Source organism: Niallia oryzisoli (assembly GCF_036670025.1).
GTDB lineage: Bacteria > Bacillota > Bacilli > Bacillales > Cytobacillaceae > Bacillus_BD > Bacillus_BD oryzisoli.
In genome coordinates, this window is record NZ_CP137640.1 from 992501 (window position 1) to 1050171 (window position 57671).

General features: G+C 38.8%; 51 protein-coding genes, 15 tRNA genes and 2 rRNA genes (2 of these 68 running past the window's edge). 47 read left to right on the forward strand and 21 right to left on the reverse strand.

The annotated features are described in order from the left end of the window. The 17 genes from R4Z09_RS04965 to R4Z09_RS05045 form a co-directional block, all read left to right on the forward strand. A 23S ribosomal RNA gene (locus R4Z09_RS04965) occupies window positions 1–1517 on the forward strand (it extends 1415 nt beyond the left edge of the window). A 234-nt stretch (window positions 1518–1751) separates the two neighbouring features. Next, window positions 1752–1868, forward strand: a 5S ribosomal RNA gene (rrf, locus tag R4Z09_RS04970). A gap of 129 nt (window positions 1869–1997) precedes the next feature. Then, a tRNA-Asn gene (locus R4Z09_RS04975) sits at window positions 1998–2072 on the forward strand. Window positions 2073–2075: 3 nt separating this feature from the next. Continuing rightward, window positions 2076–2168, forward strand: a tRNA-Ser gene (locus tag R4Z09_RS04980). Window positions 2169–2178: 10 nt separating this feature from the next. Next, window positions 2179–2250: transfer RNA gene (locus tag R4Z09_RS04985), tRNA-Glu, on the forward strand. Between the two features lie 41 nt (window positions 2251–2291). Then, a tRNA-Val gene (locus tag R4Z09_RS04990) sits at window positions 2292–2367 on the forward strand. A gap of 156 nt (window positions 2368–2523) precedes the next feature. Then, a tRNA-Met gene (locus R4Z09_RS04995) sits at window positions 2524–2597 on the forward strand. A 2-nt stretch (window positions 2598–2599) separates the two neighbouring features. After that, window positions 2600–2676 (forward strand) — tRNA-Asp (locus R4Z09_RS05000). A 25-nt stretch (window positions 2677–2701) separates the two neighbouring features. After that, a tRNA-Phe gene (locus tag R4Z09_RS05005) sits at window positions 2702–2777 on the forward strand. Between the two features lie 7 nt (window positions 2778–2784). Continuing rightward, window positions 2785–2868: transfer RNA gene (locus R4Z09_RS05010), tRNA-Tyr, on the forward strand. Window positions 2869–2904: 36 nt separating this feature from the next. Continuing rightward, window positions 2905–2975 (forward strand) — tRNA-Trp (locus tag R4Z09_RS05015). 12 nt (window positions 2976–2987) lie between these two features. Then, window positions 2988–3063, forward strand: a tRNA-His gene (locus R4Z09_RS05020). 14 nt (window positions 3064–3077) lie between these two features. Then, window positions 3078–3152, forward strand: a tRNA-Gln gene (locus R4Z09_RS05025). Window positions 3153–3155: 3 nt separating this feature from the next. Next, window positions 3156–3230 (forward strand) — tRNA-Gly (locus tag R4Z09_RS05030). Window positions 3231–3239: 9 nt separating this feature from the next. Beyond that, window positions 3240–3313: transfer RNA gene (locus tag R4Z09_RS05035), tRNA-Cys, on the forward strand. 20 nt (window positions 3314–3333) lie between these two features. Beyond that, window positions 3334–3415 (forward strand) — tRNA-Leu (locus tag R4Z09_RS05040). A 277-nt stretch (window positions 3416–3692) separates the two neighbouring features. After that, the gene (locus R4Z09_RS05045; protein WP_338451254.1) at window positions 3693–4256 is read left to right on the forward strand and encodes a tyrosine-type recombinase/integrase; all 564 of its coding nucleotides are present in this window, start codon (window positions 3693–3695) and stop codon (window positions 4254–4256) included. A gap of 50 nt (window positions 4257–4306) precedes the next feature. Here R4Z09_RS05045 and R4Z09_RS05050 read toward each other — a convergent pair whose 3' ends face one another. Beyond that, window positions 4307–4999 (reverse strand): universal stress protein, encoded by a 693-nt coding sequence (locus tag R4Z09_RS05050; protein WP_338451255.1) that lies wholly within the window; start codon window positions 4997–4999, stop codon window positions 4307–4309. A gap of 149 nt (window positions 5000–5148) precedes the next feature. Here R4Z09_RS05050 and R4Z09_RS05055 point away from each other — a divergent pair, with 149 nt between their 5' ends. Genes R4Z09_RS05055 through mnhG form a run of 7 tightly spaced genes read left to right on the forward strand, consistent with a single transcriptional unit; the run spans window position 5149 to window position 10999 of the window. Then, window positions 5149–7569 (forward strand): Na+/H+ antiporter subunit A, encoded by a 2421-nt coding sequence (locus R4Z09_RS05055; RefSeq protein WP_338451256.1) that lies wholly within the window; start codon window positions 5149–5151, stop codon window positions 7567–7569. Next, window positions 7553–7978 carry a Na(+)/H(+) antiporter subunit B gene (locus R4Z09_RS05060; RefSeq protein ID WP_338451257.1) on the forward strand — a complete coding sequence of 142 codons (426 nt, stop codon included), beginning with the start codon at window positions 7553–7555 and terminating at the stop codon, window positions 7976–7978. Before R4Z09_RS05055 ends, R4Z09_RS05060 begins: the two co-directional genes overlap by 17 nt. Further along, window positions 7978–8316 carry a Na(+)/H(+) antiporter subunit C gene (locus R4Z09_RS05065; RefSeq protein WP_338451258.1) on the forward strand — a complete coding sequence of 113 codons (339 nt, stop codon included), beginning with the start codon at window positions 7978–7980 and terminating at the stop codon, window positions 8314–8316. Before R4Z09_RS05060 ends, R4Z09_RS05065 begins: the two co-directional genes overlap by 1 nt. Further along, complete coding sequence (locus tag R4Z09_RS05070; protein ID WP_338451259.1) at window positions 8309–9799, forward strand: Na+/H+ antiporter subunit D; 1491 nt, start codon at window positions 8309–8311, stop codon at window positions 9797–9799. Before R4Z09_RS05065 ends, R4Z09_RS05070 begins: the two co-directional genes overlap by 8 nt. 45 nt (window positions 9800–9844) lie before the next feature. After that, complete coding sequence (locus R4Z09_RS05075; RefSeq protein ID WP_338451260.1) at window positions 9845–10321, forward strand: Na+/H+ antiporter subunit E; 477 nt, start codon at window positions 9845–9847, stop codon at window positions 10319–10321. Beyond that, on the forward strand, window positions 10321–10605 hold the full coding sequence (locus R4Z09_RS05080) for a Na(+)/H(+) antiporter subunit F1 (RefSeq protein ID WP_338451261.1): 285 nt from the start codon (window positions 10321–10323) through the stop codon (window positions 10603–10605). Before R4Z09_RS05075 ends, R4Z09_RS05080 begins: the two co-directional genes overlap by 1 nt. Next, the gene (gene mnhG / locus R4Z09_RS05085; protein ID WP_338451262.1) at window positions 10583–10999 is read left to right on the forward strand and encodes a monovalent cation/H(+) antiporter subunit G; all 417 of its coding nucleotides are present in this window, start codon (window positions 10583–10585) and stop codon (window positions 10997–10999) included. Before R4Z09_RS05080 ends, mnhG begins: the two co-directional genes overlap by 23 nt. A gap of 154 nt (window positions 11000–11153) precedes the next feature. Here the strand turns inward: mnhG and R4Z09_RS05090 are convergent, their stop codons facing one another. Together R4Z09_RS05090 and R4Z09_RS05095 are read right to left on the reverse strand one after the other, a co-directional pair. Further along, the gene (locus tag R4Z09_RS05090; protein ID WP_338451263.1) at window positions 11154–12545 is read right to left on the reverse strand and encodes an FMN-binding glutamate synthase family protein; all 1392 of its coding nucleotides are present in this window, start codon (window positions 12543–12545) and stop codon (window positions 11154–11156) included. 75 nt (window positions 12546–12620) lie between these two features. Next, entirely contained in the window at window positions 12621–14033 is a 1413-nt protein-coding gene (locus tag R4Z09_RS05095; protein ID WP_338451264.1) for an FMN-binding glutamate synthase family protein, read from the reverse strand. Between the two features lie 154 nt (window positions 14034–14187). On the opposite strand from R4Z09_RS05095, the gene R4Z09_RS05100 reads away from it, so the two are divergent. The 5 genes from R4Z09_RS05100 to R4Z09_RS05120 all read left to right on the forward strand — a co-directional run bounded on the left by R4Z09_RS05100 (window position 14188) and on the right by R4Z09_RS05120 (window position 19244). Then, on the forward strand, window positions 14188–14961 hold the full coding sequence (locus R4Z09_RS05100) for a DUF2071 domain-containing protein (protein WP_338451265.1): 774 nt from the start codon (window positions 14188–14190) through the stop codon (window positions 14959–14961). A gap of 166 nt (window positions 14962–15127) precedes the next feature. After that, a complete protein-coding gene (locus R4Z09_RS05105) occupies window positions 15128–16648 on the forward strand; it encodes a spore germination protein (RefSeq protein WP_338453203.1) in 1521 nt (506 codons plus the stop codon). Between the two features lie 59 nt (window positions 16649–16707). Next, entirely contained in the window at window positions 16708–17889 is a 1182-nt protein-coding gene (locus R4Z09_RS05110) for a Ger(x)C family spore germination protein (RefSeq protein ID WP_338451266.1), read from the forward strand. Further along, window positions 17886–18107, forward strand: coding sequence for a hypothetical protein (locus R4Z09_RS05115; protein ID WP_338451267.1), 222 nt, complete (start codon window positions 17886–17888; stop codon window positions 18105–18107). The genes R4Z09_RS05110 and R4Z09_RS05115 overlap by 4 nt, the downstream gene beginning before the upstream one ends. 48 nt (window positions 18108–18155) lie before the next feature. After that, complete coding sequence (locus R4Z09_RS05120) at window positions 18156–19244, forward strand: endospore germination permease (protein WP_338451268.1); 1089 nt, start codon at window positions 18156–18158, stop codon at window positions 19242–19244. A gap of 82 nt (window positions 19245–19326) precedes the next feature. On the opposite strand, the gene ahpF is transcribed toward R4Z09_RS05120, so the two are convergent. After that, the gene (gene ahpF, locus R4Z09_RS05125; RefSeq protein ID WP_338451269.1) at window positions 19327–20853 is read right to left on the reverse strand and encodes an alkyl hydroperoxide reductase subunit F; all 1527 of its coding nucleotides are present in this window, start codon (window positions 20851–20853) and stop codon (window positions 19327–19329) included. A gap of 314 nt (window positions 20854–21167) precedes the next feature. Here ahpF and R4Z09_RS05130 point away from each other — a divergent pair, with 314 nt between their 5' ends. Beyond that, window positions 21168–22004: a class II fructose-bisphosphate aldolase gene (locus R4Z09_RS05130; RefSeq protein ID WP_338451270.1), complete on the forward strand. Its 837-nt coding sequence runs from the start codon at window positions 21168–21170 to the stop codon at window positions 22002–22004. A 47-nt stretch (window positions 22005–22051) separates the two neighbouring features. Here R4Z09_RS05130 and R4Z09_RS05135 read toward each other — a convergent pair whose 3' ends face one another. Continuing rightward, on the reverse strand, window positions 22052–22675 hold the full coding sequence (locus R4Z09_RS05135; RefSeq protein WP_338453204.1) for a GntR family transcriptional regulator: 624 nt from the start codon (window positions 22673–22675) through the stop codon (window positions 22052–22054). A gap of 259 nt (window positions 22676–22934) precedes the next feature. Here R4Z09_RS05135 and garR point away from each other — a divergent pair, with 259 nt between their 5' ends. The 3 genes from garR (at window position 22935) to R4Z09_RS05150 (ending at window position 26763) form a co-directional block, all read left to right on the forward strand. Continuing rightward, on the forward strand, window positions 22935–23828 hold the full coding sequence (gene garR / locus R4Z09_RS05140) for a 2-hydroxy-3-oxopropionate reductase (protein WP_338451271.1): 894 nt from the start codon (window positions 22935–22937) through the stop codon (window positions 23826–23828). Window positions 23829–23831: 3 nt separating this feature from the next. Next, window positions 23832–25268 (forward strand): four-carbon acid sugar kinase family protein, encoded by a 1437-nt coding sequence (locus R4Z09_RS05145; RefSeq protein ID WP_338451272.1) that lies wholly within the window; start codon window positions 23832–23834, stop codon window positions 25266–25268. 175 nt (window positions 25269–25443) lie between these two features. Then, window positions 25444–26763 carry a gluconate:H+ symporter gene (locus tag R4Z09_RS05150; protein ID WP_338451273.1) on the forward strand — a complete coding sequence of 440 codons (1320 nt, stop codon included), beginning with the start codon at window positions 25444–25446 and terminating at the stop codon, window positions 26761–26763. Between the two features lie 52 nt (window positions 26764–26815). Here R4Z09_RS05150 and R4Z09_RS05155 read toward each other — a convergent pair whose 3' ends face one another. From R4Z09_RS05155 to R4Z09_RS05180, 6 genes are all read right to left on the reverse strand, one after another. After that, window positions 26816–28132 carry a UDP-glucose/GDP-mannose dehydrogenase family protein gene (locus tag R4Z09_RS05155; RefSeq protein WP_338451274.1) on the reverse strand — a complete coding sequence of 439 codons (1317 nt, stop codon included), beginning with the start codon at window positions 28130–28132 and terminating at the stop codon, window positions 26816–26818. A 1-nt stretch (window position 28133) separates the two neighbouring features. After that, the gene (gene galU, locus R4Z09_RS05160) at window positions 28134–29033 is read right to left on the reverse strand and encodes a UTP--glucose-1-phosphate uridylyltransferase GalU (protein ID WP_338451275.1); all 900 of its coding nucleotides are present in this window, start codon (window positions 29031–29033) and stop codon (window positions 28134–28136) included. Window positions 29034–29136: 103 nt separating this feature from the next. Beyond that, window positions 29137–30789 (reverse strand): Na/Pi cotransporter family protein, encoded by a 1653-nt coding sequence (locus tag R4Z09_RS05165; protein ID WP_422392286.1) that lies wholly within the window; start codon window positions 30787–30789, stop codon window positions 29137–29139. Window positions 30790–30885: 96 nt separating this feature from the next. Then, entirely contained in the window at window positions 30886–31668 is a 783-nt protein-coding gene (locus R4Z09_RS05170) for a HipA family kinase (protein ID WP_338451277.1), read from the reverse strand. Next, window positions 31661–32779, reverse strand: coding sequence for a glycosyltransferase family 4 protein (locus tag R4Z09_RS05175; protein ID WP_338451278.1), 1119 nt, complete (start codon window positions 32777–32779; stop codon window positions 31661–31663). The genes R4Z09_RS05170 and R4Z09_RS05175 overlap by 8 nt, the downstream gene beginning before the upstream one ends. A 78-nt stretch (window positions 32780–32857) precedes the next feature. Then, window positions 32858–33997 (reverse strand): hypothetical protein, encoded by a 1140-nt coding sequence (locus R4Z09_RS05180; protein ID WP_338451279.1) that lies wholly within the window; start codon window positions 33995–33997, stop codon window positions 32858–32860. A 248-nt stretch (window positions 33998–34245) separates the two neighbouring features. Between R4Z09_RS05180 and R4Z09_RS05185 the strand changes: the two genes are divergently transcribed. Then, window positions 34246–34316: transfer RNA gene (locus R4Z09_RS05185), tRNA-Gly, on the forward strand. A 112-nt stretch (window positions 34317–34428) separates the two neighbouring features. Here the strand turns inward: R4Z09_RS05185 and R4Z09_RS05190 are convergent. Further along, entirely contained in the window at window positions 34429–35094 is a 666-nt protein-coding gene (locus R4Z09_RS05190) for a B3/B4 domain-containing protein (RefSeq protein WP_338451280.1), read from the reverse strand. A gap of 111 nt (window positions 35095–35205) precedes the next feature. Between R4Z09_RS05190 and queG the strand changes: the two genes are divergently transcribed. The 6 genes from queG (at window position 35206) to yhbH (ending at window position 42621) form a co-directional block, all read left to right on the forward strand. Beyond that, entirely contained in the window at window positions 35206–36327 is a 1122-nt protein-coding gene (queG, locus tag R4Z09_RS05195) for a tRNA epoxyqueuosine(34) reductase QueG (protein WP_338451281.1), read from the forward strand. Between the two features lie 117 nt (window positions 36328–36444). Then, complete coding sequence (locus R4Z09_RS05200; RefSeq protein ID WP_338451282.1) at window positions 36445–37350, forward strand: amidase domain-containing protein; 906 nt, start codon at window positions 36445–36447, stop codon at window positions 37348–37350. A gap of 66 nt (window positions 37351–37416) precedes the next feature. Next, on the forward strand, window positions 37417–37890 hold the full coding sequence (gene trmL, locus R4Z09_RS05205; protein ID WP_338451283.1) for a tRNA (uridine(34)/cytosine(34)/5-carboxymethylaminomethyluridine(34)-2'-O)-methyltransferase TrmL: 474 nt from the start codon (window positions 37417–37419) through the stop codon (window positions 37888–37890). A gap of 126 nt (window positions 37891–38016) precedes the next feature. After that, window positions 38017–38766: an oxygen-insensitive NADPH nitroreductase gene (nfsA, locus tag R4Z09_RS05210; protein ID WP_338451284.1), complete on the forward strand. Its 750-nt coding sequence runs from the start codon at window positions 38017–38019 to the stop codon at window positions 38764–38766. Between the two features lie 551 nt (window positions 38767–39317). Further along, window positions 39318–41213: a PrkA family serine protein kinase gene (locus tag R4Z09_RS05215; RefSeq protein WP_338451285.1), complete on the forward strand. Its 1896-nt coding sequence runs from the start codon at window positions 39318–39320 to the stop codon at window positions 41211–41213. Between the two features lie 235 nt (window positions 41214–41448). Then, window positions 41449–42621, forward strand: coding sequence for a sporulation protein YhbH (gene yhbH / locus R4Z09_RS05220; protein ID WP_338451286.1), 1173 nt, complete (start codon window positions 41449–41451; stop codon window positions 42619–42621). Window positions 42622–42671: 50 nt separating this feature from the next. Here yhbH and R4Z09_RS05225 read toward each other — a convergent pair whose 3' ends face one another. Further along, a complete protein-coding gene (locus R4Z09_RS05225; protein WP_338451287.1) occupies window positions 42672–43709 on the reverse strand; it encodes a lactonase family protein in 1038 nt (345 codons plus the stop codon). 209 nt (window positions 43710–43918) lie between these two features. Here R4Z09_RS05225 and R4Z09_RS05230 point away from each other — a divergent pair, with 209 nt between their 5' ends. Then, complete coding sequence (locus tag R4Z09_RS05230; RefSeq protein WP_338451288.1) at window positions 43919–44521, forward strand: YczE/YyaS/YitT family protein; 603 nt, start codon at window positions 43919–43921, stop codon at window positions 44519–44521. Window positions 44522–44548: 27 nt separating this feature from the next. On the opposite strand, the gene R4Z09_RS05235 is transcribed toward R4Z09_RS05230, so the two are convergent. After that, window positions 44549–45190 carry a spore coat protein gene (locus R4Z09_RS05235; RefSeq protein WP_422392287.1) on the reverse strand — a complete coding sequence of 214 codons (642 nt, stop codon included), beginning with the start codon at window positions 45188–45190 and terminating at the stop codon, window positions 44549–44551. A 205-nt stretch (window positions 45191–45395) separates the two neighbouring features. Between R4Z09_RS05235 and R4Z09_RS05240 the strand changes: the two genes are divergently transcribed. Both R4Z09_RS05240 and R4Z09_RS05245 read left to right on the forward strand, forming a co-directional pair. Then, a complete protein-coding gene (locus tag R4Z09_RS05240) occupies window positions 45396–45929 on the forward strand; it encodes a helix-turn-helix domain-containing protein (RefSeq protein WP_338451290.1) in 534 nt (177 codons plus the stop codon). 12 nt (window positions 45930–45941) lie between these two features. After that, window positions 45942–46886, forward strand: a complete 945-nt coding sequence (locus R4Z09_RS05245) for an alpha/beta hydrolase family protein (RefSeq protein ID WP_338451291.1) — start codon at window positions 45942–45944, stop codon at window positions 46884–46886. 72 nt (window positions 46887–46958) lie between these two features. Here the strand turns inward: R4Z09_RS05245 and R4Z09_RS05250 are convergent, their stop codons facing one another. The 3 genes from R4Z09_RS05250 to R4Z09_RS05260 all read right to left on the reverse strand — a co-directional run bounded on the left by R4Z09_RS05250 (window position 46959) and on the right by R4Z09_RS05260 (window position 50094). Further along, a complete protein-coding gene (locus tag R4Z09_RS05250) occupies window positions 46959–48260 on the reverse strand; it encodes an NCS2 family permease (RefSeq protein WP_338451292.1) in 1302 nt (433 codons plus the stop codon). 203 nt (window positions 48261–48463) lie between these two features. Next, the gene (locus R4Z09_RS05255; protein WP_338451293.1) at window positions 48464–49462 is read right to left on the reverse strand and encodes an inorganic phosphate transporter; all 999 of its coding nucleotides are present in this window, start codon (window positions 49460–49462) and stop codon (window positions 48464–48466) included. A 14-nt stretch (window positions 49463–49476) separates the two neighbouring features. Beyond that, window positions 49477–50094 carry a DUF47 domain-containing protein gene (locus tag R4Z09_RS05260; protein ID WP_338451294.1) on the reverse strand — a complete coding sequence of 206 codons (618 nt, stop codon included), beginning with the start codon at window positions 50092–50094 and terminating at the stop codon, window positions 49477–49479. A gap of 249 nt (window positions 50095–50343) precedes the next feature. Here R4Z09_RS05260 and R4Z09_RS05265 point away from each other — a divergent pair, with 249 nt between their 5' ends. Next, complete coding sequence (locus R4Z09_RS05265; protein ID WP_338451295.1) at window positions 50344–51168, forward strand: aldo/keto reductase; 825 nt, start codon at window positions 50344–50346, stop codon at window positions 51166–51168. Between the two features lie 598 nt (window positions 51169–51766). Here R4Z09_RS05265 and R4Z09_RS05270 read toward each other — a convergent pair. Further along, on the reverse strand, window positions 51767–52687 hold the full coding sequence (locus R4Z09_RS05270; RefSeq protein WP_338451296.1) for an RluA family pseudouridine synthase: 921 nt from the start codon (window positions 52685–52687) through the stop codon (window positions 51767–51769). 128 nt (window positions 52688–52815) lie between these two features. Here R4Z09_RS05270 and R4Z09_RS05275 point away from each other — a divergent pair, with 128 nt between their 5' ends. Continuing rightward, a complete protein-coding gene (locus R4Z09_RS05275) occupies window positions 52816–53214 on the forward strand; it encodes a YhcU family protein (protein WP_338451297.1) in 399 nt (132 codons plus the stop codon). 33 nt (window positions 53215–53247) lie between these two features. Here the strand turns inward: R4Z09_RS05275 and R4Z09_RS05280 are convergent, their stop codons facing one another. Together R4Z09_RS05280 and R4Z09_RS05285 are read right to left on the reverse strand one after the other, a co-directional pair. Then, window positions 53248–53721 carry a thioredoxin family protein gene (locus tag R4Z09_RS05280; protein WP_338451298.1) on the reverse strand — a complete coding sequence of 158 codons (474 nt, stop codon included), beginning with the start codon at window positions 53719–53721 and terminating at the stop codon, window positions 53248–53250. Then, entirely contained in the window at window positions 53718–54158 is a 441-nt protein-coding gene (locus tag R4Z09_RS05285; protein WP_338451299.1) for a disulfide oxidoreductase, read from the reverse strand. The genes R4Z09_RS05280 and R4Z09_RS05285 overlap by 4 nt, the downstream gene beginning before the upstream one ends. 232 nt (window positions 54159–54390) lie before the next feature. On the opposite strand from R4Z09_RS05285, the gene R4Z09_RS05290 reads away from it, so the two are divergent. Continuing rightward, entirely contained in the window at window positions 54391–56133 is a 1743-nt protein-coding gene (locus R4Z09_RS05290; protein ID WP_338451300.1) for a phospho-sugar mutase, read from the forward strand. A 56-nt stretch (window positions 56134–56189) separates the two neighbouring features. On the opposite strand, the gene R4Z09_RS05295 is transcribed toward R4Z09_RS05290, so the two are convergent. After that, on the reverse strand, window positions 56190–56444 hold the full coding sequence (locus R4Z09_RS05295; protein WP_338451301.1) for a YhdB family protein: 255 nt from the start codon (window positions 56442–56444) through the stop codon (window positions 56190–56192). A gap of 187 nt (window positions 56445–56631) precedes the next feature. Between R4Z09_RS05295 and R4Z09_RS05300 the strand changes: the two genes are divergently transcribed. Next, window positions 56632–57671, forward strand: partial view of a SpoVR family protein gene (locus R4Z09_RS05300; RefSeq protein WP_338451302.1) — the 5' portion only. Its footprint extends 370 nt past the window's final position; only the first 1040 of its 1410 coding nucleotides appear in the window; its start codon is at window positions 56632–56634; the stop codon falls past the right edge of the window.

Sequence of the window (57671 nt, forward strand, 5' to 3'; positions counted from 1 at the left end):
TAGGCGATGGACAACAGGTTGATATTCCTGTACCACCAAAATCCGTTTGAACGATGGGGGGACGCAGGAGGATAGGGTAAGCGCGCTGCTGGATTAGCGCGTCCAAGCAGTTAGGCTGCCAGCGAGGAAAATCCCGTTGGCGTGAAGGCTGAGCTGTGATGGCGAGGGAAATATAGTACCGAAGTTCCTGATTCCACACTGCCAAGAAAAGCCTCTAGTGAGGATTAGGTGCCCGTACCGCAAACCGACACAGGTAGGCGAGGAGAGAATCCTAAGGTGAGCGAGAGAACTCTCGTTAAGGAACTCGGCAAAATGACCCCGTAACTTCGGGAGAAGGGGTGCTTTTTAGGGTGAATAGCCCTGAAAAGCCGCAGTGAATAGGCCCAGGCGACTGTTTAGCAAAAACACAGGTCTCTGCGAAGCCGCAAGGCGAAGTATAGGGGCTGACGCCTGCCCGGTGCTGGAAGGTTAAGAGGAGAGGTTAGCGCAAGCGAAGCTTTGAATTGAAGCCCCAGTAAACGGCGGCCGTAACTATAACGGTCCTAAGGTAGCGAAATTCCTTGTCGGGTAAGTTCCGACCCGCACGAAAGGCGTAACGATCTGGGCACTGTCTCAACGAGAGACTCGGTGAAATTATAGTACCTGTGAAGATGCAGGTTACCCGCGACAGGACGGAAAGACCCCGTGGAGCTTTACTGTAGCCTGATATTGAATTTTGGTACAGCTTGTACAGGATAGGTAGGAGCCTGAGAAGCCGGAGCGCCAGCTTCGGTGGAGGCGTCGGTGGGATACTACCCTGGCTGTATTGACATTCTAACCCGCACCCCTGATCGGGGTGGGAGACAGTGTCAGGTGGGCAGTTTGACTGGGGCGGTCGCCTCCTAAAGAGTAACGGAGGCGCCCAAAGGTTCCCTCAGAATGGTTGGAAATCATTCGTAGAGTGTAAAGGCACAAGGGAGCTTGACTGCGAGACCTACAAGTCGAGCAGGGACGAAAGTCGGGCTTAGTGATCCGGTGGTTCCGCATGGAAGGGCCATCGCTCAACGGATAAAAGCTACCCCGGGGATAACAGGCTTATCTCCCCCAAGAGTCCACATCGACGGGGAGGTTTGGCACCTCGATGTCGGCTCATCGCATCCTGGGGCTGTAGTCGGTCCCAAGGGTTGGGCTGTTCGCCCATTAAAGCGGTACGCGAGCTGGGTTCAGAACGTCGTGAGACAGTTCGGTCCCTATCCGTCGTGGGCGTAGGAAATTTGAGAGGAGCTGTCCTTAGTACGAGAGGACCGGGATGGACGCACCGCTGGTGTACCAGTTGTTCTGCCAAGAGCATCGCTGGGTAGCTATGTGCGGAAGGGATAAGTGCTGAAAGCATCTAAGCATGAAGCCCCCTCGAGATGAGATTTCCCATAGCGTCAAGCTGGTAAGACCCCTGAAAGATGATCAGGTTGATAGGTTTGGGGTGGAAGCGTGGTGACACGTGGAGCTGACAAATACTAATCGGTCGAGGACTTAACCAATCGAAATGCGGAGGCGCCTTGCCCAGGAGCGACAAGCTTAAGACGGGGCGGCGAGAAGGTTGTTCTTTAACCTTCTTGACGGCACGGCTTAAGACTCGAGCTCCTAGGCGCCGAAGCTGGACAGAACATTGATACTCAGCCTTTTCTTCAGCATTATCTAGTTTTGAGGGAATAATTTTTATGAAATCCCTTGAAAATTTTTATAAAGACATTATAATAATATATGTCTTAGAGTTTGGTGGCAATCGCGAGAAGGTCACACCCGTTCCCATCCCGAACACGGAAGTTAAGCTTCTCAGCGCCGATGGTAGTTGGGGCAAGCGCCCCTGTGAGAGTAGGACGCCGCCAAGCGTAATGTTATTCCGCAGTAGCTCAGTGGTAGAGCGATCGCATGCCTCGAAGAGGCGCGATCTGCAATAAAAGCCAAAGGCTTTTAGCGCACAAGACCACTAGCAATAGTGAGGGAATAATACTTACTATTCCGCAGTAGCTCAGTGGTAGAGCTATCGGCTGTTAACCGATCGGTCGTAGGTTCGAATCCTACCTGCGGAGCCATAAGGAGAGCTGTCCGAGTGGCCGAAGGAGCACGATTGGAAATCGTGTAGGCGGGCAAAACCTGTCTCAAGGGTTCAAATCCCTTGCTCTCCGCCATTATTATGTTGGCCCCTTGGTCAAGCGGTTAAGACACCGCCCTTTCACGGCGGTAACACGGGTTCGAATCCCGTAGGGGTCACTAAAGTTTTTCACGACCGTGAAATAACTTTCCTTTTTTGTGGAGGATTAGCTCAGCTGGGAGAGCATCTGCCTTACAAGCAGAGGGTCGGCGGTTCGAGCCCGTCATCCTCCACCATATATTTTCTATTATCGCGGGGTGGAGCAACGAAGCGTTACTTCATCGAATAAACTGCGAGTTGTACCGATCGAGCTGCTGCTTGAATAAGCTTCCTGAGATCGGGACAGTCTTTGCTCACACTGAGCATGGCGAAAATTTTATACTTTCTATTATCGCGGGGTGGAGCAGTCCGGTAGCTCGTCGGGCTCATAACCCGAAGGTCGCAGGTTCAAATCCTGTCCCCGCAATTGGTCCGGTAGTTCAGCTGGTTAGAATGCCTGCCTGTCACGCAGGAGGTCGCGGGTTCGAGTCCCGTCCGGACCGCCATTTGTTTTTTAATATATTTTATAGTGGCTCAGTAGCTCAGTCGGTAGAGCAATGGACTGAAAATCCATGTGTCGGCGGTTCGATTCCGTCCTGAGCCACCATTCATATGGAGGGGTAGCGAAGTGGCTAAACGCGGCGGACTGTAAATCCGCTCCCTTGGGTTCGGCGGTTCGAATCCGTCCCCCTCCACCAAAGTTTTTTCACGTTAGTGAAAATAACTATCCATTTAGGGGTATAGTTTAAAGGTAGAACGAAGGTCTCCAAAACCTTTGGTGTGGGTTCGATTCCTACTACCCCTGTTAATCACAATGGCGGCTGTGGCGAAGTGGTTAACGCATCGGATTGTGGTTCCGACATTCGTGGGTTCGATTCCCATCAGCCGCCCCATTAGTTACTATTATTGGGCTATAGCCAAGCGGTAAGGCAACGGACTTTGACTCCGTCATTCGTTGGTTCGAATCCAGCTAGCCCAGCCATTCGCGGAAGTAGTTCAGTGGTAGAACACCACCTTGCCAAGGTGGGGGTCGCGGGTTCGAATCCCGTCTTCCGCTCCATATACTTTCGGCGGCATAGCCAAGTGGTAAGGCAGAGGTCTGCAAAACCTTTACCACCGGTTCGAATCCGGTTGCCGCCTCCATTTTTATTTATTAGTGTTAAGCCGGTGTGGCGGAATTGGCAGACGCGCACGACTCAAAATCGTGTTCCTTCTGGAGTGTCGGTTCGACCCCGACCACCGGTATCTTAATAATGAACGAGTTTATTCAAAAAACACTCATAGATGTTGATATATCAACATCTATGAGTGTTTTTTTGTTTTGTCGTAAAAACTAAAAAAAGTGGTATTTGAATTCATTTTATCACTTATACTATAGTCCCTTGTTCAAACAGCCCAAGAGATCCGTTCTTGCGTTTCTCAATATGAGAAGTTTTATCATTTGTAATGTTACTTAGTATTATGTTATTGTTAATTATGTAACCTATTAAATGTGAGACGTGTATATATAGGAGGTCATCCTATGGAGTATGTTGAGCCCATAAGAGACGTTGAAAGTATTAATGCAATAAAAGATATATTAAAAAAACATTCAAAAAGAGATTTATCGCTTTTTGTTCTTGGCATTAATACAGGAATAAGAATAAGTGATTTACTTTCCCTAAAGGTAGAGGATATATGGGATGAAAAGGGGATTAAGGAGTTTTTATATCTAAAGGAAATGAACAGCGACGAAACAAAAGCTTACTATTTAAATAAAAACGTTCAACATGCACTTGAAGATTACTTAAATAGTTATGATTTTCTTGAAAGTGATTATTTGTTTAAGTCAAAAAAAAATAATCTGCCGATTACACGTCAGCAAGCATACCGTATTATTAATAAGGCCGCAAAAGAGGTTGGAATTCCAGGTAAAATTGGTACGCATACACTTAGAAAAACATTTGGCTATCATGCTTATCGAAAAGGAATTGCCATTTCAATTATCATGGGGATTTATCATCATCATACACCTTCTGAAACATTACGATATATCGGAGTAGATAAAAACGAAAAGCTGCATATTAAGATAGATGTTAACTTATAAATGATTTAGGACGGACTACAAAAAGACCCCCACAATAGGTGGAGGCCGTCTTATAAGAAATCTTCATCAACATTAAAGTTTGTATCCATTTCAACATTAGTTAAGTCTTTTACAATGTTCTCATGTACCTGAACTTGTAATGTTTTTTTATCTGACATTAGCTTGAAAATGCCGTTATTAAAGTCAGTTCCGAATTCTTTAAAGAAAATTCCTTCATATTCTACATCCTTTGTATAATTAAAAATTAAGCGGTAATGCTCGTTCTCCTTAACAAGATAAGCACGTACACCTTTTTCATAATTTCTATCAGGGTTCTTTAAATAACGAGCAACGGAAATGATGTGAAGGTCAACAAATGGAATTTCACGTAGTAAAGAGTTAATAATAGATCCTTTTGCTATTTGTTCCCATCTACTTTGAGCAGTTTGGCCGAGAATGATTTGGGTAATATTTTTTTCCCGGGCAACCTCTGCTATCACTTTTGATATAGGCCTTTGTTCATTATCCTTAATAATAAATGCATCAGCACTATGTTGGGCGGCCAATTGTTTCCACCTTGCAATATAGTTTGATTTTTCAGCATCCAGCTCATCAAATGGTTTAGGGTCTACAGTGAGGATGTATAGAGGACAATTAAGCATATTGGCAATTTTACAGCCCCGTTGAATGAGACGTTCACCATTTGGACCATAATATACACAGACAAGGATACTTTCGTCCATGCGTTCTTTCTTTTTAATCATTTTTTTGTTCACCTCAGAATCGGATGACATTAACCCGATTTTATTCCTTTTGTATAAACTATGTATGACTATAACCCATGCCACAACTTCAGTCAATCATTTAAGTATTTCTATAAATTATCAATTAACAATCCACAGGGAGGGATATGATGTCATTTTGGTTACACGTCATGATTTTAATACCATTTTTATTTGCCATAGCCGTACCATTCATCTATAAGAGATTGTCACCGCGTATTCATACAGGATGGTTTGTCCTATTTATTCCGTTGGTGATATTTGTCTATTTATTATCATTTATTCCCAAAGTTTCAGAAGGAAATACTTTTACAGCAGCTGTTCCATGGATTCCGTCTGTCAATATTAACTTCACGACATATCTGGATGGGCTAAGCTTGATATTCGGGCTATTAATCTCGGGAATTGGTGCACTCGTTATTCTCTATTCCATTTACTATATGTCCAAGCATCGTGAGGCATTAAATAATTTCTACGTGTATTTATTGTTATTTATGGGAGCTATGCTAGGCCTGGTATTTTCCGATAACATTATTGTTTTATACGTTTTTTGGGAAACAACCAGTGTATCGTCTTTCTTATTAATTGCCTACTGGTATGAACGTGAAACATCACGTTATGGTGCACAAAAATCAATGCTAATTACGATTTTTGGAGGGCTGGCAATGCTGGCTGGTTTCATTATGCTTTCTAGCATTACGGATACGTATAGTATTAGAGAAATGATTAGCAAAGCAGCGGATATTCCTTCGCATTCGTTGTTTATACCAGCAATGATTTTAATCTTAATCGGGGCGTTTACAAAGTCAGCACAATTTCCATTTAGTATCTGGTTACCGGATGCCATGGAGGCACCTACACCGATAAGTGCTTATTTGCATTCAGCAACAATGGTTAAAGCAGGTATTTATTTAGTTGGCCGTCTGACTCCTATTTTCGGAGGGTCTCCAGAATGGTTCTGGCTTGTATCAGGTGTAGGAATCATCACTTTATTATATGGCTCGGTGAATGCCGTTCGGCAAACAGATCTAAAAGCATTATTGGCCTATTCAACCATTAGCCAATTAGGATTAATTATGAGTCTCTTAGGTTTAGGTTCTGCTTCTTTATATTTTGGGGATGGTAATGATTCCTCTGTATATGCTGTGGCCATATTCGCGGCTATTTTCCACTTAGTTAATCATTCTACATTTAAAGGCTCCCTATTTATGGTTGTTGGCATTATTGACCACGAGACAGGTACAAGGGATATTCGCAGGCTGGGCGGCTTAATGCATCTTATGCCCGTTTCCTTTACTCTAACCGTGATTGGAAGTTTTGCGATGGCGGGACTTCCACCATTTAATGGATTTTTAAGTAAGGAGATGTTTTTTACAGCTGTTCTACATGCATCAAATATGTCTGTGTTTAACGTGGATGTCATTGGTCTAGCTATCCCAATCATTGCATGGATTGCTAGTGTGTTTACTTTTGTTTACAGCATGATTCTTGTTTTTAAAACCTTTAGGGGGAAGAATAAGCTTGAGAAAATGGGAAGGGACGTACATGAAGCTCCAATTGGGATGTTAATTTCTCCACTTGTTCTTGGATCTCTTGTTATTATCTTTTTCTTTTTTCCGAATGTCCTTTCAGACTATTTATTAAAGCCCGCTTGGCATGCAGTGCTGCCGACAATCGCTGAAACAGGTGAATTGAATATAAAAATAAGTGCTTGGCATGGTTTCAATACTGAGCTGTTTATGACGTTGGGAGTCATCGGATTGGGTACATTGCTGTATATTTATTTGAAAAAATGGTATCCGATCTATCATATATTCCCTGACAGTATCTCGTTAAATAATATCTACAATCTCGGTTTAGAGAAAATGGAAAGTGTATCGAAGTATATAACCGTGAGATATATGACAGGTTTTATCCGCGACTATTTAGTATATATCTTTTTGTTTATCATCCTTGTTGTTGGGGGGGCCATGTGGTTGTTCAATGGTTACTCCTTTGATCCATCAAAGGATGCACCCGTTAATATTTTTGAAGCAATATTAATGACTTCGATGGTGATTACCGCTTTAGCCGTTCTGTTTTCAAAAAAGAGGCTGACTGCCATAGTTGCTGTTGGGGCCTTAGGCTTCCTCGTATCCTTTTTCTTTGTACTATTTAGAGCACCTGATTTGGCATTAACCCAATTAGTAGTTGAGACGGTGACAACAGTTTTATTTTTACTTTGCTTCTATCACTTGCCTGAGTTGAAAAAGGAGATCAGCCGAATACCGTTTAAAGCGGTTAATGCAGTCATCTCGATTGGAGTTGGTGTAATTGTAACAATCGTAGCATTATCTGCGAATGGAAATCGTTTATTTGAATCAATCTCTTGGTATTACGAGAATTCTTATGAATTGGCAGGAGCAAAAAATATTGTAAACTCAATTCTCGTTGATTTCCGCGGGTTTGATACGATGCTCGAGATTCTTGTATTAAGTATTGCTGGTATTGGGGTATATACATTAATCAAGCTTAGACCGCAAAGGAGGGATGAAAATGAAGAAGCCAAATGATGTAATCATACGAAGTGTAACAAAGGTTGCTGTCGTGATTATATTTACGTTTGCTATTAATCTTTTTGTCTCAGGACATCATTATCCCGGCGGTGGATTTATTGGCGGTTTAGCCTTTGCATCAGCTTTAATCCTTCTGTTTTTAACGTTTGATATTGAAACGGTTCGAAAAAATATCCCGGTCGATTTTAAAGTGGTGGCTGCTGTAGGTGTTTTGATTGCTGTTCTAACAGGAGTCGGTGCAATGCTATTTGATTTCCCGTTTTTATCACAGACATATGGGTATTTTAATCTTCCTGTCTTTGGAAAGACAGAACTTGCAACTGCGGTAATTTTTGATGTCGGGGTAGCGTTGGCGGTCATTGGCACCTCGGTCACGATAATTATGAGTATAGGTGATGATCGATAATGGAAACGTTAATGTCTGTCCTTGTTGGTATATTATTTACAATTGGAATTTATTTGATTTTGACGAAAACCCTGCTAAGAATCATTTTGGGAACATCGATCCTTGGTCATGGCGTCAATTTACTGATTATCACGATGGGGGGGTTAAAAAAGGGAGGTCCGCCTCTTCTTGGCATAAAGAATTTAACCTATGCTGATTCTTTGCCTCAAGCCCTTTTATTAACAGCCATCGTAATAAATTTTGCCACAACAGCTCTTTTTTTAGTGCTGAGTTATCGTGCTTATAAAGTATTGGGCACGGATGATACCGAGCAAATGAGGGGTGTTGAGAATGAATAATTTGGTTATTCTACCCATAATTATCCCGATTCTAACCGGTATGATTATGGTGATTTTTCGGAAAAGGATTAAATTACACAGATTTTTAAGTGTTTTTTCGATCATTGCTATCGGCCTTTCAGCGCTTTTATTAATGATTCAAATTGAAACATCAGGAATACAAACACTTCATTTAGGCGGCTGGGAAGCGCCCTTTGGGGTAAGTATGGTCGCTGATATGCTTTCGGCACTGCTAATCCTGACAACGAGTATTGTTTCACTCTGTTGTTTGTTGTATGCCTTTCACTCGATTGGAAGAGAGAGAGAATTGAACTACTTTTACCCGCTATTTTTGTTTCTCATTACAGGGGTTAATGGCTCGTTTATTACTGGTGATATTTTTAATTTATTTGTTTGCTTCGAAGTCATGTTGGTTTCATCTTATGTGTTGATTTCATTAGGAGGTACGGGAATTCAACTTAGGGAATCAATTAAATATATATTGATTAATATAATCTCTTCCTTTCTATTTCTTGTTGCTGTAGCATTCCTATATGCAATGACAGGTACCTTGAATTTTGCTCACCTCTCGATTCGTGTAGCTGAAGTGGGACAAGCAGGGCTTATGACCACAGTTGCTATTCTCTTTTTAATTGTTTTTAGTTTAAAAGCTAGCCTTTTTCTATTCTTTTGGCTGCCAGGTTCCTACAGTGCTCCTCCAACTGCGATTTCCGCAATTTTTGCAGCATTGTTAACAAAGGTAGGGATTTATGCGATTATTAGAGTTTTCACCCTTGTTTTTTATCATGAGCCGCAAGTGACGCACTTATTTATAGGGATTTTGGCTGCGATAACGATGATATTAGGAGCCATAGGAGCCGTTGCTTTTTGGGATATTAAACGAATTTTGACTTATAACGTAATTGTAGGTGTCGGATTTATTTTAGCTGGTGCTGCATCGTATACAACGGAAGGAATGACGGGATCCCTATACTATTTGATTCACGATATGATTGTAAAGGCGCTGATTTTCCTTTTAGGAGGAACAATTATCCACCTTACTGGAACAAGCAAGCTTAGAGAAATAAGCGGTCTTATCCAATTACATCCTGGATTGGGATGGATGTTTTTTATAGCGGCATTATCCCTTTCAGGCATTCCACCGTTAAGCGGTTTTCTAGGGAAAATTTTCATAACACAGGGGACTTTTGAGGCAGGCTACTTTTGGTTGGGCGGAATTGGACTGATAACGAGCCTTATGGTTCTGTATTCAATCATGAAAATCTTTATGAAAGGATTTTGGGGTAATACTGAATTAACTAAGGAAGATGAGAAAGGGACTACTAAGGGGTTAATGCTGCCACTGGGAGCCCTTACCATGTTAACGATTGCGCTCGGATTAGGTGCTGAAGGAATTCATGATTACGTTACTATTGCAGTAGAAGGCTTAATGGATCCAAGCTTCTATATTAAAGCAGTCATGGATAGTAACCAGGGGCAATAGATTAAATGGTTAATATTTATATATATATGGAAAGGGGTGATAGCAATGCCCATGCAGGTATTAGTAAATTTACTGATTGGTGTAATTTGGATGTTTCTTCAGGATGATTGGAGTGTCCTCACCTTCTTTAGTGGTTATTTATTTGGTTTATTGGTGCTTTTTATCTTACGTAAATATCTTCCCACTAAATTCTACTTGGTCACATTGCTTGCGATCGTACAACTTTTCCTCGTATTTATTTATGAGTTGTTTACATCAAGTATTTTAGTGATTCGACAGATACTTCGGCCGAGAATCAATGTTACTCCAGGGATATTTACTTTGGAAACTGAATTAGAAGGGGACCTGGAGGTTACATTACTTGCATTACTGCTGACCTTAACCCCTGGGTCTGTAGTGGTTGAAGTTTCCCAAGACAGCAATAGATATTATATCCATGCAATGGATATCCCAGAATCGAGTGATGCGGTTCTTGCATCTACAAAAAAGTTTGAAAAGGCTATAAAGAAGGTGACACGTTAATGATACAAGGGATATTAATTTGCTCACTTGGTTTTCTTAGTTTTGCTGTTATGGCTACTATTTATCGGTTAGTCAAGGGGCCTACTGCTCCTGATAGGATTCAGGCACTGGATGCTTTAGGGATTAATCTCATTTCCGGTGTGGCTATTTTTTCTGTTTTGTTAAGAAATACTGGATTTTTTGAAGTGATTTTATTAATTGGTATTCTATCCTTTATCGGAACGATTGCTTTTGCGAGATATCTTGAAAGGGGTGTGGTCATTGAGCGTAATCACTCAGAGTGAATATATCGCCGTTTTGTTTATATTGATTGGGACAATCTTTAGCTTTTTAAGCGCAGTTGGATTAATTCGTCTCCCGGATATTTATACCCGCTCACATGCACTTTCAAAAGGATCCACAATGGGCGTACTTTTTACACTTGTTGGAACCTTCCTTTTTTTCGTGCTAGAAGGATTTTTTAGTATTCGTTTATTTCTAGGTATTTTCTTTGTATTTCTCACTGCACCTGTGGCTGCACATGTTATTGTCCGGGCTGCCTACCGTTCCAATGTTCCTCTTGCTAAGGTAAGCGTAAAGGATGACCTGAAGGAAGTAATTGGTTCGGAGGGACAGGCCTCCCGTCCCGATAGTGGGGCATTGGGTGCCAGTCAACATCCAGGAATTGATAATTCATAATTGAAATACAAGGACCGTCTCAAAGATTCTTCCTTATTTGTTTTGAATTTGAATATTAAAAGTGCCAGGCACTAGCCAGAAATTCTGGAAGGTGCCAGGCACTTTTTTCTAATTCATTGATTAATAAAGGAAGCATGAGAACCTTATGCTTCCATCATGATTGAAATGTAAATGGAATACCTATCATTTTAGCGGTTGGCTCATCGTAGGATACTAAATCGTTTTTTGTTAACTCTTTTAAAGAGTGTTTTCCCATTGCCCTTAAGGACATTTTCATTTCTTCTATACTTGCCGTTAGAAACTTCTCTGCTGATTTTACTCCATCTTCAATTTTAAATTGATCTTTGAATTTCCCGTTATACCAAACCGCTTGTGTGGGAGGTTCAAATGGAAGAGCTTTCAAGGATTGAGTATGTGAGAGAGTGAATAACATGGCTGAGCCTACATACACTGCATCAGCTCCGAGTGCAAGCACTTTTAAGAAATGTCCGGGCACTAAAAGTCCGCCTGACACGATTAAACTAATTTTATCTTTCATATTTCTTTTAGTTAAATGATTAACAGCTCTAACTAACCCGTGTAATGTTGGGATTCCAAAGTCATCGCATAAAATTGGCGGGGCCTCTTTCATGGCTGCTTGTCCACCGTCAATAGCAATAAAGTCTACGCCCATTTCAATTAAATGGTCGATATCCTCTTCAATCTTTCCTCCCATTCCAATTTTTGCTCCAATGGGAACACCACCTGACATACTTCGGAGTTCCTCCACAAGGTCTTTCAGATCCTGTAATGTTTGATTCTCAAAAAAGAGTTCACCAATTACGGCCTTTTCATTTTCCTCAAGCCCCATCACTTCGCGGGCTCGCCCTGTTAAATCCTCGGGTAAAATCGTTTTGCCCATGCCAACTAGTGCACCTTGCCCTAGCTTGATTTCAATCATGTCGGCACGCTTAATGATATCCTCTTCCTTTGCCCATGATGTTTTGCCAAACTGTAAAATATATTTTCCTGCTGCGTCTAATTCCTCAGGCAAAACTCCGCCTTCTCCAGAATTAATGGCAGTGCCAGCATTTTTTGCAGCTGTTGTTAAAGCAAGCCTTGCTTGTTCACTAATTCCGATTCCGTAGCCCATCCCGCTGATGATCAAGGGAATATCAATTTTCATCGGTTTTTTAGCTTTTGGGCCAATTGTGACCATCATGTCTACTTCCTCTTCACCATTTACCGGAAAGGGTGAAACCTGTGTAGGAATAAAGGTAATCGGATCCAAATGCGGCCATTTTTTTGAAGAGCCAGTAAGCGGACGGTGAAGGACGGTGCCTAATTCAGCACGCAAGCTATTTTCAAGTACATTTTGAATTCCCATATGTCTAAGACCTGGCAGCAGCTCCATAATATTTTCTTGATAGCTGTCTGTTAAAATAATTTTTCCGGTTTTCTTTACTATTTGTTTGATCGTCCAACGCCAGCCTATAAGAAGGAATAATACAAAAACAAATAAAATGGTTATCATCGCAAATAGTATATAAGTTAATATATTCGGCATATTATCTTCTCCACCATTAGTAAATTTGATTCATCATCTCAATTTGCAAGGAAGTATTCATTAAACAGCTGCCATTCAGCATTCTTTTTCTGTGCTTTCCCAAGCTTCAAATGTAAAAGGTATTCCAATCATTTTAGCGGTCAATTCGTCGTATGATACTAAATCTTTTTTTGACAACTCTTTTAATGAACGTTTTCCCATTGCCCTTAAGGCCATTTTCATCTCTTCGGTACTTGATATTAAAAATTTCTCAGCTGATTTTACACCGTCTTCGATTTTAAATTGATCTTTGTATTTCCCTTGATTCCAAACCGCTTGCGTAGGCGGTTCAAAAGGAAGAGCGTTAAGGGATTGAGTATGTGCAACAGTAAATAAAATGGCGGAGCCTAAATATACGGCATCAGCTCCGAGTGCAAGTATTTTTAGAAAATGCCCAGGAACAAGAAGCCCGCCTGACACTATTAAACTAATTTGCCCCTTCATTTTCCTTTTTTCTAAATGATGAACAGCCCTAACAACTGCGTGCAATGTTGGTATCCCCATATCATCAGATAAAATGGGTGGTGCACCAAGCGTGCTTGCTTGACCGCCATCAATAGCGATATAATCAACGCCTAGTTCAATTAAATGGTCAAGATCTTCTTCAATTTTTCCACCCGTCCCCATTTTCACGCCAATAGGAACACCGCCTGTCAGCCTGCGAAGTTCCTCAACAAGTTCCTTCATATCTTGTAATGTTTGATTTTCAAAGAAATTATCAAAAATGACGGCCTCTTCGTTTTCCTGAAGTCCCATCACTTCACGAGCCCGCCCTGTTAAATTTTCGGGTGAGATTCTGCCACCCGTTCCGAATAATGCTCCTTGTCCAAACTTAATTTCAATCATGTCAGCACGCTTAATTTTTTCTTCTTCTTTTGACCATTCCGTTTTAGAAAACTGTAAAATATATTTTCCCGCAGCATCTAATTCTTCTTGCAATATCCCCCCTTCGCCTGAATTAATAGCAGTACCCGCTTTTTTTGCTGCTTCTGCCAAAGATAATCTCACTTCTTCACTAAGTGCAATCCCATAAGCCATCCCGCTGATCATAAGCGGAATTTTAATTTCCATTGGTTTTTTTGCTTTTGGCCCGATTGTGACCGTCACATCTACTTCTTCATCTCCATTAATTGGAAAAGGAGTTGTCTGAGCAGGGATAAATGTAATGGGGTCTAAATGAGGCCATTTTTTTGAAGAACCAAGCGGGCGGTGAAGAACGTCGCCCGTTTCAGCACGTAAACTATTTTCAAGCATATTTTGAATGCCCATATGCCGAAGTCCCGGCATTAACTCCATAATATTTTCTTGATAACTGTCCGTTAAAATAATTTTTCCCATTTGCTTCACCATTCGTTTGATTATCCAACGCCAACCTATAAGCAGGGATAAAAAAAGGATAAATAATATGGAAATTATTGTAAAAACTAGATAGTAAAATATGTTCGACATATCCTTCTCCACTATTATGATTAAATTATTATTTGGAATACTTATTATTTCCATATAGTAGTAAATTATGTTTGCAAGGTAAATTTATTGGGGAAGTCCTGAGGTCTGAATATATAGTTTATGACAGCTGTTTGTGAAAGAAAGGATACATGTGATGGAAATATTGAGAGATATCGAGCATCGACCTTGGCCGTTAGCTTCAAAGAATTGGATTATGCGTCAAAGCTGGAGAAATGTATTATTTGTCCATTATCCAGTTTCATCAGACCGCCTGCGACCTTATATACCTTCTTGTTTAGAAATTGACACCTATAATGGAACTGCTTGGCTGGGCGTGGTTGCATTCATGATGAAGGGAATTTATCCTCGTGGATGGTCATCTCTATCATTGACCCCGGCATTTTCAGAAATTAATGTGAGGACATATGTCCAATTTAATGGAAAACCGGGTGTTTTTTTTCTATCTCTTGATGTTAATGATTGGGCTTCCTATACGATAGCAAAGCGTTGGTATCGTTTGCCATATCAACGGGCAAACATTTCGTATCAACAAGAAGGAGAAACTTTTTATTTTGAAAGTGCTCGTAAAAGCACTGCGGCAAATTCGCCTATTTCCATTCAAATAAAATATACGCCGATATCGGAAGTATATGTTCCAAAGGAAGGAATGCTGGATCATTGGCTAACAGAGCGATATTGCCTTTTTAGCTCCAATAATAAGGGTAATATTTTTTGCGGAGAAATTCACCATCAACCATGGCCTATTCAAAATGTAAGAGCCGAGATAAATAGGAATACCCTTTATACACCTTTTAAGATAGATAACACGAATCTGCAGCCACTTTATCATTTCTCAAAAGGGGTTGATACACTTTTTTGGAACATTAAACGGGTCAGAGGGACAGGCACGTCGGCCCATTTATGTTAACTCTGGTACAAGGTGCCTATCCATTCCTATATTTGGGTTTATTGTATAAAATAAACCCAAATGAAGAATTCTAGAAAAAAGGAATGATCGAATTTGCAATAAGAGGGGGATCTGCTTGATTCGTAATATTGATAAATTGCTAAAGAAAAAGAAAGAAAAGAAGCCGATGTCATCAAACAGTCAAGAAAATTCGAAACCTAAGGAAGCTCTTTCTGGCAATTTAGATCAAGATATCGAAACCTTTCGTTCAATCTATCATAATTGTTCAGATGTTATATTTCGTTCGTTCTTTATTTTTGGACAACAGAAAGCGATGCTTATTTATATTGAGGGCCTTTCAGATGTTGAGGGAATTGAGAATTTTGTGCTTATTCCTTTCATGGAGGAATCCACTAATGAATTTGGTTCCTTAAATAAGTATCTCGAACATAAAATGCCTGTCTCGAAGGTAAACAAAGTAAATGCTGTGGCAGATTGTATTGATTCAATTTCAAATGGAAATCCCCTTCTTTTGTGTGAAGGGGATGTGAATGCTTATTCCTTAGGTTTGGCTAAACGGGAGCAGCGAGCGATGGAAGAACCCGTTGCAGAGGGGGGAATTAGAGGTTCACGAGAAGGTTTTACGGAATCGATTGCGATAGGAACTTCTCTGTTGCGGCGTATTATCAAAAGTCCGGCTCTTAAAATGCAATCTATGACAATTGGAAGTTACTCGAGAACAAACATTGTAATCGCCTATATTGAGGGTGTTGCTGATAAAACGTTAATCGAGGAGATCATGAATCGTCTGAAGCGAATAAAAATTGATGGAATATTAGAAAGTGGATATATTGAAGAAATGATTGAGGATAATCCATTTTCACCTTTCCCACAAATCATGACGACAGAACGGCCGGATATAGCCTGCTCAAATCTTTTAGAGGGGCGGGCAGTGATACTAGTAGAAGGAACCCCCTTTAGTTTAATTGCTCCAGCTACTTTTTTTTCTTTGCTTCAATCACATGAAGATTACTATCAACGATTCATGATGGGAACGATTATTCGTTGGTTGCGGTATTTATTTTTAGGAATCTCTCTATTATTGCCTTCCTTATACGTGGCTGTTCTGACGTTCCATCATGAGATGGTCCCCCCACAGCTGCTTTTAAGCATAGCTGCTTCTCGGGAAGCCGTTCCTTTTCCGGCCATTGTTGAAGCGCTGCTTATGGAAGTTGCGTTTGAAGCATTGCGGGAGGCAGGCGTTAGATTACCGAAACAGATTGGCTCAGCGGTCAGCATTGTTGGAGCACTTGTAATAGGTCAAGCTGCCGTTCAGGCAGGGTTGGTTTCAGCGCCCATGGTCATTATCGTAGCGATTACAGGAATCTCTTCCTTTATGATTCCTCGATATGTTGCTGGAATTGCAATTCGGATGCTGCGTTTTCCAATTATGCTGCTTGCATCCAGCTTAGGTTTACTTGGCATTATGTTGGGAGTGATTACTATAGCCATTCATTTATGCACCTTACGCTCCTTCGGTGTGCCGTATTTATCTCCGCTGGCACCACTAAAAAGCCGTGAGCTGAAAGACATTCTATGGAGATCTCCTTTGTGGATGATGGATACTCGTCCTCACTTTACCGGAGAATCTAATTTGTACCGTCAGGTCTCGGGGCAAGCACCGAGTCCTGAAAAGGGTGGTGATTAAGGGTAAAAGTAATGGAAGGGAAATAAAACTGGTTGGAGAAAGGGAATGGACAACACTTCATGAAAAGGATCCTTCTTTTGTTATTTACTTGTATGTCAATTCTTGTCTTAAGTGGATGCTGGGATCGAGTGGAAGTCAATGATTTGGCGATTGTCACAGGAGCTGCCATAGATAAAAAAGATGATAATCAAATCGAACTCTCTCTCCAAATATTTATACCGAAAACACTAGGCAGCGGGGGAGGGCAAGCTAGTGGAAGCGGGGGCGGGAAAATGACAGTAACAGCATCTCAAACAGGAAAAAATATTGCAGATGCTATTTCTAAGCTTCAAGGGAAACTTCCTCGTGAAATTTTTTGGGGACAATGCAAAGTGTTTATTTTTGAAGAGGCATTGGCAAAACAGGGAATTCAAGAGCATATAGATTATATGCTCCGTCATCCAGAGCCTAGGGAAAGAGCCTATATCTATATCAGTGAGGGGAAGGCAAAGAATCTTCTTGAACTAGTGCCTAATCTAGAAAGGTATTCTTCGGAAGTTTTACGTGAAGTAACAAACTTTCGTGTCGGGTTGCAAATCACCCTCCAAGATGTTGATGAAATGATCGTAGGCATAGCTCAAGGCGCTGCCATTCCATTCGTTAAAATTGCAGAGCAGCCAAGTGAAGGAAAAGCAGTTAAGTATGCTCATATTGATGGAACGGCCGTTTTTAAAAAGGATCAAATGATTGGAACGATTACGGAAGCTGAAACAAGAGGTGTTTTATGGCTAAGGGATGAAATTAAGGGATATACAGTAAGTGTCGAGATTGAAGATGAGGAAGGGCTTGTGTCTTTGAATCCGGTATCAGCACGTGTTCATTTGATCCCTCGAATCCATGATGGAAAATGGGAAATGATTGTGGATGTAAATACAGAAGGGGCTATAATACAAAATGAAACAAATTTTAATTTTGAAGATCCAAAGTTGTTGGAAAAGGTAGAACTTGCCTATCAAAAAAGTATTGAAAATCGTATCAAAGAGGCCCTTAAGAAAATACAGCATGGGCTGCGTGCGGATATTGTTGGTTTTTCTGAGGAATTCTATCGGGAATATCCAAAAGAATGGAAAATAGTTGAAAACCGCTGGGATGAGCTGTTTCCGGAAGTGGACGTAACCATTAACGTTATGACTCATATTCGCAGGGAAGGTTTTACAAATAAGCCAGGAGCAATACCAGATGAAGAGGTGAAGCATAAATGAGATGGGGAGCATTTTTCGGAACAACGCTTATTATTTCAATAATGATGATCATTCAATGGCCGAGAATAAAAAAGTACTCTAAAAAGGAAAAATTGGTCTTTTTCATTTTGCTGTTTATCGGTTGGGGACTTTCCATGTTCGATCTCCCACATATTTCAGGACCAGTGACATGGTTAAAAGAACTTTTTAAACCATTTGCACCCCTCTTAGAATCTTAGTAATAATGATTTTGATTCTTTTACTTTGCACAAGGAAAGGAAAAAATAATGAAGAAAGGAAAAATTTCATCCTTACAGATGGCAATGTTATTATATCCTGCCATTATAGCTACGAGTATTATCTCAGTACCAAGTATTGTGGCGAAATATGCAAAGAATGATTTGTGGATATCTCCCATTCTCGCGTCTGTTATCGGATTTGTAACGGTCTATATTGCCTATGAATTACATAAACTTTATCCAAAGAAAACCGTGATTCAATTCAGTGAACAAATTGTAGGTCGGTTTGCAGGAAAAATAATCAGTTTCTTTATCCTTAGCTTTTACCTTCTGTCTACTGGGCATATCATTAGAGGGTACAGTGAATTTATTGTTAGTTCTTTTTTGATTAATACTCCGATTAGTGTCATTATGTCAACGATGGTGCTGCTTTGTGCAATTGCTGTGCAAGGAGGACTTGAAGTATTAGGGAGACTTGCTCAGTTATTTATACCTTTGTTTGTCGTGCCAATCTTTATTCTTGTCATTTTATTAAGCCCTGACTATGATATGAAAAATATATTTCCCATATTAAGTGAAGGAATTATGCCTCCAATCCAGGGATCAATTATACCAGGAGGATGGTATTCGGAATTTTTTCTGATTATTTTTCTTCTGCCATTCTTAACAGATGTAAACAAAGCTAGAAAATATGGGGTGCTAACTGTTTTAGCTGTAATGGTGACGTTAGTTGTGGTTAATTTGACTGTTCTTTTTGTATTAGGTTCAACGACTTCTTCTAGGAATTTTCCTTTATTGAATGTATCGCGATACATCAGTCTTGCTGATTTTTTTGAAAACCTGGAATCGGCTGCCATGGCCGTTTGGATTGTAGGAGCTTTTATCAAAATCTCTGTTTTTTATTATGCGGCTGCTTTAGGAACTGCACAGTTGCTAAACCTTTCAGACTACCGGGTTGTTATATGGCCATTTACGATTATCTTTATAGAAATTGCTTTTTGGTCAATACCAAGTACGGCAATATATACCTCTTATCTTATTTTTGTGCTTCCCTTTTATGGACCCATTGTCCAAACGATTATTCCATTATTTTTATTATTGATTGCACTTGTTCGACAGAAATTAATAGCAAAATAGTGGACTTTATGTTCAATTTCTTTTTTGTTTGGGAAAATATGGCGGAAAAGAGAAGGGGCTGTGAGACAGCCCCTAGTTAACATTAATTTCTAATCAGATATTCAAAGGCACCTAAAGCTGCTGTTGCGCCCGATCCCATTGAAATAATGATTTGTTTGAACTTGCTGTCTGTACAATCTCCAGCTGCATATATACCCGGAATATTCGTTGATCCGGATTTATCAACAATGACTTCACCATTACGACTAAGCTCTACGGAGCCGCGAAGCCATTCTGTATTTGGAATGGTACCGATTTGAACAAATACTCCTTGTAGTTCAATATGATGTTCTTCGTTAGTCCTGCGATCGATGTAGGTAACACCGTTTACTTTGTCTGTACCGGTGATTTCTTTAATCTGCGCTTGTTCAATAATCGTTACGTTAGGAAGACTGCGCACGCGATCCTGCAGTACAGGGTCTGCTTTTACCTCTGATCTGGCAAGAAGAGTAACATGTTTAACTATACCTGCTAAATCAATTGCTGCTTCTACCCCTGAATTTCCTCCGCCAATGACGGCAACGTGTTTTCCTGCAAATAATGGGCCATCGCAGTGGGCACAGTAGGCAATCCCTTTATTTTTAAACTCTGCTTCACCAGGTACATCGGCATTACGCCAACGGGCACCTGTTGAAAGGATAACAGTTTTACTTTTTAGGACAGCACCGTTTTCTAGTTCAACTTCAATGAAATCTTTCTTTTCTAATCTTTTGGCACGCTGTAAATTCATAATGTCCACGTTATATTGTTTGACATGTTCTTCTAGCGTCGCTGCGAGCTTAGGGCCTTCTGTATAGTTCACAGTAATCAAGTTTTCAATTCCTACTGTATCTAATACCTGACCGCCAAAACGATCAGCGACAATACCAGTACGTATTCCTTTACGTGCCGAATAAATTGCTGCGCTCGCACCTGCAGGACCGCCTCCAACAATAAGAACATCATAAGGTTCTTTATTTGCAAACTCGGAAGCATCCGGTCCACTGCCAAGTTTTACAAGAATTTCTTCAAGTGACATCCGGCCGCTGTTAAAGAATTCTCCATTTAAATAAACAGTAGGAACTGCCATGATATCTTTTGCTTCCACTTCCTCACGATACACAGCACCATCAATCATTGTATGGGTAATGCCAGGATTCAGAAGACTCATCACGTTAAGGGCTTGAACGACATCAGGACAGTTATGGCAGCTTAAGCTGGCATATGTTTCAAAATGATAGTCACCTTTAATAGCTTTAATCTGATCGATGACTTTTTGGTCCACTTTTGGAGCTCTGCCACTCACTTGCAAGAGGGCTAAAACCAATGAAGTAAATTCGTGACCAAGCGGGATACCGGCAAATGTGATTCCAGTGTCTTCACCAGGACGATTTATGCTAAAACTAGGAGTTCTTTCTAATGTTGTGTTCTCTACCTTTATGTTGGACGACATTGTCGCTAATTCATCTGCTAAAGCGGTCATATCTCGTGAAACGTCATCATTCCCCGCGCTTACTTTAATTTGTACTTTACCTTCCATAAGCTGTAGGTATTGAGATAATTGTGTTTTAATTTCTGCATCTAATATCATGAATCGTGTCCTCCTTTATTTGGCGATAACATTATTATACATTTTTGTTGATGTACTTAATTTGAAAAAGTGTGAACAAATTGCGGTTCTTTCTTAGTAATATCATTTGTTAGTTTGTGTCCTAAAATGTTATTTATTTATAATTATTATTAATTTATATTAATTATCGTTTAGAAAACGATTTTTGTCAAGCATATAAATCTATTATTTGTTTTACTTGGCTTCTTTTATTAAGGTAAAAAATGTATACAAAAAATAATAATTTGTATACAATTAATCTGTCGTAATTTTTTTAATAAAAAGGAGCGAATAAAATGCTAGTGAACACAAAAGAAATTTTACTAAATGCTCTACAGAATAACTATGCGGTTGCAGCATTTAATGTTTATAACTTAGAAACAGTTCAAGCTGCCATTAAGGTTGCTGAAAAGGAAAATCAGCCTGTCATTATTGCTTTAGGTGAAAGATACTTTCCTACAGTAGATGTTGAAGGCTTTGCTGCATTAGTGAAAGTAATGGCAGAAAAAACTCGTATACCAGTTGCACTTCATTTGGACCACGCTTATGAGAAGGAATCCATTATTCGTGCGATTCGATGCGGGTTTACCTCTGTGATGTATGATGGATCAAAATATGAACTGGATCAAAATATAGCCTATACAAAAGAGATAGTAGAAATCGCGCATATGGCGGGAGTCTCTGTTGAAGCTGAGATTGGATCTGTTGCGCGGGGAGCATTCTCGGATGAAGAGGAAGGGAATGGAACATTGACTGACCCGCAATCAGCTAAAGAGTTCGTTGCAGCTACAGGTGTTGACTTTTTAGCAGCGGCTATAGGTACTGTTCACGGCATGTACCAAGGAGAACCAAAGATTGACCTTGCTCTTTTAGATGAGATTCGTATTGCAGTTAATATCCCTCTCGTTCTTCATGGAGGATCTGGAACGCCAGAAGACATTTTAAAGAAAGCGATTCAACTAGGAATATGCAAAGTAAATGTGAATACAGAGGTTTCAATTGCAGCTGTTTCTTATTTAGAGAAGTTTATTGAGAAAAAACAAATCGAACATCTTTCCACAATCATGTCAGAAATGCAGCTTTCTATGGAGCCGGTTATGACTAAATTTGTTCGTTTATTATCTACAAAATAAAAAATGCACAGGGGATTTCTTATGAAATCTCTTGTGCATTTTTTGAATTATTGATTACTCATGACATGCAAATAAAAATTTAAATCTGTTTCTAAATGTTTTTTCATCAGCCTTTCAGCAGTATCGCCATCCCTGGCAAGGATGGCATGATAAATTTCTTCATGCTCTTCGATCAAATGGGGACGATTATAAATAACAACTGTTTTTCTAAATAGATAAATAATGGCCTGCATTCGGTCAATAATATCGATCATAACAGGGTTATGACTGGCATTGACAATATCATTATGAAAACGCTCGTTAGCATTCATAACTTCTTCTTTTGTTCCTGTTTTTCCAATCTGAACATATTCAAAGAGTTTCTCTATTTCTTTATCTTTTAAAAAGGTGGCAGCACATTTTGCTGAATACCCTTCAAGGAGGATCCGAACCTGGAACATATTGCGTAAATCCTTTTCGGTTGGCTTAACCACTCTTTTCTTTACGATTAGACCTTCATTTTCTAATTTTCGAATGGATTCCCTAATGGGGGTTCTGCTGACACCTAATTCGGCTGCGATTTTTTCTTCTACAATTTTTGTTCCGCCCGGAATTTCACCTGTTAAAATCCGATCCCTTAGTACTTCATAACATTGATGGTAAGCTGGACGGGAGCTATGACTTTCAAGCACTAGATTCACCTCAGTATTCATCCTAATCTATATAATACCAAATTAATCGTAAAAAAACATCTGCGTACAAAATAATAAAAAATGTATACAAAATCACGAAAAACTGTATACAAAAAATAAAAACTAGTATACAATATTTTTTGTAATCGCGTTGTAAGCGATTGCTTACGGAATCTATTAATAATTGGATCACTTTCTAGGTTTTCCAATCTTTTAAAGTATCGAGTGTTTATTATTTAACTAGCTGGGGGGAAACAACATGACAAGAAATATTGGGTTTATCGGACTAGGAATTATGGGGAAACCGATGGCATTAAATCTAATTAAAGCTGGACATACATTAACTATTAATGATTTAAATCAGGACGCTGTGAAAACAGTGGTAGAAGCAGGTGCAACCGCAGCAGCAACAGCTAAAGAAGCAGCCGAAAAAAGTGAGATTATTATTACGATGCTTCCTGCATCAAAACATGTACAAAGCGTCGTTTTGGATGAAAATGGTATTTTAGCGGGAGCCAAAGAAGGATCTATTATTATTGATATGAGTTCAATTACTCCTACCGTTTCCAAACAGCTTGCAGAAGAAGCTGCGAAAAAAGGTGTTGGATTCCTTGATGCACCTGTCAGCGGCGGAGAGCCGGGAGCAATTAACGGTACATTAGCGATAATGGTTGGCGGTAAGGAAGAGGTTTTTGAAAGTGCAAAACCCGTTCTATATGACATGGGGAAAGCCGTCACGTTAGTTGGTGACAGCGGCTGTGGTGTTACTGCAAAATTAGCTAATCAAATTATTGTAAACCTTAACATTGCTGCGATGTCTGAAGCGTTAGTATTAGCAGCAAAAGCAGGTATTGATATTGCAAAAATGTACGAAGCCATTAGAGGCGGACTAGCAGGCAGTGCGGTTCTTGATGCAAAGGTTCCGTTGATACTAGAGAGAAACTTTGTTCCTGGCGGTACGATGGCCATCAATATGAAAGATATTACAAACGTTATGGAAACTGCGCATGATATCGATGTTCCGCTTCCATTATCAAGCCAGCTGCTTGAAATTTTCCATGCACTGAAGGCAGATGGGAAAATTATGGATGACCACGGCGGCATTGTTCAATATTATGAAAAACTTGCAAATGTTGTAGTAAAGAAGGCGTAAACAATGAATGAAAATAAAAGATTAGTTGAAGAAGCATTTAGTCATATAAAGTCTGTGGAAACAAGTATCGTTGTTGAAATGATTGAAAAAGAGCTTCAAGCTCTAAATAAAAAGATAATTGTTCTTGACGATGATCCAACCGGAGTGCAAACCGTTCACGGAATTTCTGTTTATACTGACTGGACAGAGGACAGTATTGAGAAAGGATTTGCTGAAGAAAACTCAATGTTTTTTATTTTAACCAACTCCCGTGGATTTACTGCTGCTGAAACAGAAAAGGCGCATCAGGAAATTGCAGCCAATATCGTTAAAGTGGCGAAGAAAACCAATCAGGATTTCACCATCATCAGCCGCGGTGATTCTACTTTAAGAGGTCACTACCCGCTGGAAACAAAAGTATTAAAAGAAACAGTGGAAGCAAACTCAAGTGTTAAATTTGACGGTGAAGTAATCATTCCTTTCTTTAAAGAGGGAGGCCGCTTCACAATTGATAACGTCCACTATGTACAAATGGATGAATATTTGGTTCCTGCAGGGAAAACAGAATTTGCTAAGGACCGTACTTTTGGCTATACAAAATCCCACTTGGGTGAATATGCAGAAGAGAAGTCACAGGGTGAATACAAAGCGGAGAACATGACATATATTACGCTTGAAAGTCTACGTAATCTGGATATTGAAACAATCGAACAGCAGTTACTTGCAGTGGAAAATTTCAATAAAGTCATTGTTAATGCTGTTGATTATGTCGACGTGAAAATATTTGTCATTGCTTTAGTTAGAGCTATGAATAAAGGAAAGAACTTCATGTTCAGAAGTGCAGCTGCACTTACAAAAGTAATCGGCGGTGTGCCTGACAAGGCATTATTAACAAGAGAAGAACTTGTAAAGGAAGATTCTAATCATGGCGGTCTAGTCATTATCGGATCTCATGTTAAAAAAACAACTGAACAATTGGAAGAACTGAAAACGTCAGATGCTCTTGAGTTCATTGAATTTAACGTACATCTAGTATTAGAGCCAGAAGAATTTCAACGTGAACTTGATAGAGTCGTTCAAGAAACCAATCGCTTCATTCGTGAAGGTAAGAACGTAGCGGTTTATACAAGACGTGAAAGACTTGACCTTGGCGAAGGGAAAAAGGAAGAAGAATTAAAGTTATCTGTTCAAATCTCTGATGCTGTAACGAGTATCGTAAAAAGGTTAGAGGTAAAACCAAATTTTATTATCGCTAAAGGCGGAATTACGTCTAGCGATATCGGAACAAAAGGGCTGGAAGTTCAAAGAGCAACAGTAGCAGGACAAGTTAGACCTGGAATTCCAGTTTGGACGACAGGAAGTGAAAGTAAATTTCCTGGTATGACCTATGTGATCTTCCCAGGGAATGTAGGAACAAAGACAGATTTAAGAGAAGTTGCTGAAATGTTAAGTAATAAATAATTACAATTTCGTAATATCTGGGGAAAAGCGGCTAACCTTTAAAAGTTGTCAAAGTTGATAAGAATGTCACAACACGATTACATTAATCATCAAGATTAAAATTCTTTTCTGCGCGTCAGACACTAAAAAGGGTTAGCCCTATTTTATTACTTTATAAAAGGGAAGAGGGTTAACTATGCCAATTATCTCGGTTACCATCGGGGTTGCACTATTATTAATATTAATGGTTATTTTAAAGCTAAATGCTTTTGTGTCACTGATTCTTGTGTCGCTTATCGTTGGGGTATTAGAGGGAATGTCCCCGATTGATGCAGTTGCATCAATTGAAACCGGTTTAGGTTCAACCCTTGGTCATCTTACCATGGTTATTATCTTTGGTGGTGTACTTGGTAAGCTAATGACAGATTCCGGCGGGGCTCAGCGCATCGCGACGACATTGATTAAGGCTTTTGGGGAAAAAAGAGTTCAGTTGGCAGCTGTTATTACAGCCGCAATTGTAGGTATTGCTTTATTCTTTGAAACTGGTGTTGTTGTATTAATTCCGTTAGTATTTACAATCGCTACTGCGGCTGGAGTTCCAGTTTTATATATTGGTATGCCGGTCATTGCAGCACTAATTACGATGCATGGTTTTGTGCCTCCACACCCAGGACCAACAGCTGTGGCAGATGTATTTGGAGCAAATATTGGAAAGACGTTAATCTTAGGGATTATCATTGCAATACCTGCATTTACGTTAGCGGGTCCTGTATATACTAAATTCTTTAAAAAAGAATCCCTTGAGATTGAAATTCCAAAAGGATTATTTAGCCCAAAAGAATTTTCTGAAGAAGAAATGCCTAAGTTTGGTATTAGTATTCTTACTGCACTTTTACCAGTTATTTTGATTGCTTTGCAAGCGTTTGTAGAAATCTTTGCTCCTGAATCAGCGATTATGCCGGTAGTTGATTTTATCGGAAATGCAAACGTAGCATTATTGATTTCTGTTATTGTCGCTATCTTTACATTTGGTCTTAATCGAGGCATAAAAATGTCCGAAATTATGCAATCCCTTACAGAATCCGTTAGCGGTATTGCTATGATCTTATTAATTATTGCTGCCGGTGGTGCTTTTAAACAAGTACTGATTGACAGCCATATTGATAAATATATTTCAGATATTATGGCCGGATCAACCCTTTCTCCATTGTTATTAGCATGGCTGATTGCAGCTATTTTAAGGGTAGCAATAGGTTCTGCAACAGTAGCAGGTATGACGGCAGCAGGAATCGCCGCACCGCTTGTTGCAACGACAGGTGTAAGTCCAGAGTTAATGGTTCTAGCAGCCGGTGCTGGAAGCGTTACCTTCTCACATGTTAATGATGCAGGTTTCTGGATTTATAAGGAATATTTCAATCTGACAATTGGACAAACGATTAAAACTTGGTCCATTATGGTTACGATAATTTCCCTTGTTGGACTTGCTGGTGTATTGATTCTTGATATGTTTATTTAATCAAAAAAGCGAACAGTTCAAAATGAGAACTGTTCGCTTTTTTTTCATATTATTAGGTATCCAACCCAACCACAATAGCCGGTTTTCCGACAGGGTAATATTCAATCTTGGAACATGCTCTAATTTTATTTTCTTCAAAACAGTTTCTGCCGTCAAAAATAATTGGCTGTTTCATATGTTTTGTGACTTCCGTCAAATCTAATTGCTTAAATTCATTCCATTCTGTCACAATAAAGACTGCATCTGCATTTTCAATTGCTTGATCGACTGAACTGGCATATTCGATTGTATCCCCCAGTATTTTTTTTGCATTGTCCTTCGCAACCGGGTCATAGGCAACAACTTTCGCTTCAGCTTCATGTAAAAGATGGGCGATTTTAATTGAAGGAGCTTCTCTCATATCATCCGTTTCAGGCTTAAATGAAAGACCAAGCATCGCAATTTTTTTATCTTTTAATTGCTTCAGACGGCTGCATGCTTTTGTGAAAAGAAGCTTTTGCTGTTCATCATTGATGGCTATGGTTTCTCTTAATAGGGAAAAGTCGACACCATGTAAGCCTGCAGTATGAAGCAATGCCTTCACATCTTTAGGAAAGCAGGAACCGCCATAGCCAATACCCGCTTGCAGAAAGGCTTCTCCGATTCGTTTATCTTTTCCCATCCCATTTGCCACATCAATAATATTGGCTCCGACTGCCTCACATAAATTCGCTATCTCATTGATGAAACTGATTTTGGTTGCTAAAAATGCATTTGAAGCATACTTGATCATTTCTGCACTTCGCACATTTGTCATCAGGATCGGAACATTTAATGGACGATACATTTCTTGTATTTTTAAAGCAGCTTCTTTGTCTTCAGAGCCTATGATAATTCGGTCAGCCTTCATCGTATCCTTTATAGCTGAACCTTGTCTTAAAAACTCAGGGTTGGAAACCATTTTAAAAGGCTTTTTGGTATGATTCGTGATAATGCTTTTAACATAATCATTTGTACCAACCGGAACGGTGCTTTTGATTACGACAATGGAATCTGGCTTGAGGTGGGCTGATACATCTTTTGCCGCTTGTAAGAGATAGGATAAGTCTGCTGCACCATCATTTCTTTGCGGAGTTCCTACGGCAATAATAATGACTTCTGCATTCTCTATTCCTTCCTGGTGGGAGGTAGTAAATTGCAGATTTCCTGCAGCAGTATTTTTTGTAAGCAGGTCCTCCAGTCCAGGTTCATAAATAGGTGAAATTCCTTGACGGAGCCGGTTAATTTTTTGATCGTCAATATCGATGCAAATAACATGATGGCCAACTTCGGATAAACAAACACCAGTAGACAGACCGACGTAACCAGTACCCAAAACAGCTATTTTCATATTAATCAGTCTCTTCCTTTAACATAATCTCTTTCTTAGCAATCGCTTTTAAGTAGGAAAGGACCTCTTCCTTGATGTCTTCCCGTTGTAAAGCAAAATCTAATGTCGCTTTAATAAAACCGATTTTATCACCAACATCATATCGGGACCCTTCGAAGTTATAGGCTAATACTGCCTGTTGTTTATTCAATTCATTAATGGCATCTGTAAGCTGAAGCTCATTATTATGTCCGATCGGCAGCTTTGACAAAATGTCAAAGATTTCAGGTCTTAATACGTATCTCCCCATAATGGCATAATTTGATGGTGCAGCATCCTTTTGCGGCTTTTCTATTAGTGAATCAATGTAGAAGAGATTTGGATCAATATTTGTTCCCTTTGGCTTAATAATGCCATATTTATGAACTTGGCTTTCCGGAACTCCCTGGACAGCTATACATGAGCTGTTACAGTATTCAAATACATTAATCAATTGCTTTAAACACGGTGTTTCCGACATGACGATATCATCACCAAGCAACACAGCAAAAGGCTCATCACCAATAAAGCTTTTAGCACATAGTATGGCATGGCCGAGGCCTTTTGCTTCTTTTTGACGGACATAATAAATATTGGCCAGATTTGATATTTTTTGTACTTCCTCTAATCTAGTAAGCTGTTTTTTCTTTAATAAGGCATCTTCTAACTCATAGGATTTATCAAAATGATCCTCAATGGATCTTTTTCCTCTGCCGATGATGATAACAATTTCTTCTATTCCTGAAGCCACCGCCTCTTCGACAATATATTGAATTGTAGGTTTATCAACAATCGGCAGCATTTCTTTAGGCTGAGCCTTTGTGGCCGGTAAAAAACGAGTTCCAAGCCCAGCCGCTGGAATAATCGCTTTTCTAATTTTCATAAGCTGCCCCCATTTCTAAATTCCCTCATTCTTTTATATGCTTACAGACAAGTACCGGTCACGTTAGTAGCCTATCAGTCCGTATTTCCTCTGCAATCATGAATTAATTATGCTCGCCTAGTACAGCATCTGCTATGTTGACAGCATGGTCAGCAATACGTTCGAGGTTATTGATAATATCGATGAATATTACTCCGGCTTTCGGTGTACAAACTCCCTCTGTTAAACGAAGAATGTGCTGCTTACGGAATTGCTGCTCCATTACATCGATCATCGTCTCTCTTTCGATTACCTGTCTGGCTGTATCTTTGTTATTTTGTTTTAATGCTGACATGGCCTCTTTAACGATAGAAATGGTTAGATCATACATTTCATCTAAATCATTCTTGGCGGCATCTGTCATGGTCACTTTATTGATCATTTGAAATTCTATTAATTCGATCATATTTTCACAATGGTCTCCAATTCTTTCAATATTTCGAACGGTATCCAGCAGGATAATATGCTCTTCAGACTTTTTAACAGAAAGTGAGGCAGATGAAAGTTTAATTAAATACTCAGTTATGGTTTGATCAAGATGGTTAATGGCAGTTTCTATTTGGTACAGATTATTTGCGTATTTCATTTGCTTCAAATCAATAAAATTCTTTGTTTCTTCGAGACCCAAAATAGCCATTTCTCCCATGTTAAGGACTTCTTCCTTTGCTTGTCCGAGGGCTATAGTGGGGGATTGCTCAATAAAGATCGGATTAAGATGCTTTGGTTGATAGCTCCACATCGTATCTTTTCCAGGAATAAGCTTTGTGACGATAAAGGCAAGAACTGACACAAACGGTAGCAGTAGGATGGTATTAGTTGTATTAAAAATGCCATGTGCAAAAGCAATGGACATTTCCGGGCTTAAGTTTAACAAGGCTTGGAGTGAACGAATGAGTAATGTAAACGGAGCTAAAAAGATTAAAAAGAGGGCTGTACCAAATACGTTAAACAAAACATGGGTGGCGGCTGCTCTTTTGGCTGCTACTGTTGTGCCAATAGAAGCCAAAACTGCTGTAATGGTCGTACCGATGTTATCCCCGAATAATACCGGCAGGGCGGCATCGAGATTTACTAGTGATTCAGCATACATACTTTGTAAGATTCCGATTGTTGCACTTGAGCTTTGAACGATGAGAGTAAATAAAGTACCAACGAATACACCGAGAAATGGATTTGCACTCAATTCGACGGTTAACTCATGAAAGGTTTCCAAGGTCCTAAGCGGTTTCATTCCATTGCTCATTAACTCTAAGCCATAGAAAAGTGCACCAAACCCAAATAAGATTTGTCCTAGATAGGTTAATCTCTTTCCTTTTTTAAAGAAAAATAAAAAAATTGCACCTAACGCAATTATAGGGAGGGAATATTCTCCGACATTAATCCCAATGATAAACGCCGTTATGGTTGTTCCAATATTGGCCCCCATAATCACACCAATTGCCTGCCGCAGTGTCATAAATCCAGCACTAACCAGCCCGACAGTAATAACAGTAGTGGCAGAGCTGCTTTGGATAATAACTGTAACGAAAATACCGGCTATAACTCCCATTAATGGATTAGTCGTAAATTTATCAAGGATGCCTCTTAATCTGTCGCCTGCAGAATTCTGAAGGCCATCTCCCATCGATTTAATTCCAAACAGGAATATGCCCAGACCTCCCAAAAATTCAAACAGCATTTGTTGAATATTTAGAGCCACTTTTTCAACTCCTAACATAATCAATTCTTTAATCCTTATCATGTCGAGGGCTTTCATATGGCAGATGACTACCTGAAAACCCTCTATATGGGAATTTTGCTAAAGAAGGTTAGATTAAAGTGAGTGTTCATTATCGTGTATTGGTCGATATACTTTATTAACAAATTTTTGAATGAGGTCCTGGAGGACTTTTTTGCGGCGAATGAGCAATGAATGGACCATTGTCTTTTTCTCTTCTTTTGTCACCATCCATTCATCAGGGACCATGGAAACCATTTCTTCAATTAAAAAGATGGGGATGGTTTGGATCACGTCTAATTGCTCAAATAATTGATCCTCATCTTCAATAAAAGATGCCATTATTTGATGTGTAGCACTTTCGATTAATCCAGCCGGGAGCTGTTCTAAATCCTTGGATTGCCAATTATAGGTGCCAAATACTTCTGCATGGTCGATTGCCCACAGCCGAAAGGCATTTTCCTCTTCTTCCTGTAACAGAATGTTTTTTCGTGTCCGATCGCTGTTATACAGCCAATAATCAAATACGATAATACTAGCAAGTTCATTTGAATTGGTTATTTTGGGTATATTTAGAACCTGGTGGCCATCTAAACAATCAGGAATATATGTCAGGGCAAATTGATAGGGGATACTATCCATGGATGCAAGCTCAGGAACTTGAGAAGAGAAGCTTTGTGGAATATCTACTATTCGTGCAAATGGGATTGGCAGACCAAGGTAACGTGCTAAGCAATAGGAGACCCATTCATTTGGTAATGTTTTTTCAAAGCCTGGTTGAAAATACTTTACCACATAATCTTTTCCATCATTAAATGAAATTAAATGGGCATTGGATTTACCCTCTAATTTTTTTCGATAGGCAATTGGTTCAATCATGTCCATTCACCCCATCATTAGTCTTTTGATCGATCGGTACTAATTCTTGCAACAGATTGATATATTGCTGGGCTACTACCTGAATATCAAACTGTTCTTGGGTATGCTGGGTGGCTGTATTTGACATTCGTTGATGTAGTACAGGATCATCTAAAAGGGTGTATAGTTGTTTAATCGCATCGTGCACATTTTGTCCGCGGAAGAGAAGTCCTGTTTCTCCTTGCATAACTAATTCTGTAACAGGCATCATATTGGATGCAACAACCGGTACACCGCAGGCCATTGATTCAATAAATGTGTTTCCGAAGGATTCCGATTTCGTTGTGGCTAATGTACATCCGCCTGATAAGCGAATCTTTGCATATACATGCGGCATCTGTTGGTAGGGAATGACAGGGAACCACTTGATTATATCTGAAAGCTGCTCCTCTTCCCAAGTTTTAGCGAATTCTTCCCGTTGTATGCTTTGCGCTCCGCCAATTACCCAAAATTCAATATCATCACGTTCCGATTTTATTTGCTTTGCCATCTCTATCAGCATTGGCCAATTTTTACGCTTATCCAATCTACCAATCCAGCCGATTACCTTTTTACCTACTGTCAAGGTCGGCTTACTATTAAAATCTATTTCTTCTAAAGGCATTGGCCGGAAGAAAGACGTATCCACGCCATTGTAAATGACATGTCGTGGAATGGAATCTGTTAATATGGATACTAAGCGTTTTTGGTAATGTGAAGGTACAATGATAGTTAAAGGTTGTATTCCTTCGAATGATTTCAGGTGTGGCATTAGCTTGATCAGTTCGGGGGTGCGGGCTTCAATAATGACTGGTCCTTGGTAATTTGCTTTTTGGATCCACTTATAAGCTGCTGCTGTATCAACAACAATAATCGCATCATATGAGTTTCGTTTGATTATTTTTACAATTTCTTTCTTGTCTTTAGTTAAATAGACCGGAGCAACATCTTCCATAATATGAAGACCTCCATGGTCGGTGGTATATAAGAATTCAGTTTCTATGCCATGTTTTTTAAAGTAGATTGCGCGATTTCTCCATCCGGCATTGACTCCGCCGACAGTGAGCAGACGCCAGATTATTAGCACTTTCATTTCGGTCACTCCTTACTAAATTTTAGGGATCCCCCTTTATTTATTATTAAACTCATAAAGTATATAGTTGTTATCTGTTTAGCGTCGATATTTTTTTCCTTTTCTTCCATAGTTGTTACCATTGTCATCCTTTTCCTTTATAGGAAATTCACGGTACCTTTCGTTTCTAACACCATAGAATCCGCCACTTTGAAAAATTCGATCATTCCCTCGGGATCTATAGAAATCTTCTTTATCAGGATATCTGTCTTTTTTATTGTTCTTATTCTTATCGACTTCTTTTGTCTGAACGGAATCCTGTTCTCTATTTCCTTTACTTGCTTTATCCTGGGTCATTTTCTTTTCCTGCATCATTTTCTTTTCCTGCAATATTTTATTCTCTTGCATCATTTTTTTCTCTATGTGCTCATCGATAATGTCCATTACTTTATCCGGGTCATACCCTTTTACAAGCATTGCTTTAACCCATTCCTCTTTAAAAACCTTGTGGACTAAACTTTCTAGTTGATTACTATATACTGTTTCATCATTCGTTGTTAACAGCTTTTTACTTTTATCTTTTAATTTTCCTTTATCAGTGGATTCGTTCATTATTTTTTGGCAAATTTGCCGTGCTTGTTCTTCCATTTCGATAAAATGAGTCCATTCAGAATACAGCTCTGGATGGAGTGCTTGTACATGAGATAAAAAGGTCTCTTTATTTTCCTTTCCTAAGGAAGTAAGTAATTTCCGAGGGTATGGATAAACGCGATCACGCCAAACGGTCCTTGCTACATCTATCACTTTTAGATTGCCTTCTGGTAAAATGAAAATTTGTCTTTTATGGTGGTCTATCCTTTCATAACCAATCTCTTTAAAAGTGATTAACAAATCAATTAACTTTAGGGAAAGTTCCTCTGTTAGAGGCTGCGATTGTAGGTATTCACGTAAATCTACCCCTTTAATAATTTCCATAGCAATAAATAAGGGCCCTTTTGCATAAACTTTTGGAAAAAGATCGGTATGCTGTCCTAAAGATAGAGCATAATGTTCACGTTCACAATCCTCTTCATTTCCAAAAACCTTTATGCAAATATCATCAGAATATTGAAAAACGGCTCCTTGACGCCCTTTCCCCATCATAACTAAAGGAGAATAGTTAACGACCTCAACGTCCTCATTTTCGATATTACGAACTTTTATTTTATTGGCGAACGTTTCAAAATCCTTAATGTCCATTTATTTCCTCCCGCTTCCTTAATAGACTTAAATTTTCATCCTCTTATATATGTAATCATTTACATGATGAAGTGGAAGGGTATGTACCTATAAAAGCAAAATATATCCTTACATATAGATTGAAATTAGGTAAATGAAAGGAAGATTCCGAGGGATTTCGACAAAAACAGTCATTATTCTGTTGTGTTTTTAAATTTTTTGTTGCATTACGATAGTTTTTTTGTTAAGATATTTTTTGTTGATACATCGCGGGTGTAGTTTAGTGGTAAAACTACAGCCTTCCAAGCTGTTGTCGTGGGTTCGATTCCCATCACCCGCTCTACTTTATTTTCTTGATAACAACGCAGTATTTCGTTTCCTAAAGAGAACGAAGTATTGCGTTTTTTAATTTATAAAAAAGGGACCCATAAATAAACGTCCCTTTATGTCTGTTATTCCGTTACTTTCCAATTAGCCGTGCCTCCATGAATTTGAATAAACATATTCGCTAATGAATCGATCATTTTTTGTGCCTTATCGATTTCAAGTGATGGCTGCAGGTAAACAATCTGGATGGCTTTTTTTGTAGCTTCCGTAACAGCTGTTTTTTCAGAATCAACGAATGGACTGCCAAATGCTGATTCGTTATCAGCTGATATGATTAATCGATGAAGCGAATTCATTCTCCCGTTTAAGCCTAAATATTCTTCTCCCTCTTGTCCAAGTCTAATGGAGATTCGTCCATTTAGTTTATCGCTGTCATATACCCCAATTGGAATCTGATATTGTAAGGAAAAGAAATTATTTAAATCAATCGCACTATTTATTGGTGTAAGATAGTTTTGTTTTTGTACACGTCTATATAATGCTTCAGCTGAGTGACGATACCGATTAGGGTCTTTACCTGTCTTTTTGAAGATCTGCCGCCACTCTTGAATCCCTGGAAAGTCTGTTATTTTTTTTTCATCCAATTCAAAGAAAATCAATTCCTGAAAAAGCTGCAGCCGTCCCTTTAACATTTGTGGAGCTTCGCCGACACTAATATCGTTATATTGGATAAAACCAATTTTAAACCCGGGGATAAGCTCTTCTATTTCAGTGGCAATTGTCATTTCCATTGTTTCCACCTCCAAATTCTCCGTAAAATAGTTTATCATAGAATAGCATTTATTTCTTACAAATAGTGACCGGTTTATATAGATAAATAAATATGAGAGGAGGGGTTAGAATTGAATTACTCCCAATTAAAACAAGAGATCATTGAGTACAGTAAAAGTATCGGAATTGATAAAATTGGTTTTACCACGGCATCTCCTTTTACTACTCTAAAACTTCGGCTTATAAGACAGGCTGAGTTAAACTTTCAATCAGGCTTTGAAGAAAAGGATATCGAAAAGAGAACAGAGCCAAGGCTTTTAATGCCTGATGCCCATTCGATTATTGCAATTGCTGTTGCTTATCCTTCCAAGATGAAGGACCGAGTCATTAGTAAAGAAGGAGAAAGGCGGGGCATCTTTTCCCGGGCATCCTGGGGTCTGGATTACCATACCGTGCTGCGTAGGCGTCTCGAGAAACTTGAAAAATTTATTCGTGAAAAGGTGCCGCAAGCTGAACTTAAATCAATGGTTGATACTGGTGAATTAGCCGACAGGGCTGTTGCTGAGCGGGCTGGAATCGGTTGGAGCGGGAAAAACTGTGCAATTATTACACCTGAATTTGGCTCTTACGTCTATTTAGGAGAAATGATAACCAATATACCGTTTGAACCAGATACACCGCTTGAGGATCAATGTGGTACATGTACGAAATGCCTTGATGCTTGCCCGACAGGTGCTCTAGTAACAGGAGGACAAATTAATGCACAACGCTGCATATCCTTCTTAACGCAAACAAAGGGGACAATTCCAGAGGAGTATCGGGAAAGACTAGGAAACCGTCTTTATGGATGCGATTCATGCCAAACAGCCTGTCCGGTCAATAAAGGAAAGGATTTTCATCTGCACGAGGAAGTAGAAGCGGAACCGGAAATTGCCAAGCCGCTGCTAAAACCGCTGCTTCACTTGAGCAATCGTCAATTTAAAGAAAAGCTTGGCCATATTTCCGGGGCATGGCGGGGGAAAAATCCGATTCAACGGAATGCTATTATTGCACTTGCACATTTTAAAGACAAAACAGCTCTTGAGGATTTAATTGATATTTTGAACCATGATCAGCGCCCCATGATGCGTGAAACGGCAGCGTGGGCCATTGGAAAGATTGATGGAAATGGATCAAGAGCTGTGCTGGAAAAGGCATTTGAGAAAGAGACGGATGAGGCGGTAAGACAAGAGATTAAGAAAGTACTAAGCTAAAAGGGGGGATTACCTCCTTTTTTTGTATTCTTTTTCATTCATGTTACTTAAAAGCACACATCCTGTATTTAAGATACAAGCTCCTTTCATATATATAGAACGAAAGGAGTGAAAAGTATGCGGCAGCAATTGTATAAATTACTTCAAGAGCGGGTTCAGCAATGTGTCTCAAGTGAAAGAGGCTCGAATACAACATGTGAAAAAATCGAAAGAAAAAGAGAATCATTGAAGAATCGAACAGCAGAGATGATTAAAGTGAATGCAAAAGGGGTAATCAATGAGATAAAATCGGAAATGGATAAGATTGAAAATGTCATGTATCTAGTGCATTTCCGTTATTTCATAAAGCAAAAAAAGCGGCTTTATTTAGAAGAAGAAATAGAATACAGAAAAGCTCAATTTTATAAAGGCGAACTTATCCACGATGAAGAGTTAAACCCGTTACAATTGCATGAAGAAAATCTGGAGGTGCCCACAGATATAATGCTGGACGAAGGTGAAGATAGACTTGTCTATCATTACGATCGTCTAAAGGCGGTTCAGTATGCGGAAAGATGGTGGAATGACTATAATCCGGCTTATAAAAAGTTTGATGTGGATTGTACCAATTATATTTCACAATGTCTGAATGCCGGCGATGCACCCATGAGAGGTTATCCTAACAGGGGGAATGGCTGGTGGATGCAGAATCAGAATTGGAGCTATAGCTGGACGGTTGCTAATTCATTAAGATGGTATTTGCCAAATTCCAAAACAGGCTTAAGGGCAAGGGAAGTATCAAGCCCGGAAGAATTGTTGCTGGGAGATGTTATCTGCTATGACTTTGAGGGAGATGGCCGTTTTAACCATACAACGATTGTAACGGGAAGGGACGCTGACGGGATGCCGCTTGTGAATGCCCATACATTTAATAGCCGTATGCGCTATTGGGCCTATGAAGACTCAACCGCCTATACGCCAAATATTAAATATAAGTTTTTAACGATTATTGATGATAAAGGGATTAAAAGTATTAAAAGTTGACCTATCTTGTTTCAAAAATGGAGAGTGGTATAATATCAAATAGAGTTTATAGCAGAGGTGAAGCAATTGGCAGTACATGTAGTTTTATATCAACCAGAAATGCCTGCAAATACAGGGAATATCGCCCGTACTTGTGCGGCTACTGATACTACTTTACATTTAATACGCCCGCTTGGTTTTTCTACTGATGATAAAATGCTTAAACGGGCCGGACTGGATTATTGGGAATTTGTTCAAATGGTCTATTATGATTCTATAGAGGAGTTTTTTGAGAAAAATAAAGGCGGAGAGTTCTATTATTTAACAAAATACGGAACTAAGGCGCATTCCTCGTTAGATTACAGTGAGCTTGAGAAGGATTATTATTTTATTTTTGGAAAGGAAACTACTGGTTTGCCAATGGATATCATTGAAAATAACCGTGACCGGGCATTAAGAATTCCAATGACAGAAAATGTTTCGTCATTAAACCTTTCCAATACAGCAGCCATTCTTATATACGAAGTACTCCGTCAGCAACGCTATATTCATTTGAAATAAATGAAGGGAACCTAAGCAGGGTTCCCTTTATTTTGATAATAATATAAGATTCTGCCGATATTATTTCATTTTTTTCATTTTCTTCGTTATCATAAAGATATGAATACATATTAAAGGATGATTACTATGAATCAAGTCATTGAAACATTGCTGGGTCACCGCTCGATCCGACGGCTGGAGGACAAGCCTTTAACAAGAGAGCAGATTGAACTCATTGTCGCAAGTGCACAGGCGGCATCAACGTCAAGCTATATTCAGTCATATTCGATTATTGGTATTACAGATCCGGCTAAGAAAAAGAAATTAGCTGAACTTGCCGGAAACCAGAACTATGTTGAAAAGAATGGTCACTTCTTTGTGTTTTGCGGTGATTTACACCGTCATGAACTAGCGGGAGAGATGGAGAATAAAGCAGTAAAGGATTCAATTGAGAGTACGGAAAAGTTTATGGTGATGTTAATTGATACAGCACTTGCAGCTCAAAATGCCGCCATTGCAGCCGAATCAATGGGTCTGGGAATCTGCTATATAGGGGGAATCCGCAATCACCTTGATGAAGTCTGCGAACTGCTAAACACACCGAGAAGAGTCATACCGCTGTTTGGTATGGCAGTCGGTTATCCAGAAAAAGTAACGGATCAAAAGCCAAGACTGCCATTAAGCCATATCTACCACGAAAATGAATATGAGCAGGATGAAGCCGTCTATAAGCAACAGTTAGAGGAATATAATAAGGTAATTTCTCGTTATTATACTGAACGTACAAAAGGGAAACGGGATGATACCTGGACTGGTCAGATGGCAGGAACCTTTGAAAAACAATCGAGAATGTATATGCACGATTTTATAAAAGAACATGGATTAAATCTAAAATGATAAAAGGCCGCAAATTGCGGCCTTTTTACTTTCTCTTACTTATTTGGTAATTTTCGGCTTGTCGTTATAACCTGCTGTAAAGATGGCAGCAAGAAAAGTAACCATTACGCCAAGAACAAGGATCGTCCCCATTGGTATGTAGGCCTCCTTTAATAATAGATGAGAAAGAATAATATAATTAGACAGCTTTATTATAGCTTATTCTAAAATATCTGTGAATGCAATGTTAGAAAATTTTTAAGAGAACGAATAGTTAGTGATTTGAGATAATAATCATTATTTTTCATTTCTAGCATAAATAAAGAACTATACCTTTTCTTTCTAGGCCAAGTTGATTCTCCTTTTTATGCATGTTGGCTCGTAACTAAGCATACATTGTAATAATCAGCTTGGAACAAAGTGAAACTTTCATCGTTGCAGGGTTATTCCACAGTGATGATAGTGACAGATCATAAGAAGTAGTTTTATTTGGTGGTTGGTACTTGCTCGGACTTTTACAGGCAGTCAATTTTTGGCCGGTAAACGGAGATAATGCGACAGGGGAGGTCCATATGGATATATTAAAAAAAATCGAGCTATATCGTAAAGAAGAGGAAATGCTTAAATGGGAAGGTACTTTTAGCGAATATCTAGAGATTATTAAGGAAAAACCATGGGTGGCCCAGTCAGCTCATTCAAGGGTCTACAATATGATAAAAGATTCTGGAGTAGAAGAAGTCAATAATCATAAAAGATATAAGTTTTTCTCCAATCAATTGTTTGGTTTAGAGGAAGCGTTGGAAAGATTAGTGGAAGAATACTTCCATCCTTCTGCCAAGCGGCTGGATGTCAGGAAGCGGATTTTGCTGTTAATGGGTCCTGTCAGCGGTGGTAAATCTACATTAGTAACAATGTTAAAAAGAGGATTAGAAGCGTATTCATTAAGTGACAGAGGAGCTATCTATGGTATCAAAGGCTGCCCAATGCATGAAGATCCGCTGCATTTAATCCCGCATCATTTGCGTAAGGATTTTTATGATGAATATGGGATCAGGATTGAAGGGAATCTCTCTCCATTAAATTTGATGCGTTTAGAGCAGGAGTATGATGGCCGAATTGAAGATGTGATTGTTGAAAGGGTATTTTTCTCTGAGGACCGCCGCGTTGGAATTGGTACCTTTAGTCCGTCTGATCCGAAATCGCAGGATATTGCTGATTTAACAGGAAGTATCGATTTTTCAACGATTGCCGAGTATGGTTCCGAGTCGGACCCAAGGGCCTATCGTTTTGATGGAGAATTAAATAAAGCGAATCGCGGAATGATGGAATTCCAGGAAATGTTAAAGTGCGATGAGAAATTCCTCTGGCATTTACTATCACTCACGCAGGAAGGTAATTTTAAGGCAGGCAGGTTTGCCCTAATAAGTGCAGATGAACTAATTGTTGCTCACACAAATGAAACGGAATATCGTTCCTTTATTTCCAATAAGAAAAATGAGGCCTTACATTCAAGAATCATTGTTATGCCGATTCCGTACAATTTAAAGGTGACGGAAGAAGAGAAAATCTATGAAAAAATGATTCGTGAAAGTGACGTGTCTGATGTTCACATTGCCCCGCACACCTTAAAGGTAGCAGCCATGTTTACGATCCTAACGAGATTAAAGGAACCTAAAAAAGGTGACATTGATCTAGTGAAGAAAATGCGTCTATATGACGGAGAAAGTGTTGAAGGCTATAACCGTGCTGATGTCGAAGAATTGAAGAAGGAATATGTGGATGAAGGAATGAGCGGTATAGACCCCCGTTATGTCATCAACCGGATATCCTCGACAATCATCCGAAAGGAAATGACAAGCATCAATGCTTTGGATGTCCTCCGTTCATTGAAAGAAGGATTGGATCAGCATCCATCCATCACAGCAGAATTACGAGAAAAATATTTGAACTACATCTCACTGGCTCGTAAAGAATATGATGATATTGCGAAGAAAGAAGTCCAAAAGGCATTTGTTTATTCCTATGAGGAGTCTGCGAAGACATTAATGGATAACTATTTAGATAACGTTGAAGCCTATTGCAATAAAATTAAGCTTCGTGATCCGCTCACAGGTGAGGAAATCAATCCTGATGAGAAATTAATGCGTTCGATTGAAGAACAAATCGGAATCTCTGAAAATGCGAAAAAAGCATTCCGTGAAGAGATCTTAATTCGTATTTCTGCTTATGCACGAAAAGGTAAACGGTTTGATTACAATTCACATGACCGTCTCCGTGAAGCGATTCAGAAGAAACTATTTGCTGATCTGAAGGATGTTGTGAAAATTACAACGTCTACAAAAACGCCGGATGAGCAGCAGCTAAAGAAAGTGAATGAAGTGGTTGCCAGATTAATTGATGAACATGGTTATAACTCTACTTCTGCCAATGAATTACTGCGCTATGTCGGTAGCTTATTAAATCGTTAATAGATAAGATAACCAATACTTAGACCCGGTGTACATCGCACCGGGTTTTATTCTCGGCTTGTCTTTATTTATTGGGCAATTGATTCATTATTTAAATTACTTGTAAATTATTTTGTCTTCTTGCATATGATAGAATAATCCACCGTTTTATCTGAAATTTTCACTCGGGATATTGTATGTATGTAAGGTGAATATGTGCAAATGTAAGCAAAAAAATTTTTAAGGAGGGGTTGAAATGAGCGATAAGAATAACCATCAATTTGTGATTTCCAAAGAAGATTGGTCCCTCCATCGCAAAGGCCACGATGACCAACAGCGGCATCAGGAAAAAGTACAAGAAGCGATTCGTAATAATCTCCCCGATCTAATTACTGAAGAGAGCATTATTATGTCAAACGGCCGGGAAGTGGTAAAAATACCGATTCGTTCTCTTGACGAATATAAAATCCGCTATAACTATGATAAGAACAAACATGTGGGTCAAGGCGAAGGAGACAGTAAAGTTGGAGATGTAGTTGCTCGTGATGGTTCGGATGGAAAGAAAGGACCTGGTAAAGGTCAGGGCGCAGGAGACCAGCCTGGAGAAGATTATTTTGAAGCAGAGGTTTCCTTAATGGAATTGGAAGAGGCTTTGTTTAAACAATTAGAGCTGCCAAATTTAAAAAGAAAAGAGCTGCAGGAGAATATTGTTGAAGACATTGAATTTAATGATATCCGAAAAACTGGTTTAATGGGGAATATTGATAAGAAAAGAACGATGATGTCTGCCTTTAAACGAAATGCGATGAAAGGGACACCTAAATTTCATCCGATCTATCAAGAGGATTTGAAATTTAAGACCTGGAATGAAATTGTTAAACCTGATTCAAAAGCAGTAGTTCTTGCTATGATGGATACAAGCGGCAGTATGGGGATTTGGGAGAAATATATGGCCAGAAGCTTTTTCTTTTGGATGACCAGGTTTTTACGCTCTAAATATGAAACGGTAGAAATTGAGTTTATTGCCCACCATACGGAGGCAAAGGTTGTGTCAGAAGAGGATTTCTTTTCACGAGGAGAAAGCGGCGGAACGATTTGTTCATCCGCATATCGAAAAGCACTAGAGTTGATTGAGGAAAAATATCATCCAAACCGCTATAATATTTATCCATTTCATTTTTCTGATGGAGATAATTTAACCTCTGATAATGCCCGCTGTGTAAAGCTTGTAGAAGAATTAATTAAGCTATCGAGCATGTTTGGATACGGGGAAGTAAACCAGTATAACCGGCATTCGACACTTATGTCCGCTTACAAAAACATCAAAAATGAACACTTCAAGTATTATATCCTCAAGCAAAAAGCAGATGTATTTCATGCCATGAAGACTTTCTTTAATAATGAAGAAGAGAAAAAACAGTATGCATAGAGCAAAATCGGCAAGTGTGAGAAGCACCTGCCGATTTTTGTTATTTTCTATTACGGTTTTATAAACTTAACACATACCGGGTGTGGAACAGTGATGTCCGACTGAATCAATGTCAGCCTTCCTGTTTCGGCGTTTCTTTTAAAAACAGTTAAATTACTTGATTCTTGATTAGAAGCAATCATAAATTCCTCCGTGGGATCAAGAGAAAAATCACGCGGCCAGTCGCCTTCGGTTGAAATATGCTCTACAAAGGTCAGCTTGTACGCCTCATCAATGCTAAAAACGGCAATACTATTATGACCACGGTTTCCTGCATATATAAAGCGGCCGTCAGAAGAAAGCTGAATAGCGCTGCCTTGATTGTTTTCAGTAAAATCACTAGGTTTAGTGGATATTGTTTGGATCTCTTTGAATGCTCCATTATTTGCATTATATTCTAAGACAACAACCTCTGAACTTAATTCGGTCATTACGTAGGCATACTTTCCGTTTGGATGGAAGGCAAGATGGCGCGGACCGCTTCCTTTTGTAAAGGATATGTGATTTACTTTGACCAATTGGCCATCATTTAACTGGTAGGTTAAAAGCTGATCAATACCTAAATCAATCACTGTGATATATTTTTCATCCGGCGTGAAGGCTGCAAAATGTGTATGTGGCTGCTGATCAGCGTGTTCCCCTTGATGGTGGACAACAGAGGGATTTGCATGAATGGATCCGTCTTTTGCCACTATTATGTAAACCGCTGCCGTTCCTTTATGATAATTCCCCGATAAAAGATGATGGTTATTCCGGTCGACACTTACATGACATGGAGGTGCGCCTTTTTCTGTTTGTTGATTTAGAAAGTGTAATTCACCCGTCTTACTGTTCAAAGAATAGGCAGCAACACCTCCGTTTTCCCCATCTTTTGCAACTGAATATAAAAACTGGTTGTTTTCACTAATTGTTAAATAAGTAGGATTTTCTATTTTAGCAGCAACGGTAATTTCCTCAATCGCAGCTGATTCTGTATCAAAGATGAAGGAATAAATCCCCTCACTATCGCCTTTTGTGTATGTGCCGATAAATCCGTGAAACTTTGTCATTAATAGACCTCCTGTATTATATTACTATGCAAATTGAATCTTATCATAATACTGATTCAATTTGCGAGCGGTGACTTATTGAAATAGTCTATTAATCTGCAGGTAATCGGAATAAATAGTGGAAAAGCTGTATATTTTATAACATGCAGCAGTTAATCAGGTGCATATTGCTCAAAAATAAGACTAGAAAAAATACTGAGGGAAAACGAATGGGCAAAAAAATACTATTTTATGTAATTGGGATCAGCATTGCTTGTTTGGGTGTTACGTTTATCCTGAAGTCAAATGCCGGTGCGGGTCCTCAGGATGTCGTGTTAATGGTTTTAGCGAAAAAGTCGGGTTTTACCTTTGGTACCTGGGTGATTATTTCCCAAGGAGTGTTTTTATTATTTAATTCATTTCTGTTAAAGAAAAGACCAGAGTTTGAATCAGTTATTACGATGATTTTTTGGGGACTTGTTGTTGATTTTTGGATGGAAATCATTTTTTATGATTTGGAGTTATTTTTAAGTACTCCATTGTTACGATGGTGCTGTTTTCTGCTAGGTGTATTATTAATTGGGATTGGTGTGGGAATTTATTTAACCCCTAATCTGCCAAGAATGCCATATGACGGTATGATGGTTGCCTTATGTGAAAGATTCCAATTAAGTTTAATGGTATCAAGAACAATCCTTGAGATTACCTTTATTATCATTGGGATCCTAGTTGGGGGAAACATAGGAGCCGGTACAATTGTATTAGTTTTATGTATCGGAACCATCATTCAATTTTTTAATCAATTATCACGAAAAATTTACACAATAAGCTAATGCTCTCCAAAAGGAGAGCATTCTTTATTATTGCAGTGTTTGACTTGTCGTCGTGGTATAGCTGTTTAGCACCAACTGCATATCTTGTGCATTCAGCTGTGCCACTTGATAGTATTGATGCTTGTTCTGATATTGGAATATCTCATATGCCATTTCAATATAGTTTGGCACTGAATCAGCAATTACCCTTCTGACAACAGGGTTTGTTACTTCGAGAGCTGCTTTTGTCAGTGAAGCTGCATCAGCCTTAATTAACCCAAGCATATAATTTGAAATACAACGATCGCCAATTTCTGATGCATTCATTTTCGGTTTTCTTGGCTGGCTTGGAGTTAAGCCATAAACCACGTCATTAGATTGAGCCATTTTATAGCTGGAAGTAGGGTGTGATGGGTTCATACCGGATTTGAAGCATTCCGTTAGGATATTATAATTATCAAGCATAAATTGGTGCTGACGGTTAAGAATATCGGTTAATTCAGGATCCTTTACATGCTGCTTATATAGTAAATATTGATCCAAAGTTGAAATGGTGCAGCTTAATATTTCATGAACATCCATGATTTCATGGCCGCCATGCTTTGTGTCTGTAGGCTGCTGCATATTCTGCATCATTCCTTGGTTGTTGATATTAGGTTGTTGATTCATTGGTTGCTGCTGCATGTTCATCATCTTGTAAATGACCTCCGCTTACGAAATAATTGCAGGCGTTTTGCCGTACATGATTATTGTGTTAAAACTGACTGCAAAAATGTCAGGGAGATTCATCTATTGCTAGAAAGATCAACCTTTAAAGATTTTTTAGGGAGTTTTTGACTTTATATTATCACTTATGATAATATAATCAATATAAATAATAAAAGGGTGATTTAAAGTGAAAGAACGAAAAATTGATATTTTATTGCATCCTGTCCGTTTAAGAATCATCCAAAAATTTCTTGGCGGTGATGAGAGAACGGCCAAGGAGCTTGCGCAGCTTCTTCCGGATATCGCGCAGGCAACACTTTATCGCCAGCTGGACACACTTCTGAAAGCAAATATCTTAATCATTACCGAAGAAAAACCAATCAGAGGAACAATTGAAAAAGTATATGCCCTAAATCCAATGGAAGCAAGTATTACGACAAAGGATATTAACGGAATTTCTAAAGAAGAACATATTCAATATTTTATGCTCTTTACTACTCAGTTATTGGCGCAATTTGAAAGCTATTTAGAGAAGGATGAAATTGATCTGGAACGTGATGGGGTCGCATACAGGCAGACAGCCTTTTATCTGAGTGATGAGGAATTTCATGACTTAGTTATCGAGATTGTAAGGATTTTTCAAAAAGCAGCCAAAAATAAACCGAATCCTGATCGTAAGAAACGTTATATTTCAACGATTATTATTCCAGAAGCAGATTAGGAGGATGAAAAAATGAGCCAAATGGAAGAAGTAACGATTGAAAGTCAGTTTACACTTAAAGGTACATTAACGACCCCAACCGATTTGAAGGAAAGAAATCCGGCCATTTTGATCATTCCCGGAACAGGAATGACGAACAGGGATGGTAACGACAAAGGAATCAATATCAATATCTACAAAGATTTGGCTGACTTTTTTACATCCATTGGTTTTATAACTTTTCGTTATGATAAAAGAGGAACTCATGAAAGCGACGGTGATTATTATACCGCCGGAGTACAGGACCTTATTGATGATGCTTGTGCCTGTGTTCACTTTTTAAAAAAGGATCAGCGTGTTGATGCCGATTCTGTGTTAATTTTAGGACATAGTGAAGGAGCCTTGCTTGCACCGGCGGTACATGCTCAGGAACCTGTTGCCGGGCTGATTTTGTTAGCAGGTGCTGCAGAGCCTTCAAAGGTATTATTACCAAAACAGTTTGAAATGGCTATGAAAGAGATAAAGGAAACAAGAGGCTTTAAAGGCTGGTTATTTAAAGTCCTGAATGTCGCAAAAAAAGCTCAAAAACAACAGGATGCAGTGATGGCAAAAATACTGAATTCAAAGGAAGATATGTTAAAAATCAAAGGAACAAAAGTAAATGCAAAATGGATGCGGGAGCAATATGATTATAATGTCTGTGAGTACTTAGAAAAGGTAACCTGTCCTACGCTAGCGATTACAGGGGCAAAAGATATCCAAGTCCCCCCAGACCATGCGGAAAAAATTGCTTCAACTGTAAAAGGGGAATCTGAGTGGCATATTATACATGACATGAATCATATTTTACGTAAATATCCAAAAGACCATAAAATGCTCTCACTTATGAAGGAATATAAAGAGATGTTTGAACAGCCAATAGATGCTGAACTTTTAGAAGTAATGGAGAAATGGCTGAAAGAGAAGTATCTAAATTAAGGTGTCAGACCACTACAAAAAGACAAACCTATGCACTTTGTCTTTTTGTGGGGCCTGACACCTTTTCATTTTTTAATGAGGCAGATATGCGAGCTGATAGAAGAAAAGTACAGCGAAAACGTAGACAATTGGATGAACCTCACGCCATTTACCTTTAACAACTTTTAAGATCGGATAAGAAATAAATCCAAGCGCGATACCGGTTGCAATGCTGGATGTTAACGGCATACTTAAAATGATTAAAAAGGCCGGGAAGGCTTCTTCAAATTCATTCCACTTGATATGAACCACATTCCCCATCATTAAACTGCCAACGATAATTAATGCAGGTGCCGTTATAGCGGAAAGACCTGATACCGCACTGACAAGCGGACCGAAAAAAGCAGATACAATAAATAGGATGGACACGGTTAATGTTGTTAAGCCTGTTCTCCCTCCGGCAGCAACACCTGTAGAAGATTCGATGAATGCTGAGGTAGGACTTGTACCAAACATCGCTCCAATTGTTGTAGCAACTGAATCTGATAGCAGTGCTTCACGTGCCCGCGGCATTTTATTCCCTTTCATCAGTCCAGCCTGCTGTGCTACAGCAACCATTGTACCTGTTGTATCAAAAATGGTTACTAATAAGAAGGAAAAGACAACTGCATATAGGCTGTGTTGAATCACTTCACTAAATGCAGTAATTGGATTTGCGACCATGAGACCTTCAGGCAGACTAGGAAATGCGACAAATCCATCTTGGAATGAGAGTTGGCCAAAAAAGAATGCGATTAAACCGGTTATCACCATTCCTATGAATAATGCGCCATTCACTCCCAATGTCATTAGAATTAACGTAATAGCTAAGCCGACTAATGCTAATATAGCGGATGGTGAATGAAGATCACCAAGTGCAACGAGATTAGTGGGATGGCTTGTAATTAAGCCTGTTAACCGTAGACCAATAAAGGCAATAAATAAACCTATCCCTGCACTAATCCCATGTTTTAGGTTTTCTGGTATTGCTTCAATCAACACTTCACGGAAGCGTGTAAAAGATAAAATAATGAAAATGATTCCTGCGACAAATACAGCTGCAAATGCTGTTTGATAGTCGATATTGCCATGTGAACCAACGACTGAATAGGCAAAATAGGCATTCATGCCCATTCCAGGAGCAATCGCGATCGGATAGTTCGCAAATAGAGCCATCCATAGAGTTCCAACAACAGAGGCAATAATGGTCGCCAAAAATACTTGGTCAAAAGGAACACCGGCATCGGACAAAATAATCGGGTTGACGACAACGATATAGACCATTGTTAGAAAGGTAGTGACCCCGGCCATTATCTCAGTTTTTACGGATGTATGATTTTCTTTGAGTTTAAACATAATGCCCTCCATAAAAGTACGAACGTTTTACAAACACATTTTATATAATATTCGTTTTTGTTATGTAATTCAAGTTTTTTCTTAGTATAAGTAAAAACCAAGTATTGATGCTCCGAATGATAAAAAATGATTATAAAATAGGAAAGGGTAAAAATCCGTTAATGGATTCTTACCCTTTTGATTCCTATATGAACCATTTAAAATTAAAGAAATATATTTAATAAATAATAGAAAATACCTGCTACAGTTGCTGAAATCGGTAATGTGATCACCCAAGTTATAAGCATCCGCTGTGCTGTTCCCCATTTAACACCTTTTAAACGATGGGATGCCCCAACGCCCATAATAGAGGAGGAAATAACATGTGTAGTACTTACCGGTAAATGAATGTAAGTAGCGCCGAAAATGATCATTGCACCAGTTAAATCGGCAGCAACTCCGTTAACAGGGCGGATTTTCATGATATTACCGCCGACAGTCTTAATAATTTTCCAACCGCCGACAGAAGTACCAAGGCCCATGGCAAGAGCACAGGAAAATTGAACCCAGAATGGAACATCGTCAGTAGTCAGCTGTCCGGCAGAAATTAAGGCCATTGTGATAATTCCCATCGCTTTTTGGGCATCATTTGTTCCGTGAGAGTATGCTTGTAGTGCAGCTGTGAAAATTTGAAAGATCCGAAAACCCTTATTTGTTTTCGTTAAATTATTCTCTTTGAATATGACTTTAAAGATACTATAGACAATATAACCTACGACAAAGGCTAGTATTGGAGATATGATAAGTGCTTGAATAATTTTAAGAAAACCGTTGTAATTCAGTGCATTGAATCCGGCAGCGGCGATAGCGGCACCGGCAATGGAACCGATAATGGCATGCGATGAGCTGCTTGGGATTCCATAGTACCATGTTAGCAAGTTCCAAAAGATGGCTGCTAATAAAGCCGCTAAAATAACAACAGAGCCATTTTCCAATGTAAAGGGATCAACAATATCCTTGGTAATTGCTTTTGCCACGCCCGTAAAGGTCATGGCACCAATGAAGTTCATCGTTGCCGCTAATAGAATTGCATGCCGTGGTTTCAGCGCTTTTGTTGAAACTGCTGTGGCAATTGCATTTGCCGTGTCATGAAATCCATTAATGAAATCAAATGCTAAGGCACAAATGACAATTAAAACCGTTAAAAAAATAAGTCCATCCATTTAGTTATTACTCCTTATGCATTTTTCATTATGATTGTTTCTAATGTATTGGCGACATTTTGACAGTAATCAGCTATATCTTCAAGGTTTTCATAAATTTCTTTGTATTGAATGATTTTAATTGGATCTTTTTCAACTGAAAACAAATGTTTAATCGATTGTCTTTGAATTCCATCACATTTGGATTCATAATCCTTAATCTTGATGGCATGGTCACGAATTTGTGGCAGCTTTTTCGTTGATAGAAGGTCAATGGAATCCTGAATTTCATGAGCACAGTTTTTAATGGCATCAACGAATTTCAGCATGAAATCATCTGCTTCTGTAATGGAATACATTTCAAATAAGGCGGAGCAATGTTCAAGACCGTCTAAAACATCATCCATACTCATCGCTAGAGCAAGAATATCTTCTCTTTCGATTGGCGTGATAAAGGCATTGTTTAATTCTTTAATCACATCGTGGATGTATGTATCTCCTTTCGTTTCATAATCTTTCATTGTTTCGGAGAAGACCTTTAAGTCACTGACATTTTTTAATTTATAGTCATAGAAATAGTTTGCTGCTTCCTTCAAATTTGTAGAGATGTTGTTTAGTAAAATGGAAAATTTATCCTTTTTCTTGAATACCATTCTTGTTACCCCCAATTTTTTATCCGCTTTTGCCAAAACAAGCCTAGATAATTTTATAAGAAATATGTCGAATGTTAAAGTTTTTTCACTTAAAATTTACAAAATCTTAATATTAATAGCCTTGCGTTCTTTATAAATTCATTTTCATATTTTTAATATTTGTTTGTGTGAAGGATTTATGTGTATTTTATTCAGTCTATTTCATTTGAGTGTTAAAATATGGTTAAATTAGGTAATGGAGGTGCAAAAATGGTTACAAGCATAAATCATAAAATGCAATTGCATAATGGAGTAGAGATGCCGCAGTTTGGGCTTGGCGTTTACAAGGTGGAGGAAGGAAAGGTTACCTTAGAAACTGTAAAAACAGCATTAAGCACGGGTTACCGCTCCATTGATACGGCTGCTTACTATGATAACGAAGAAGGAGTCGGTCAGGCTCTAAAAGAAAGCGGTATTCCGCGCGAGGAAATCTTTGTCACTACAAAGGTTTGGAATGATGATCAAGGGTATGAAGAAACACTTGCAGCTTTTGAAAAAAGCCGCAAAAAACTTGGCTTGGATTATATTGATTTATACTTAGTTCATTGGCCGGTTAAGGATAAATATGTACATACTTGGAAAGCATTAGAGAAGTTATATCAAGAGGGCATCATTAAAGCAATAGGAGTGAGTAACTTTCAGATTCATCATCTTGAGGATTTATTTGCTCGTGCGAACGAAAAGCCTGTCTTGAACCAAATCGAACTTCACCCTTTATTGACGCAGGAAAAAGTAAGGGCATTTTGTAAAGAAAATGATATTGCCGTTGAAGCGTGGTCGCCGATTGCCAGAGGGAATTTAATAAACGAGCCAGTATTGTTGTCAATTGCTGAAAAGTATGGGAAGACAAGCACACAGGTCATTTTAAGATGGCATTTGCAAAATGATGTGATCGTTATTCCTAAATCCGTAACACCTTCCAGAATTAAAGAAAATGCAGATATATTTAATTTTGAATTAACAAAAGAGGATATGAAAAAAATTAATGGCTTAAATGAAAATAAGCGTTTTGGTCCAAATCCGGACGATTTTTAAAAGTAAAAAAGGGGCTATCTTATTGTAAGTAGTTCAGTTTTTGTGGAGAAACGGATAAAATATCATATTAATTAACAGGCTAAATCGCATAGTAATTTAGGTGCTTATAATCCTTGTTATATCAATGAATATCGAACTTTAGTATATTAAAAATCATAGCAAATAACACACAAAATAACATAGTGACAAAACTATTGTCATCTTGTAAGTTGGAATGTTAAAAGTAATGTTTTTTACTATGTTGATTATTAACAGGACACACCTTCCGTTATTTGCAGTAAGAATTGTAATTTTACATTTTTATAGGACATACTTTCCGCTATTTATATAAAAGGTTGTTATTTTTTCGTTATTTTTAGCAAATAACGTACTCAGTGTCCAAAGGCTCTCCAAAATAGATTTATTTATGATAATAACGTACTCAATGTCCACAAAAAAGTTGAATCATACAATTAAAATAAAACGCATGGATTTTACCTGTTATCCATGCGTTTCTGTTTGTTATTTCTATTGATTTTTCTGTTGTGATTTCAATGTTTTTTACATTTTCTCCACATTAACGGAACTACTTAGTCCTATTGGACAGCCCCTATTTAAGTTAAATAGAGTAGGGGTTAATTCCCATGAAAATCTCATGGTTATCGAGAAATGGAGCATGACAAATAATCTTTTCTTCTGTGAAAGGGTGAATAAATTCCAGTTTTACTGCATGTAATGCCTGGCGTGGATAAATTGGCTTGCCGCCATATAATGGATCTCCTGCAAGAGGATGTCCAATATGGCTGAAATGGACACGGATCTGATGTGTTCGTCCGGTGTCAAGCTGACACTTAACAAGGGTGTGATTCTGCTTGTGATCAGTTTTCAAGACTTCATAATGTGTGACCGCCTTTTGTCCGTTAGGAGATACTCTTCTTCTCGTAGCATGGTGGCGGTCACGTCCAATCGGTTCGTTGATGGTCCCTTTTTGGGTCGTTATGATTCCCTGAACAAGGGCTAGATAGGTCCGTTTGACTTCCCGTTTTTCCAGCATTTGATCAAGCATGGAGCCGATGAAGGGATGTTTTGCAAATAAAATAGCCCCTGTAGTATCACGGTCCAGCCTGTGAACATGTTTTACTTGTCTATACTCCCCATTTGCTAGAAGATGATAGGCAACGGCATTTGCCAATGTGTCTGTTTCTCCAGTAGTATTTGGATGAGTGTCCATTTTAGGCGGTTTGTTGACAACGATTAAATGATCATCTTCATATATTGTGGATATTTCATGATAGGATGGCTGAATACCGAACTCATGGTCGGAAAAAAGACGGATGTCCAGTCGGTCGTTTTGGTTCAGTGGAGCTGTCCACTCTGCTGCTTGTCCATTTACTTTTACACCCTTTTCCATTCTTAATGAATGGGTTATTTTTTTCGGTGCATGCCAAATATTCCGAAATAAATCCTGTACAGGAATGTTAGACCATTTTTCCGGAATGACAATTTCCAGCCATTCACCTTTCCGACTTGTGCTGATCATAAAATGCTCCTTTATATCCATTTTCTCTTGATTGTGGTGTGAATTACCACCATAATATCACACGATAATATGTTATTCTATGTATAACCAACAATAGATTATTGAGTAATTAAAGGTGGGGGTATTTTGTGAAGGTGGTTTTTGCTTCGACTCCGGATCAGCAGGAAAAAATTACGGAGTTAATTAGGCAAGTATATTCGGACGTATTTCCAAATTACTTTTCTGACAATGAAATTGCTAAATTTGAAAGGCATAACGTATTACATATTTCTTCAAGTCAATTTGAACAATTGGATACGTTAAAGGATGCATTTCAAGTTATTACAAGCTTACAAACATTAATTTCGATTCTTGAAAGCGACAGATTGGACGAACAATATATCGAAACATATTATAAAAATATATCTATTCTTGAACAGTATGGATTGTATTTTCCTTTTGAATTTCAACAGTTTGTCGATTTAAAAATATCCGGAAATAATGATCTAAGTATCTATTCTAGAGCTGCTAATGAATTGTTAGTTTAGCCCCAAAAAATAAAAGGCTGCCAATGCAGACTTTTATTTTTTTTGACTATTTTCAGTAAACCACTGTCTGTACTCATCTTCACTTGTTAAACCAGTAATTCTGGCAACTTCTTTTCCATCTTTATACTGAACGATTGTCGGTGTTTCCTGGATCCCATAATCGTCCCACCCTTGTTCGAACTCAAGTAGATTATATTGTAACAGATCTATCCCCATCTCTTCAGCTAATGGTGAAAGAATAGGGGTCGCTTGTTTACAATACTCACATGTTGATTGAAAATAATAAACCGTTATATCTTCCTTGTCCTTCAATTTTTGATCAAGCTCATCCGGTAATATGATGTTTTGGTAATTTTCATCCTCTAATAATGCAGCTGTTTCTGGATGAAGCGTGTCTTTTCCATATGGATTATCCTCCACTTTTTCGCTGTTCTGCATGTTCGTCAGGATCGCAACACCGCTAAATAACACAATAATGATGGCTAAAAATATAAGTACCTTTTTCACTTTACCTCTCCTCCCGAATGTTTCCAGATGAGAATACTGCAAATGAAGATAATCGTAAAAGCAGTTAGTGCTAACAATGGAATGGAAATAAACCCAAACCAGTTGATGTATTGACTTGTACATGGAATTCTACCGCATGCCGGTGCGATATCGGCAAGAAAGCTTAGCTTTTGTAATGAATAATGATAAATCGAAATACTTCCGCCAATGGCTGATAAAACCATCGAATACAGGGCAATCTTGTAATCCCTTTTTACATAAGCAATTCCTAACAGGATTGTAAAGGGATACATGACGATACGCTGGTACCAGCATAGTTTACAAGGCTCGAACTGACGAATTTCTGAAAAGTATAAGCTGCCGAACATTGCTATGACGGAGGCTGCCCAAGCGATAAACAGGAGTGATTCTCGTTTATCTTTTTGATTTTTTTTCATCTTTGCCTCCTTAATACCATAATAGTGGCTTGTACTAATTATTCCACCTATTTTGAATTATATATGGGAATAGGAAAATGTGTAAATAAAAAGCCGAAAATTGTTTGTTTTTTTTTCAATGAATGTATGGGGACACTTCTTTATTAATTTTTCTATTTCCTGTATATTTTAAAGAGTACCTCATATTAAACATAATGTGATAAAGATGGATTAATTCAGGAGGGTTACATAAATGAGTTGGAAGCAAAAAGCTGAAAGATGGATTCAATACGAGGGATTAGATAAAGTTGTAAAAGAACAGTTGGAGAAGATTAAACATGACGATAAAAGCCTTGAAGAGGCATTTTATAAAGATTTAGAATTTGGAACAGGCGGAATGAGAGGAGAGATTGGCGCCGGCACGAATCGCATGAACCTCTATACGGTTCGTAAGGCTTCTGCAGGTCTAGCGGCATATATTGGGGCAAATGGGATGGAAGCCAAAAAAAGAGGGGTTGTTATTGCTTATGATTCAAGGCACTTTTCGCCTGAATTTGCCATGGAGGCTGCTAAAACATTAGCATCAAAGGACATTCATACCTATGTATTTGATGCGTTACGGCCAACACCAGAGCTATCATTTGCTGTCCGCCACCTCCATGCTTTTTCTGGTATTGTCATTACTGCAAGCCATAATCCGCCTGAATATAATGGATATAAGGTTTACGGGTCTGATGGCGGGCAGCTGCCACCAGAAGGTGCGGATGTGATCATTGAGAAAATTAATGAGATTGAAAATGAATTGTTAATTGATGTAGAGGACCAAAAGGTATTAATGGATAAGGGGCTAATCACGATGGTTGGTCAAGAAATCGATCAAGCATACATTGAAAAGCTAATGACCATTTCCGAAAACCCTAACATTTCAGATGAAGTTGATGTGAAGGTGGTATTTACCCCGCTCCATGGTACAGGAAATATCCCTGTTCGAAACGGCTTAAAGGCATTAAAATATCAACATGTCACGGTCGTGAAGGAACAGGAATTACCTGACCCGGAATTTTCAACTGTTAAAAGCCCAAATCCTGAGGAGCATGCAGCCTTTACATTAGCGATTGAGGAAGGAAACCGGATTGGTGCAGATCTTTTGATAGCCACAGATCCGGATGCAGACCGTTTAGGGATTGCTGTAAAAAATGAGAAGGATGAATATGTTGTTCTGACTGGAAATCAAACAGGTGCAATCCTTTTACACTATATCCTGTCTGAAAAGAAGAAAAAGAGTACGTTGCCAAAAAACGGTGTCATGGTCAAAACGATTGTCACAAGTGAACTAGGAAGAAAAATTGCTGAATCCTTTAATGTAACTACTCTTGATGTACTGACCGGCTTTAAGTTTATCGGTGAAAAGATAAAAGAATATGAAACATCTGGTGAGTATAAATTTTTGTTTGGCTACGAGGAAAGCTACGGCTATTTAATTGGTGATTTTGTCCGTGATAAAGATGCCGTTCAAGCAGCACTCTTGGCGACGGAAGTCAGTGCTTTTTATAAAAAGCAAGGAATGAGTTTGTATGATGCACTTATGGCTATTTTTAATCAATACGGCTTTTTCCAGGAAGGTCTTCGTTCTTTAACATTAAAAGGGAAGGATGGGGCTGAATTAATTCAAAAAACACTTGCTTCATTTCGTTCCAATCCGCTTCGAGTGTTAGACGGTTTAAAAGTATCTGCGGTGGAGGATTATTTAACGGGAACGCGAATCGAGGCAGATGGTAGCGAAAAGGTTATTGCCCTTCCAAAATCAAATGTCATTAAATATTATTTTGAAGATGGGACTTGGATCTGCTTAAGACCGTCAGGAACAGAGCCAAAAGTGAAATTCTACTTTAGTGTCCATGATTCAAGTTTAGACGCAAGTAAACAAAAGCTCGCGAATATCGAAAAACAATTTATGAAGCTGGTTGACCAAAAAATAGCTGACCTGTCAAAATAACAAAAGAAACACGGATTCATTGAGAATCCGTGTTTCTTTTGTTATAAGTGAGGAGCTCATTTTAGCATGTATAGTGTTCCATCTGTTATATCACGATCATGTATTTCAAGTGCATGATCAATATATCTAAGTAAAGAATATAAATGTTTTTCGATAATGGAATAATCTTTTTCAAAATTATAGGCATGGAGAAAATGCTCAATTTTCTTTGCCAAAAAGTTGTCGGATGTTCTTACCATAAGGATTAGCAAGTTATCCCATTCCGAGCGGTGTGTATAATATAATGCTCGGTCATAATCCATAGTCATCATATCCTCTCCTCCTCCTTTTTTTTAAGGAGTTGATATTAGTGTATGAAGGAAGGAGAAAATATTACAGTGTAAATGTTGGACTTCACCGAAAATAAGGCTGTAAAACATAATTGCTTGGTACAAATACTCATCTTTCAGCTTTTTACCTCATACATTGTGATATGGAAGTATGAAGGGAGAGAGTGGGATGAACGAAGCAGAAAGGAAAGAGCTTGAATATGCAATCGGTGAAATTACAGAGATTGCATCGGGATTTGGGCTTGATTTCTATCCGATGCGCTATGAAATATGTCCAGCAGATATCATTTATACTTTCGGAGCTTACGGTATGCCGACACGCTTTTCGCACTGGAGCTTTGGAAAGCAATTTCATAAAATGAAGCTCCATTATGATCTCGGTTTATCCAAAATTTATGAGCTGGTGATTAATTCAGATCCTTGTTATGCCTTTTTGCTTGATTCAAATTCACTTATTCAAAATAAGCTGATTGTTGCCCATGTATTAGCGCACTGTGATTTCTTTAAAAATAATGTCCGTTTCCAAAATACAAAAAGGGAAATGGTCGAAAGTATGGCGGCAACGGCTGACCGGATCAGGCAATACGAAATACTCCATGGTAAACAAGAGGTAGAGTTGTTTTTAGATGCAGTACTTGCTATTGAAGAACATATTGACCCATCATTAATGAGGCCGAAGCTTGCATGGGATATAGAGGATATTGAATCTGAGGAAGAAGTAAAAAGGCCTACCCAGTATGATGATTTATGGTCGCTTGATGAGGTTAAGCCTGTAAAAGAGGATACGAAAAAACAAAGGAAGTTCCCGCCAAGACCTGAAAAAGATTTATTATTGTTTATTGAATCCTACAGTCGTGAGCTGACAGACTGGCAGCGGGATATATTAACGATGATGCGCGAGGAAATGCTTTATTTCTGGCCGCAGCTTGAAACGAAAATTATGAATGAGGGCTGGGCTTCTTATTGGCATCAACGAATATTAAGGGAAATGGATTTAACAAGTGGAGAGGCGCTTGAGTTCGCAAAATTAAATGCCGGGGTAGTTCAGCCTTCACGTACTGGCATAAATCCATATTATTTAGGGTTAAAGATTTATGAAGATATTGAAGAACGTTACAATAATCCTACAGAAGAAATGAAGAAAAGAGGGGTTGTACCGGGTTCAGGCAGGGAGAAAATTTTTGAAGTCCGTGAAATTGAATCTGATAT

Bases quoted from the DNA above. Each gene is read 5' to 3' on its own strand.
- R4Z09_RS05145 (WP_338451272.1), top strand. From the start codon at position 23,832: ATGAATGAAAATAAAAGATTAGTTGAAGAAGCATTTAGTCATATAAAG.
- ahpF (WP_338451269.1), bottom strand. From the start codon at position 20,853: ATGATATTAGATGCAGAAATTAAAACACAATTATCTCAATACCTACAG.
- R4Z09_RS05070 (WP_338451259.1), top strand. From the start codon at position 8,309: ATGAATAATTTGGTTATTCTACCCATAATTATCCCGATTCTAACCGGT.
- R4Z09_RS05175 (WP_338451278.1), bottom strand. From the start codon at position 32,779: ATGAAAGTGCTAATAATCTGGCGTCTGCTCACTGTCGGCGGAGTCAAT.
- nfsA (WP_338451284.1), top strand. From the start codon at position 38,017: ATGAATCAAGTCATTGAAACATTGCTGGGTCACCGCTCGATCCGACGG.
- R4Z09_RS05045 (WP_338451254.1), top strand. From the start codon at position 3,693: ATGGAGTATGTTGAGCCCATAAGAGACGTTGAAAGTATTAATGCAATA.
- R4Z09_RS05270 (WP_338451296.1), bottom strand. From the start codon at position 52,687: ATGATCAGCACAAGTCGGAAAGGTGAATGGCTGGAAATTGTCATTCCG.
- R4Z09_RS05130 (WP_338451270.1), top strand. From the start codon at position 21,168: ATGCTAGTGAACACAAAAGAAATTTTACTAAATGCTCTACAGAATAAC.
- R4Z09_RS05090 (WP_338451263.1), bottom strand. From the start codon at position 12,545: ATGCCGAATATATTAACTTATATACTATTTGCGATGATAACCATTTTA.
- R4Z09_RS05165 (WP_422392286.1), bottom strand. From the start codon at position 30,789: ATGTTAGGAGTTGAAAAAGTGGCTCTAAATATTCAACAAATGCTGTTT.
- R4Z09_RS05265 (WP_338451295.1), top strand. From the start codon at position 50,344: ATGGTTACAAGCATAAATCATAAAATGCAATTGCATAATGGAGTAGAG.
- R4Z09_RS05075 (WP_338451260.1), top strand. From the start codon at position 9,845: ATGCCCATGCAGGTATTAGTAAATTTACTGATTGGTGTAATTTGGATG.
- R4Z09_RS05180 (WP_338451279.1), bottom strand. From the start codon at position 33,997: ATGGACATTAAGGATTTTGAAACGTTCGCCAATAAAATAAAAGTTCGT.
- R4Z09_RS05260 (WP_338451294.1), bottom strand. From the start codon at position 50,094: ATGGTATTCAAGAAAAAGGATAAATTTTCCATTTTACTAAACAACATC.
- R4Z09_RS05245 (WP_338451291.1), top strand. From the start codon at position 45,942: ATGAGCCAAATGGAAGAAGTAACGATTGAAAGTCAGTTTACACTTAAA.
- R4Z09_RS05215 (WP_338451285.1), top strand. From the start codon at position 39,318: ATGGATATATTAAAAAAAATCGAGCTATATCGTAAAGAAGAGGAAATG.
- R4Z09_RS05290 (WP_338451300.1), top strand. From the start codon at position 54,391: ATGAGTTGGAAGCAAAAAGCTGAAAGATGGATTCAATACGAGGGATTA.
- R4Z09_RS05230 (WP_338451288.1), top strand. From the start codon at position 43,919: ATGGGCAAAAAAATACTATTTTATGTAATTGGGATCAGCATTGCTTGT.
- yhbH (WP_338451286.1), top strand. From the start codon at position 41,449: ATGAGCGATAAGAATAACCATCAATTTGTGATTTCCAAAGAAGATTGG.
- R4Z09_RS05170 (WP_338451277.1), bottom strand. From the start codon at position 31,668: ATGATTGAACCAATTGCCTATCGAAAAAAATTAGAGGGTAAATCCAAT.
- R4Z09_RS05050 (WP_338451255.1), bottom strand. From the start codon at position 4,999: ATGATTAAAAAGAAAGAACGCATGGACGAAAGTATCCTTGTCTGTGTA.
- R4Z09_RS05055 (WP_338451256.1), top strand. From the start codon at position 5,149: ATGTCATTTTGGTTACACGTCATGATTTTAATACCATTTTTATTTGCC.
- R4Z09_RS05285 (WP_338451299.1), bottom strand. From the start codon at position 54,158: ATGAAAAAAAATCAAAAAGATAAACGAGAATCACTCCTGTTTATCGCT.
- R4Z09_RS05190 (WP_338451280.1), bottom strand. From the start codon at position 35,094: ATGGAAATGACAATTGCCACTGAAATAGAAGAGCTTATCCCCGGGTTT.
- garR (WP_338451271.1), top strand. From the start codon at position 22,935: ATGACAAGAAATATTGGGTTTATCGGACTAGGAATTATGGGGAAACCG.
- R4Z09_RS05080 (WP_338451261.1), top strand. From the start codon at position 10,321: ATGATACAAGGGATATTAATTTGCTCACTTGGTTTTCTTAGTTTTGCT.
- R4Z09_RS05065 (WP_338451258.1), top strand. From the start codon at position 7,978: ATGGAAACGTTAATGTCTGTCCTTGTTGGTATATTATTTACAATTGGA.
- R4Z09_RS05155 (WP_338451274.1), bottom strand. From the start codon at position 28,132: ATGAAAATAGCTGTTTTGGGTACTGGTTACGTCGGTCTGTCTACTGGT.
- R4Z09_RS05225 (WP_338451287.1), bottom strand. From the start codon at position 43,709: ATGACAAAGTTTCACGGATTTATCGGCACATACACAAAAGGCGATAGT.
- R4Z09_RS05150 (WP_338451273.1), top strand. From the start codon at position 25,444: ATGCCAATTATCTCGGTTACCATCGGGGTTGCACTATTATTAATATTA.
- R4Z09_RS05105 (WP_338453203.1), top strand. From the start codon at position 15,128: ATGTCATCAAACAGTCAAGAAAATTCGAAACCTAAGGAAGCTCTTTCT.
- R4Z09_RS05255 (WP_338451293.1), bottom strand. From the start codon at position 49,462: ATGGATGGACTTATTTTTTTAACGGTTTTAATTGTCATTTGTGCCTTA.
- R4Z09_RS05200 (WP_338451282.1), top strand. From the start codon at position 36,445: ATGCGGCAGCAATTGTATAAATTACTTCAAGAGCGGGTTCAGCAATGT.
- R4Z09_RS05295 (WP_338451301.1), bottom strand. From the start codon at position 56,444: ATGATGACTATGGATTATGACCGAGCATTATATTATACACACCGCTCG.
- R4Z09_RS05250 (WP_338451292.1), bottom strand. From the start codon at position 48,260: ATGTTTAAACTCAAAGAAAATCATACATCCGTAAAAACTGAGATAATG.
- R4Z09_RS05115 (WP_338451267.1), top strand. From the start codon at position 17,886: ATGAGATGGGGAGCATTTTTCGGAACAACGCTTATTATTTCAATAATG.
- R4Z09_RS05095 (WP_338451264.1), bottom strand. From the start codon at position 14,033: ATGTCGAACATATTTTACTATCTAGTTTTTACAATAATTTCCATATTA.
- R4Z09_RS05060 (WP_338451257.1), top strand. From the start codon at position 7,553: ATGAAGAAGCCAAATGATGTAATCATACGAAGTGTAACAAAGGTTGCT.
- R4Z09_RS05110 (WP_338451266.1), top strand. From the start codon at position 16,708: ATGAAAAGGATCCTTCTTTTGTTATTTACTTGTATGTCAATTCTTGTC.
- R4Z09_RS05100 (WP_338451265.1), top strand. From the start codon at position 14,188: ATGGAAATATTGAGAGATATCGAGCATCGACCTTGGCCGTTAGCTTCA.
- galU (WP_338451275.1), bottom strand. From the start codon at position 29,033: ATGAAAATTAGAAAAGCGATTATTCCAGCGGCTGGGCTTGGAACTCGT.
- R4Z09_RS05120 (WP_338451268.1), top strand. From the start codon at position 18,156: ATGAAGAAAGGAAAAATTTCATCCTTACAGATGGCAATGTTATTATAT.
- R4Z09_RS05235 (WP_422392287.1), bottom strand. From the start codon at position 45,190: ATGAACATGCAGCAGCAACCAATGAATCAACAACCTAATATCAACAAC.